This is a genomic window from Patescibacteria group bacterium (assembly GCA_041662965.1).
Lineage (GTDB): Bacteria > Patescibacteriota > Patescibacteriia > Patescibacteriales > GWC2-42-12 > JACPHD01.
Genome location: JBAZRI010000003.1, coordinates 1 through 57671, shown reverse-complemented (window position 1 = coordinate 57671; position 57671 = coordinate 1). Strand labels below are relative to the sequence as shown.

The following is a 57671-nucleotide window of genomic DNA, read 5'->3' as shown; positions in this document are numbered from 1 at the left end:
TCGCGTTTTGTAGTACAGAAGCATCAAGCCAGCCATTTGCATTATGATTTTCGGTTGGAGCACGGCGGAGTTTTAAAATCTTGGGCCGTGCCTAAAGGCGTGCCGGAAAAAGCCGGGGTTAAAAGATTGGCGGTTGAAGTTGAAGACCATCCGGTTGATTATATAAATTTTTCCGGCGTGATTCCGCGAGGCGAGTACGGCGCCGGCACGGTAGAAATTTATGATCAGGGTAAATGGCAGGCGCTTGACGGCAGTCTGGAGCGGGGCAGTATGAAATTTAATTTAGTTGGTAAAAAATTAAAAGGAGAATATGTATTAGTCAGGCTGAAAGATAAAAAGAATTGGTTGATTTATAAAAAATAATTTATTTGCCTTTTCGCCAATTTTAGGATAAAATAAACGCATTATGGAAAAGTATGATCACAAAAAAATAGAAGCCAAATGGCAAAAATTTTGGGCTAAACAGCCGAAGCTTTTTCAGGCCGACGATAAAAGCCGGGCGGACAAACAATATATTTTGGATATGTTCCCTTATCCGTCGTCTAACGGACTGCACGCCGGCCACGTAGAAAGCTACACGGCGACGGATATTATATCGCGCTATTTAAGGATGAAAGGCAAAAACGTTTTGCATCCGCAGGGCTGGGATGCTTTCGGCCTGCCGGCGGAAAATTACGCGGTTAAGACGAAAACCCATCCTAAAATCACCACTGAAAAAGCCATTGAGAATTTCACCAAGCAGATGAAGATGATGGGCTTTTCTTATGATTGGTCCAGAGAAGTGAATTCTTCCGATCCGGATTATTATAAATGGACGCAATGGTTTTTTCTTTTGCTATACAGAAACGGCTTGGCTTATAAAAATAAGGCCAAGGTGAATTGGTGTGGTAAGTGCCACACGGTTTTGGCTAATGAGCAGGCCGAGGGCGGAGTTTGCGACCGCTGTAAAAACCCGGTGAGTCAAAAAGATCTGGAGCAATGGTTTTTTAAGATTACCGATTTTATAGAGCCGTCCTTCGCTAAAGCTACGGAGGCCGAGAAACGCATTACCTCGGGCTTGCTAGACGGTCTTGATAAAGTTGACTGGCCGGAATCAACTAAAGCGGCGCAGAAAAATTGGATCGGCAAATCCGCTGGCGCGGAATTTGAATTGCGAATTACGAATTGCGAATTACGAATTAGAGTTTATACGACTCGTTTAGATACGGTCTTCGGTATGACTTATGCCGTGATAGCTCCGGAGCATAAGTTGATTCAGGATCTAAAAAATCAAATTACTAATTGGCCGGAAGTGGAAGAATATATTAACCAGGCTAAAAAGAAAACCGAACTGCAGAGAATGGCCGATACTAAAGAAAAAACCGGCGTTAAGCTAGAGGGCGTGGAATTAATCAATCCTTTTAATAATGAAACTATTCCGGTTTTCGCGGCCGATTATGTTTTAGCCCATTACGGCACCGGCGCGGTTATGGCCGTGCCGGCGCATGATGAGCGTGATTTTGAATTCGCCAAGAAATATAATTTGCCGATAAAAAATGTTATTGTTCCTTATTGGCTGGATCAAAAAAATCCGGCGAAAGCCGATAAGGAGACGGAAAAACGCGAAGTAGTTTGCGCTATCGTAAAGAATCCGAAAGATAATAAATATCTTTGCCTAAAATGGAGCATAACCGGCTGGCAATCTTTTCCGACCGGCGGGATTGACGGAGGAGGCTTGGTTGGCGCCGCGCTAAGAGAAATTAAAGAAGAGACCGGCTACAAAAATTTAAAATTCGTAAAACAAATTCCTGGCTCCACCTACGCCGAATTTTATAGGCCGCATAAAGGCTCAAATGTAATCGCGCATTTTTATTATCTTATTTTTGATTTAGAGAATGAAGAAAAAGAGATTGTTGATCAAAATGAGAAAGATAGGCATGAAGCAGTTTGGATTCCGGAGAATGAGATTGAATCTTTTATTAACGTTGAAAATCAGCAATTCGCCTGGAAAAAATATTTTCACGGCGATTTTGCTTACTGCGATGACGGAATTTTAGTTGAGTCAGGCGAATATAACGGCCTAACCTCGGAAGAAGCGAGGGAAAAAATCACCGCCTGGCTGGAGGAGAAAAAAATCGGCTTTAAAAAAGTAAATTATAAAATCCGCGATTGGCTGGTATCGCGCCAGCGTTATTGGGGCGCGCCGATTCCCATAATTTATTGCGCTAAATGCGGCGAGGTCGCGGTCAAGGAAAAAGATTTGCCGGTTAAACTGCCGACTGACGTGGATTTTATGCCAACCGGCGAGTCGCCTTTAATGAAATCAAAAAGTTTTCATAAAGTAAAATGCCCGAAGTGCGGCGGCGCGGCGCGCCGGGAAGCGGATACTATGGATACTTTTGTCTGCTCGTCCTGGTATTATTTCCGCTACTCTGACCCGAACAATAAAAAAGCCTTCGCGGATAAAGCCATGATAAAAAAATATCTGCCGGTTGATTTATACGTCGGCGGCGCCGAACACACGGTTTTGCATTTGCTTTATTCCCGTTTTTTTACCAAAGTTTTGCATAATCTGGGCTATATTGATTTTGACGAGCCGTTTAAGAAATTAAGGCATCAAGGCATAATTTTAGCCGAAGACGGCCGCAAAATGTCCAAGTCTCTAGGTAATGTGGTTAACCCTGACGACGTGGTAAAGCAGTACGGCGCCGACGCTTTGCGCTTGTTTGAAATGTTTATGGGGCCGCTTGAAGACATGAAGCCCTGGAATACTAAAGGCATTATCGGCCAGGTTAGATTTTTAGAGAAAATCTGGAAAATGCAGTATAAAGTATCAAGTATAAAGTATCAAGGAGGAGAAAAAAAGTTGGAATTAATTGTCAATAAAACCATTAAAAAGGTTACTGAAGATATTGAAAATTTAAGATTTAATACAGCAATTAGCGCTTTAATGATATTAGCTAATGTTTTGGAGAAAGAAGAGAAAATATATCCAATACACTATACTTTATATTTGATACTTCTAAGTCCGTTCGCGCCGCACTTGGCCGAAGAGCTGTGGTCCGGGTTAGGGTATAAGCAAAGTATTTTTAAAGAAAAATGGCCGGAATATGATCCGGTGATGGTTAAAGACGAAACTATTAATTTAGTTATTCAGATAAACGGCAAAGTGCGCGATATGATTGAAGTTTCGGCTGATATTAGCGAAAATGAAGCAAAAAAAATCGCTTTGGCAAGCGAAAAAATCATAAAATGGCTGGAGGGAAAAGAAGTGGTGAAAATAATATTTATTAAAGGGAAGCTGATTAATATTGTGATTTAAGCGGTAAATAAAATATGTTTGAAGAAAAAATAAAAGAAGAAAATAAAGAGCAGTTTAAGCCGGTTGAACATGCTTGGCTGTTTGATGTCGACGGCGTGTTAACCCATCCTAGCGAAAAAAAGGTGACAGAACCAGAAATATTTTTTCAATTAATTAAAAGGTTGGAAGCAGGCGAACCGGTAGCGCTAAACACGGGCCGAGCTACGGATTTTATGTTGGAAAAAATTATTGAGCCTTTGGAAAAAATGGTGGCTAATAAAAAAATTTTACATAATTTATTAGCTGTTGGCGAAAAAGGGGCGGTAACGGTAACTTTTAATGACCAAGGAGAAAAGAAGCTGTATATTGATGAGTCCATATCCGTCCCTGAATGGCTACAAAAAGAAGTGATGGCTTTAGTAAATCAAAGATTCTCGGCAACAATGTTTTATGATAAGACCAAAAAAACGATGATTTCAATAGAGATGCTTGATAATTTAGAGTTGGAAAAATTTAAAGAGGAGCAGAATTTATTAAATCAAGCGTTGGCTGAGTTATTAGTAAAATATAAATTGACCGATGACTATAAAATTGACCCTTCCCGCATCGCGACTGATATAGAAAATAAGCATGTCGGCAAGCACCTCGGGGCGGGAAGAGCGTTGGCATGGCTTGATAAAAAGAAAATTAGACCGGAACAATTTATCGCTTTTGGCGATAGCCCATCCGATGTCGCCATGGCCGAAGAGCTTAATCGGCGCGGTTTAAAAATGCAATTTGTTTTTGTTGGAGAAAGAGAGCTTTTAGCTGATAAAAAAATGGATTTTGCTGTTGATTATACTGAAAATCATTGCGAGAAAGGAGTTATAGAATATATGCGGAAAGTAAAGGATTTGTGAAAGGGAAGTTAGTAAATATAGTAATTTAATTATACTGATTACGACAACAGTAGAACTTGAGTTAAATTTAGAAAATTTTCTACTGCGGAACTCGGCCGCTTAACACGGCCTCAAACAGTCCTCGCACGAAAATTTTCTAAATTTAACTCAAGCGTGACAATAAAAATAAAATTATGCTTTGGCTGTTATTTTTAATTTTGACAATTTTAGCTTGGACTTTTTCTGATGTTTTATTCAAATTTTTAGGCAATGAAATAAATTATTTTTTGGCACTTTTTATTATCTCGTTAGCCCAATTGCTCGTAGCCATTCCTTTTTTAATTTACGCTTTTTATAACGGAGGGGTTAATTTTTCGGCCAAAGGTTATTATATTTCTAGTCTGACAGGCGTTCTCTTGGCTTCCGGGATCATTTTTTTCTTTTATACTTTTAAATTCGGCGCTCCTTTATCCGTAGCCATGCCGGCTTACGGCATCGGTAGCCTTATAGTAGGCGCGTTAGCCGGAGTTTTTATTTTTAAAGAAAGCCTAAGCCCGACGGTTTTAGCCGGGTTGATTCTCGGAACCATTAGCATAATTTTATTGACGGCGAAATAAAAAAACACGCTTAACCTAATGTAAGCGTGTCTTTTTATTTAAATTATCATTTTCAAATACAAAAAATAATTGTAGTGTTATAAATTCGTTATCAGCCATTTGCCATCCGGCTGTTTTTCTACGTAAAAATATACCTGATGTTTTTCGTTTTGAAAATACACTTCATTAAAATAGGCTTTTTTGTTTTCCGTAGTCGACTGCAGGCTGCTGCCGGAAAGTATATTTGCCAGTATGAGCAAATCTTCTTTTCTCATATGTCGCAGAGAGTATTCAATTGATTTATGCATGTTGGGTGTGAAATACAACAGGGTTTGCTCTATGTTAACTTTTCTTATGGCCGCGGCCGCTAATTGCATTACATCTCCGGTGGTTGTAATAGGCGCAGGATTATCCGTATTTTGGATATCATTAATCAACAAAAGGCTGATAGGAATTTTTTGCAAATCAGCGTTAGTAATTCCCAGACCGAAGTTTTTCATTATTTTGAAGGCATCGGCCGGCCGTCCTAAAAAATATCGTTTTTGCGCTAAGGGCTCAACATACCAAGCTTCGCCATTTTTTTCCACCTGCAAAAATATTTTTCCGGAATTTTTTTGAGTGAATTTTTTATCAACAGGTTGTTTTCCCTCGCCAAGAGGGTTATATCCGTTGTCCAATTCTTCTTTATCGTTATAACTGTCATTGTCAGTATCTTTATTTTGTTTATCCGTGCCGATAGCGTCTTCTAAATTATCATAAAGGCCATCCGAATCGCTGTCTGGGTAATTATTGTCCGAAATACCGATTGGTATTTTCGTCAAATCTTTATCGCTGATGCCAATGCTTAATTTCCGCATTAGATTAAAAGCGTCGGTCGGCGTTCCTAAGTAATATCTGGTTTGATTTTCCGGATGAACATACCAGGCCTGGCCCTTTTCTTCAATTTGCAGTAATATTCTGCCTGCTAGCAAAGCGGCGCTTTTAGCAATATTAGGCGATATTAGGCAAAATATTAAGCTGATAAGGAAAATTTTTTTCATATTTTATAAAAAATGGTATAATAAAGTTACTATGAGAAAATTACTTTTAGCTTTGACTTTTATCATTATTATTTTAGTCAGCGGATATTATTATTATTTGCCAAAAGTTCGCTGGCAGAAAGCCGTGGAAGCTTCTGGAACTTATTCATATCCGATAGGTTTAACCAATACTAAGGAAATACAATGTAGTTTATCATGTTGTACTGCGGCTGGTTGCAGGTGTTGTATTGGTACGGGCAGTACCTTATGTGCAACAATAACAAATGAGGCAACCTGCCCAACCAAATCGGAGATTAACGGCACTATGGCCGGCGGTTCCGGCACCATGGCTTTATTTTCCAAGACGCAAACTTCAATGGCCGGATATAAGCCGGGCGATTCAATTATTGCCGCAGGCATGACTATGACTGAAATGGACAACGGTGTGTTAGCAACGCCCGGCGGCTGTTCTGGCTGCGGCATGAGCAAGGCTGATTCAAATTTGCTGGATAGAATTGTAAAAGTTGCTGATTATATTATAGCAGGATTTAGAGATAAGATTAAATAAGAAAAACAAGAAATGGATTTACTCCAACAAACCAAAGAACTTTGCCGCCTCTACGATATCAAGCCGGCGCGTTCTAAGGGTCAGAATTTTCTTATAGAAGAAGAGATTTATGACCAGATTACGGCCGCGGCCGGCCTGACGTCTAACGATACGGTTTTGGAAGTCGGCCCCGGCTTGGGTTTTTTAACAGCCAAATTGGCGAAAAAAGCCGGGCGGGTAATCGCCGTTGAACTTGACGATAAACTAGCCGAAGTTTTGCGTATCGGCTTAGCGGCCAAGGGGATTAAAAATGTAGAGGTGGTGAATGGCGATATATTAAAATCCTCTCTACCGTCCTTTGCTAAAGAGGGGTATAAAATTGTGGCGAATCTGCCGTATAATATCACTTCATTTTTTTTAAGAAAATTTTTATCGGAAACTGAAATAAAGCCCGAGCTTATGGTGCTGATGCTACAGGAAGAAGTGGCCGAACGGATAACGGCTAAGCCGGGGAAAATGAGCCTCTTGGCCGTGTCAGCGCAATTTTATGCCAAGCCGGAAATAATTAAGTTAGTCTCCAGGGAGTGTTTTTGGCCGGCGCCGGAAGTTGATAGCGCAATAATAAAACTAGAAGCTAAGAGCGAAAAGCCGGAAGTAAAGGAAAAAGAATTTTTTCGGCTGGTGAAGTTCGGCTTTAGCGCCAAAAGAAAAATGCTAAAGAATAATTTGGCGGCCGGCCTGATGATTAATCAGGCTGAAGCCGAGGATAAAATAACTAAGGCCGGCTTTAATCCGAAAATCAGGGCGCAGGAGCTAGCGGTCGGGGATTGGCTTAAGCTCTTCGCGATTTTTTAAGCGTTTTTTATCGCTGTAATTTATGCCGAAAAATTTTGATGTAAATTTAGAAAGAAGGATTGTCACTAACGCGTGGATTATTAAAATTCGCTGGGTTTACATGGTTGGCATCCTTTTAATCGGCATTTTAACTAAAACCATCAGCCATTCTAACGTTGAGTTTTCTTTCGCCGCCATGGTTTTATTGTTCGTGGCTTTTTCCGCCATAAATATTGCTTTGCATTTCGCGCAAAAAAAAGTGGAAAAAGTTTTTTCCGAAAAATTGCTGGCTTTAATCAGCTATACGCAGATTATCGTTGAATTGGTTTTTTTTACCATCATTATGCATTCGGCCGGCGGAGTTGAAAGCATCTCCACGGTTTTCTTTTTTCTGCCCGTGGTTTCAGCTTCATTGATTTTCGGCTCTAAAGGCTCAATCATAACCGCCATTGCCGCCGGCGCTTCAATTAATTTATTAATTATCGCCGAGTATTACGGAATTATCAGCCATATTCCCCGTTACGGCCTGCCAACCATAGAATTTCAAAGCTTGCCCATCGCTTTAACTAAAACTATAACTATCGCGATTTTTTACGTGATAGTCGGGTCATTCTCCGGCCATGGCGCTAAAATGCTGTTTAAGCGCGAAAAATCATTTGAAGAAAAAATGCAGCAGCTAGACGAGCAAAGTAAGAATCTTACTAAGCGTGGCCGGGAATTAACCGCGGCTAACCGGGAGCTAGACGGTAAAGTCGCCGAACTGGAGAGATTTCAAAAACAGACGGTAGGCAGGGAATTAAAAATGATTGAGTTAAAAAATAAAATAAAAGATTTGGAAAATAAGTCAAAAAATAATTAATAATTTTTATGGATTTAGCCCAGCTTAGGCCGATTGCCTTATTTCTCGCGGCTTTTTTGCAATGCATTTTTGCTTTTTTGATTTGGTCAAAAGGCAAAAGCAAAGAAGCTTTTTATTTGGGCTGGGTGGCTTTTTTTTCGGCGATTTCGGCTTTCGCTTGGGCTGGAGTGTTCTTTTTCGATAACAAACTGTTCTGGACTAAGGCGACTTGGCTTACCGCTTTAGCCGCCAGCTCTTACGTGATTTTTATTTATTATTTCACGGGGAAAACCAAGTTTTTTAAATTAAAATTTATTTTTTGGTATGGCTTATCAGCGGCCATATCCATTATTTCTTTAGCCACGCCTTATATAATTTATGAAGTTTCCAACCAATATCCGTTTATCGGCCTGGCCACGGCCGGTCCGCTAAATCAGCTGGCCAGAGTTTTAATTTTACCGATGCTGATTATCCCTTTTTATTATTTAATCAGCTTTTACCGTAAAAGCATCGGCGCTAAAAGGCTGCAAATGAAATATTTTATAACCGGTATTTCGGTTTATTTTTTCGGCGCTTTTCTTTTTTACGGAATTTTACCGCTTTTTTTCCCGGAAAAATTTTTTTCCTATCTTGACGCCCCGGTTTATTTTTCAATTGTCTGGCTGGGCCTAGCCACTTACGCCATTATCAAAAGAAAGCTGTTTGAAATTAAAGTTATCCTTACCGAATTGCTCGTGGCTTTAATCGGCTTGATTTTATTGGCCCAAATATTTTTAACTCAAGACATGCGGGCAAGGCTGGTTAATATTACCGTGTTCTTGCTTTATATAATGATCGGCTATTTATTAATCAGGTCAACCAATAAAGAAGTTGAAAAAGAGGAAAGAGCCGAAGAATTGGCCGATAAGTTAGAAGAGCTGAATTTAAGCTTGGAAAAAATAGTCAATAAAAAAACCAATGAATTGCAAATTAAAGTTAAGGAGCTGGACCAATCAAAAAAAGCCTTGATTAACATATTGGAAGATAATACCGAGGCCAGGCGGGAAATGGAGGAAGAAGAAAATAAAACTTTAGCTATTATCGCCAATTTTACCGATCCAATTATTGTTTTAGATAAGGATTATAAAATCGGCATGATCAATCCGGCCGCTTCCAGAGTTTTCGGTTTAAATAGCGCCGATTTGGGCCGGCAGGTAGCTACGGATAATAAATTCAGCATGTCTAATTTCAAGCCAATTATTAAAACCGATTATGAAATCAAGCCAATCAGCGAAGGTGGTAAAGACCATAATTTTATATCCGAAGAAATTACCTTGAAAGACGCCAGCTTAAAAGAAGATGCCCAAGGAACAACTTTTAAAGTTATTACGGCCAAAGTCTTAAGCCTTAACAATGAACCGCTTGGCGTTATGAAAATATTTTATGACACTACGCGCGAGAAGGCCATTGATAAAATGAAATCAGAATTTATTTCCATCGCCGCCCATCAATTAAGAACCCCTTTGTCGGCTATTAAATGGGTAATTAAGATGATTTTGGACGGTGATGCCGGGAAGTTAAGCATAGAACAGCAAGAATTATTAAATAAAGGCTATTTAAGCAACGAAAGAATTATCAGGCTGGTTAATGATTTATTAAATGTTTCCCGCATTGAAGAAGGCCGATTTGGCTTTAACTTTGAAAGAGTTAATTTTCAAGAAGTCCTAGATACGGCCATCAGCAATGTTGAGAGTCTGGCGGTTAAAAGCCATCAAGAGTTAACGGTTGAAAAACCGCCTAAATTGCCAAAAGTATTTTTAGACAAAGAAAGAATGATTATGGTTTTACAGAATTTACTCTCTAACGCCATAAAATATACTCCCGAATACGGTAAAATTAAAGTGATTATTGAAGTTGACAAACAGTATTTTCATGTTAAAATTAAAGACCAAGGAGTCGGCATCCCGGCCGAGGATCAGCCGAAACTGTTTTCTAAGTTTTTCCGGGCGGCTAATGTGGTTAAGTTAGAAACCGAAGGGACCGGTTTGGGCTTATTTCTCGTCAAGAATATTATTGAAAAGCATGACGGCCAGGTTAGCTTAAAAAGCGAAGAAGGCAAGGGCACGGAAGTAAGCTTTTTTATCCCAATCAATAAGACAGCTAATTTATAGTTTATTATATAAAATTTATATGCCAACTAAAAAAAATAAAATTTCCAACGAGGGAAATAAAAAAGTTTTAATAATTGAAGACGAGGATGCTTTGGCCAGCGTTTTATCGTCAAAATTTAAGCTTGAAGGCTTTGAAGTGGCGGCGGAAGTTAACGGAGAAGACGGCTTGAATAAAATTGAAGAATGGCGGCCGGATATGATTTTACTTGATATAATTATGCCGATAATGAACGGTTATGAAGTTTTGGAAAATTTGCAAAAAAAAGATAATAAAATTCCGATAATCGTAATTTCCAATTCCGGCCAGGACGTTGAAATAGAAAAAATAAAAAAATTGGGCGCGGCTGATTATATAGTTAAAACCCAGATTAATCCGGCCGAGGTCGTGGAAAAAGTAAAAAAAATATTGGACAATCCGGCCGGGGCTAATAATGGAAAAGAAGAGAAAACTGATAAAGAAAAAGAAGAAGACACCAGCGACGGCGTTAAAGTATTATTGGTTGAAGACGATTCGTTTCTGCGCGATATTTGTTATAAAAAATTAAAGAAAGAAGGTTTTAATGTCGCCGTGGCGGCCAACGGGGAAGACGCCGTAAAAAAAGTCGGCGAATTTATGCCGGCGGTTGTTCTCTTGGATATTATTTTACCGGCTATGGACGGTTTTGAGGTCTTAAAAGAAATCCGTTCGCATAGCAATAAAGTGGTTAAGAATGTGCCGGTTATTATGCTTACTAATTTAGGCCAGGAAGAAGATAATAAAAAAGCTTTGGATTTAGGAGCGAATGACTATTTGGTCAAAGCGCATTTCACGACCGAAGAGATCGTCGGAAAAATTAAAAAACGATTGGATTTGCAGTAAACTTAAATTATAATCAGGCGGGTGGTTAGGTTTTAAGCTATTATTTTACATTTTGATTTTTAAATTTTAATTTATAATATTATGCCGTTAATCAACGATAGCCGCGATTTATTAAATATAATTATTGCCTTATCGGTTTTATTATTTACCATATTTTCTTGCTGGGCGATTTATTATTTAGCCAGAATTTTACAGCAGTTTTTTAAAGTGCTGAAAGAAACTCGCGAGCGGCTTAATAAGTTTGATGAACTCGTAAAAATGGTAAAAGAAAAAATTGAGCATAGCGCTTCTTATCTGCCCTTAATCATGGAAGGCGTAAAAAAATTAGTGGAACTTATGAAAAATCGGGCGGAAAAAAAGAAGCAAGCGCGTAAAAATTAATTAATGAGTTAGATATTATGAACGATTCGGCATATCAAAAAATGATGGAGTATTTAAAAACAACCGCGGAAGCGGCCGGTTTTAGTAACCCCCGATCCATCCCGGAGATTATCGGCGCCTTAATCGGCACTTTTTTATCGCTGATCGGGATAATATTTTTAGGCCTGATTATTTACGGCGGATTTTTATGGATGACTTCGGCCGGGAATGAGGCGAAAGTTTTATCGGCGAAAAAAGTTTTAACCGAATCGGTCATCGGTTTGATTATAATTCTCGCGGCTTATAGCCTGACCCGCTTTATTTTTGACGCCTTATTAACCGCGGCCGGATAAAAAAATAAATTTGTAAAATAAAAAAAGAGAGCTAAATAGCTCTTTTTTAATTGTTTATTAAATATTTATTTAAATAATTTTGTATACTTTTTTGAAAATTTTGGCATTCGTGGCGCTTCGCTAGGACTTACTTTTTATGACTAAAAAGTAAGCAAAAAGTCTCGGGGGTTTCCGATTGGCTATCTTATTAATTAATCTTCCTGCTGTAAGCCTTGGCGCCAACTCCAACCCCCGAACCCCCGGGTGATTTTGAAATGTATTTAAAATGCGAACACGGGAGAGCCAAACTGTTTTTTTATTTTTTCCCTTTATTTTATATATCCGCAATCTTTGTTGGAGCATTTAACTTCGCCCTTTTTAGCGTCTTCAATCAATAGGGCGTCGCAATCCGGGCATTTTTCTCCGGTCGGTTTACCCCAGAAAGCGGTTTTACAGGCTGGATATTGGTTGCAAGCGTAAAACAGGCCGCGGCGGCTGCGCTTTTGCACGACTTCGCCTTTACCGCAAACCGGGCAGGTTATGCCGGTGCCGTTATTCCCGCCGCCGATATTTTTTAAATTTTTGCATTTTGGGTAGGCCGAGCAGGCTAAAAACGGGCCGAATTTTCCGACTTTAACCGCCATAGCCGAACCGCATTTTTCGCAAACCTCGGCTTTGTATTTTTCTTTTAGCTCCTTAATTTCTTCGCTGTCGGCCTGGCCGTTGCCGTTTTTATCCGCGCCGGGCATTGATTTAATGTTTTTACATTCAGGAAAAGCGCTGCAAGCCAAGAATTTTCCGTAACGGCCGGTTTTAATGATCATGGGCGCGCCGCATTTATCGCACACCTCGGTTGATTTTTCTTCAGGCATGATGTCATTTTTATTTATAACTTCGTATTTATTTTCTAAATTTGCGTGAAAGGGCTCATAAAATTCTTTAATTACCGGCTGCCATTCAACGTTGCCGTCAGCGATTGAATCCAAATCGTTTTCCAGCTTGGCGGTAAATTGGAAATCCACGATTTTAGGAAAGTGCTCAACCAATAAGTCGTTAACCACGAAGGCAATATCGGTCGGCCCTAAACGTTTGTTCTCGTCGCGCTGGACATAATTTCTGTCAACGATGGTCGCTATGGTCGGAGCGTAAGTTGACGGCCGGCCGATGCCGTATTTTTCCAATTCTTTAACCAGCCCGGCGTCCGAATATCTGGCCGGCGGCTTGGTAAAATGCTGTTCCGGCTTTATTTCCTCTAACTCCAGCTTTTCTTTTATGTTTAATTCCGGCAGTTCAATTTCCTGGCTGGCTTCCGGATAAATTTTTAAGTAACCTTTGAATTTTAAAATTTGGCCGTTAGCCCTGAATTGGTAGGGGGTATTTTTAGCATCAACATCAACCACGGTAGCATCAACTATGGCTTCGCTCATTTGCGAGGCTAAGGCGCGCTGCCAGATTAATTTGTATAATTTATTTTGGTTGGGATTCAGGTCGCTTTCAACCGTTTCCGGAGCGCGCGAGGCTTCGGACGGCCGGATAGCTTCATGCGCTTCTTGCGCGCCTTTGGATTTAGTTTTAAAGCGGCGCGGGGATGAAAGCGCGTAGGTAGAGCCTAAGTTAGCGGTTAAATATTCGGCTGCTTCGCTCAAAAATTTTTCCGCTAAATTCAGCGAGTCGGTCCTCATGTAAGTTATAAAGCCCATTTCATAAAGCTGCTGCGCTATCATCATAGTCTGCTTGGCCGAGAAGCCGAGCCAGCGATTGGCGGTTTGCTGCAGGCTGGAAGTCGTAAAAGGCTTGGGCGGCTGCTTTTTAGTTTGTTTTTTTTCCAAATTAGCGACGACGTATTCGACCCCGTTAAGCGCGGTTAAAATTTTTTTAGCCTCCTCCTCGTTTTTAATTTCCAGCTTATTGATGGTTTTATTATCAATTTTATTCAATCTGGCTAAAAACGGAACCTCACCCCGGCCCTCTCCTTGGTAATGAGAGGGGGAAAGCAATGCTGTTATGCTCCAATATTCATCGGTAATGAATTTTTTTATTTCCCGCTCGCGCTCAACGATTAAGCGGACGGCTACGGATTGCACGCGGCCGGCCGATAAGCCTTTAGCCACTTTTTTCCATAAGAAAGGGGAGAGCTCGTAGCCGACTAGCCGGTCAAGAATTCGTCTGGCTTGCTGGGCGTTGACTAATTTCATATCAATAATTCTCGGGTGTTCTAAAGCTTGCTCAATCGCCGATTTAGTGATTTCATGAAAGACAATGCGGTCGGTTTTTTTTAGATCAACTTTAAGAGCTTCGGCCAAATGCCAAGCGATAGCTTCGCCTTCGCGGTCTTCGTCGGTAGCCAAGATGATTTTATCTGATTTTTTGGCTAAGGCTTGAAGTATTTTAAGGTTTTTTTTAGCTTTGGCCGGCACGACATATTTAGGCTCAAAGTCATGTTCAATATCAATGCCCATTTTGCTTACCGGCAAGTCGCGGACATGGCCGAAAGAAGACTCAATATTGAAATCAGAGCCTAAAAATTTAGCTATGGTTTTCGCTTTGGTTGGAGATTCAACGATGACTAATTTCATAAAAAAATAAATGTCATGGTGATGACAAGTTATGTTTATCTGGCTAGCACGTATTGCATATTACCTAAATTTTTTACCATGCCTTTCATTTCCATGATAGTAAGTGTACTATTTATAACCGAGGTGTCAAGTTTTGTCAATTGCTTAAGCTCGTCAATATGCGCCGGCTCATAAGACAAGCGGGCGAGAATTAATTCTTCTTCGTTCGTTTCCGGAATTATTTTTTTGTTTTCAATATAGGCGGCCGCTTCGGCTAAATTCAGAGTTTCAATAATATCTTTAGCGCCGGCTACCAATTTAGCCCCCATAGTGATTAAACGGTTAGTGCCTTCCGAAGAGCCGGAATAAATACTGCCGGGCACGGCGAAAACTTCCCGGTTTTGCTCTAAAGCGTGAAAAGCCGTAATCAGAGCGCCTGACTTTTCACCGGCTTCAATGACTAAAGTAGCGCTCGTTAAGCCGGAAATTATGCGGTTTCTTTGGGGAAAGTGATGTTTTAAAGGCATGGTGCCGATTGGATATTCTGATAAAATTAGTCCGCCGTGAGCTTGGATTTTATCGGCTAGATAGCGGTTTTGCGAAGGGTAGATATTTTGCTGGTCTAAGCCGGAGCCTAAAACCGCGATGGTTTTTCCGCCGGCTTCGATGGCGGCCGCATGGGCCAGAGTGTCTATGCCTAAGGCCAGACCGCTGACAATGGTTAATTTATTAAAAGCCAGCTCTCTGACTAGTTTTTCCGTGACTTGCGCTCCGTAGGCGCTGTATTTTCTGGCGCCCACCACGGCTAAGAGAAAACCGTTAAAAGCTTCCAGCGAGCCGCGGTAATATAAAATAAAAGGCGGATCGTAAATTTGCTTTAAAAGTTTCGGGTAAGACGGGTCTTCTATGGTTAAAGCTTTTAGTTTTTCTTTGTTTAAATTTTCCAATAATTCATCCGGCTCAACCTGATGTTTGAAAATCATGAATTCTTCGGCCACTTTCTCTTCAATGCCGGCGCGGACATAATCTTTCGCCGAGGCTTTATAGGCGCTGGCAATATCAGAAAAATAGTTTTTTAATTTTTTAAATTTGACCGGGCCGAATTTATAAAAATGGCTTAGCGCCAGCCAATATTTAAGATCGTTCATATATTATTTAAGTTAATTGCATGAAGATTGGGCTAAATTTTACCAAATTTAGCCCAATTTTTGTAATTTGTCTGCTGTAGAATTATTGGAAATAAGCCTTGACATACGGTTTAAGTTATGATAATATAATCTATTGAATTCACCCCGTTAAATACGCTTTGCGTCCCAACTTTGATTGGGATTTAACGGGGTAAATTTTATAGCGTCCAGTCTGTTACTTGCTTAAGGGCCTAATTAATAAATAGTTTTCCTCCTTAATTATTTATAAATTTTGCATCCCTTCTAAGCAAGTAGCATCTTGGGCGCTATTTTATACCTATCTAATTTTTGGCAATTATCTTTTTTCATGATAACATATTTTATACATGCTCAACAAATAGTATTTAGAATTTTGCCTAGGAGCGGTGAAAGTTAAGCCTCCCTCCTGGTTTAGCCGGAGCCTTAAATCGGGGTTATCCCTGGGCTTCTAGGCAGAATTGTGGATATTATAAAAAACAAAATCGGGAACAGCATAAGCTGACTCCCGTTTTTTTATTTCCGCTCCGCTCGGGGCCGCTTTTTTAATAAAGCGGCGCAAAAATCGCGAGCTGGAGAAAATTTAGGGAATTTTTAGGCTGCACTCGGGATAATTTATAACTCGCCTAAACGGCTCAAGCAAATAAATTATCTATCCTCGCTTCCGCCTAAAAATTCCACTAAATTTTCTAGGCTCGCAAGAGTAAGTTCAAATGCTATAGTTTTTTAGTGGCCTTAGGAATTAATTGATTTATAGTTTTTTCTTCTTCTTTATTAAATTTCTGCAGGACGAATTTGGCCGCCTCCACTTCGTTTCTGCGTGCCAAGTTCGCCGGAATTTTTTCTAATGGCGGTGTTTTAATGCCGATTCTAATACGCTGGAAATTTTTAGTTTTAAGCTGGTCAATAATAGACTGAACGCCCCGATGCCCGGCGCTTCGGGAGTCCAGGGAAATTTTATATTTACCGAGCTCTATATCCAAGTCGTCATGGATAACGGTTAAAATTTCCGATAAATCGGCATTTTTTGTTTTTAGAATGCCAAGTTTTTTCGGTAGCAGCTTGTAATATGATAAAACCGCGCTGACCGGCAGGCCGGAATTATTCATGAAATCCAGCGGTTTTACTAAAATCAGGTTTTGGCCTTCGGCCGTTTCAGCTTTAAATTTTTTATTAGTTTTCCAGACTAGGCCGAGGCGCTCGGCTAAAACGTTAAGCGCCATGAAACCGGCGTTATGCCTGGTGTACTCGTATTGTTCGCCCGGATTGCCCAGGCCGACTATTATTTGCATATAATTTTTAATTTTTGGAAATATAATTAAATCCCAATTTCCAAATCCCAATACCCAATAAAATCACAAGCCCCAAATTTTAATTTTTTATTGTTTAGTTTATTGTTTTGGGATTTGTTTGGTTATTGGTCATTGAGGTTTGGGTTTTTTTAATCTTTATGCAGCCCGTGGACATTCTTATTTTTTGCTACGCTGATGGACAGCGGAGTGCCTAAGAAGCCGTAAGTTTCGCGAAGGCGGTTTTCAATAAAGCGGATATAAGAAAAATGCAGATCCTCTTTGGCGCCGATTTTCATTTCAAATTTCGGCGGGTTAGTCTGGGTTTGCTTGAATTCGCGGATTCTCGGGTGCTTAACGCCTTTGCCTTTGGCCGGCCGATGAATTTTAACGATGCGCGACAGGAATTTATTAAGCTGGGAATCGCTAAGCTTTAGTTTTCTTTCTTCGGCGATCTGCAAAGTTAAGTCCAGGATTTTTTTTATTTTTTCGCCGGTTAGAGCCGAAGTGAATTGGATGGGCGCGAAGCGGGCGAAAGGCAGTTTGCCGTAAATATAATCGGTGTATTTTTTTGTGTTCCGCTCTTTAATTTTATCCCATTTGTTGGCGATAAAAATAAAGCTTTTTTGGGCGTTAACGATTTCTTCAATCAGCCTGGCGTCTTGATGGGTAATATCCTGGCTGATATCAAAGGTCATTAAAGCGATGTCGCTTTTAGATAAAGCGTTTAATGACTTGGCAATGCCGAATTTTTCCAAGCCTTTGGTTTTCGCGCCTTTTTTACTGATGCCGGCCGTGTCAATCAATAATATGGGCAGGCCCCGGTAAATTATTTTTGTGTGCTGGGGTTCGCGCGTGGTATGCGGCTCCGGACTGACAAGCACCCGCTCGTAGCCTAAAAGGGAATTTAACAGGCTGGATTTTCCGACGTTAGGCTTGCCGATAATGCAAACTTTGATTAAATTTTCCGCGGCTGTTTTCACTGCTAATTCCCGGGCTTCTTTTTTATCCTCATTTTCATCTTCTTCGTCTTCTAATTTTAATTTTTTAACTATAAGATCAAGCAAATCGCCGGTGCCCGAGCCGTTAGCCGCGGAAATCGGGCGAGGTTCGCCAAATGATAATTTATAGAATTCGGAAGTTTTTAAATGGTCGCGAGGGGCGTCAACTTTGTTGATGGTCAGAATAACCTTATTAGGGTCAACATTTTTTTTAATTAAAAGCGCCATGGCTTTGTCCTGGGGCAATAGGCCGGTTTTATTATCAACTAAAAAAATAACCAAATCGGCCCGCTTTAAATATTGGCTGGCTTGCCTTTGCACTTGGTCGGCAATCTCGTCGGTAGAGGCGCCTTTTTCGGTCAGATGCTTTAAGTCAATAATGCCGCCGGTATCCACAATTTCAAAACCGCGGCCGTTCCATTTAACCTGGCCGAGGTTAGAGTCGCGGGTGGTGCCGGCGATATTGGAAATCAAGGCTTGGCGTTTTTCGGTTAAGCAATTAAACAAAGTTGATTTGCCGACGTTGGCCCGGCCGAAAATAACGACGAGAGGGAGAAATTTACTATTGTCTTTTGTTTCTTCCATAAATTTTTATAATAACAAATGACTAATGTCAAATCAAATCCAAAATCTAAATGTCAAAAAATTAATTAATTTGTTATTTAGCCATTTGACATTGATTTGACATTTGTCATTGGAAATTTGTCATTTTACCTATTGTTCCGTATTAACCGCGCCTGACTGCGTTTCGTCCGCGGCTTGGCCGAGAATTAAAATAAAATCAGGCTGGATCGGGTTGGTTTCGCCCAGAATTTCTTTGGCCAGCTCATCTATCAGCCATTCGGGCATGCCCAAAGCGATATTAGCGTCGGTTCTATTTTTTAAAATCGTCAAGGCTTGAATTTTTCCGCCGTAAGTTAAATCGTAAATTACCGATTTTTCAAAATTTTTCTGGCTGGTGTTGCCGATGCGCGCGATAGTAAAGCCGTATTTTTCCAAATCCAAGGCCGCTTTATTGGCCAGTCCGTTTATCCAGGTGCCGTTTCTGATTTCAACCGTGGCTTTTTCCATTTTGACTTTTTCCTTATCGGTCGCCGGCGCGTCGGAAAAAATATTGTTAACCAAATATTTTATTTCCGAAAAATCTCCGCTTCTGGGAGAGAGCAGGTAAGCGCCGTCCAGGCCGATCGTATCAACTAACAGGCCGCTCGGGCTATTATCAAGCACGCGGGTGGCGATGTTTTCGCTTTTTATATCTTTAGCCAGCCCCCATAATTTAACAATTTCCCAAATTTTTAAATTGGTGCTGTGATTTTCATTAATATCGGAAATTATTTTGGAAATCATGCCGGGCTTGAATAAAACATTAAGCGACAGAACTTTTTCTTTAACCGCTTCCAAGACTTTTTGCTGCCGGCGCGAGCGCGCGAAATCCGAGCCTTCAACGCCGTAAGCATGCCGGGAGCGGACGTATTTTAAAGCCAGCTCGCCGTTCATGGTTTGCTCGCCTTTGTCAATATGCAGATGCTCAAATCTTTGCTCCCATGGGGCGTCTTCGTTGCCTAATATCGGGTAGGCGTAATCGTCAAAAGTATTTTCTACGTTAACTTTAATGCCGCCCAGATCGTCAATAATTTTTTCAAAGCCGGCGAAATCCACGGTGACATAATAATCAATCGGGATTTTAAAAATATCGCTGATGGTTTGGCTGACCGCTAAACCGCCCGTACCCGGAGTTTTCATTTCAGCGTAAGCGTTAACGCTGTTAATTTTCCGCCAGCCCATATTTTCTATCGGCACGGCCAGGTCGCGGGGGATAGAAAGCAAAGACACTTTTTTTTCGCTCGGCTTCAGGCTAACCAGCATTATCGTATCGGTTAAAAGGCCGCCGTCATGATTTTTCCCGCCGATGCCGAGCAGCAGAATATTTATCCGGTCATCGGCTTCGCCTTTTAATTTAGCGTCCGCGCTTTCCACCAGATGCTTAATCTGGCTGATAATCGGCAGATTATAGAACCAGGAAGATGATTTTTCTTCCGGCGTTTTATTAAAAGAAAAAATTACATAAACCACCAGGAGAAAAATTAAAATAAACCCTATGGGCTTAAATTGCCCGGCGCTAGGGTTTTTATTTGATTTTATCGGCATTTTTCCTATGATTTCAGGCTGGCCTAACTTTGGATTTAATAAATCAATTTTTTTATCCATAATTACAATCTACAACTTATTTTAAAATTAGTCTAATTTTCATGTTAAAATTATAATTTTAATACTTGACGTAAATTATATTTTATAATATAAATTATAGTCAAGATCGCACCTTAAATATAATCATATTTCATAGAAGGAGATGGAAAAATGACGCTAATGAAAATACGAACTCCGTTAAAAAAAGATGATTCTGTTTTGCGAGCCGGAAAATCGGTTAGCGGTGTTATTGCGCCGCTTAAAGCCCAAGACACCGGTCTTGTTCATAAAGGCTGGAGCGTGGAGAGCGACAATCCAGAAGGTAAAATTAATCTTGTTAATCTGGATTACTCTTTTTGCCCCGTTCAAAAAGATCAGCCGTTTATTAGCAGCAGCACAATGTTCCGTCTGGCTGACGAAGTCCAGGCTTATGGCAGCCTAGGCTTAGCCGCCATATTGCTTAAAGAGCAGGCCGAGGGAAAGGAAATTTTTCCCGTTGAGTCGCGCGACGAGCATTATTTTATTATGCCTCGCACTATTTTACTGAATGGCGACCGTCGCCGCGGAGTAGTCTACTTTTATTGGAATTGCCGGTTATGGGCGCTTAATATCCATTGGTTGGATGATGTTTTTGACGGCGACGATCGATTTATTCGTCTCCGCGAGTAAGCCTTTGGAGCCTTGAATTCCTGAAATTTATGGAATTCTTGGCTCCTTATCTTTTTATCCCTGCCTACGCGGGGATTTTTTATTGTTTTTTTTTGATTAACTTGTTATAATAATGGGTAGACAAAATATTAATTATGTTATAAGCTTATTTATTATCAGATAAGCAATTTTTATGGTGAAAAATTTTTTCAGCTATGTTTTTGAATTAATTAAAGTAGTGGCGATTTCCTTGGCCATTATTATCCCAGTCAGGTATTACTTGATCCAGCCGTTTTATGTTAAGGGCGCTTCCATGGAGCCTAATTTTTACGATAAAGAATATTTGATAATTGATGAAATCAGCTATCGCTTTCATACGCCCGAGCGAGGCGACATAATAGTTTTTAAGTATCCAAGAAACCATGAAGAGTATTTTATAAAACGCATTATCGGCCTGCCCGGAGAAAAGATTCAAATTAAAGACGGGTTTGCTTATGTCTATAATCAAGCCAATCCTTTGGGCGTAAAACTTGAAGAAACGTATTTGCAATCAGGCGATAAAACCTACGGTTTGAACGAAGAAATTATAACTTTAAGCGACAGCGAGTACTATGTTTTAGGCGATAACAGGAATTCATCAAAAGATTCCCGAAGCTTCGGCCCGGTGGATAAAAAATTAATTACCGGCCGAGTTTTGCTCCGCGGCTGGCCGTTCAGCCGGATAGACGTTTTTTCCGCGCCAGCATATAATTATTAAAAAATAATTTTAAATAGTTTGTCATTGCGAGCTTCTGTAAGAAGCGAAGCAATCTCTGGTTATCATCCGAGTACGTGAGATTGCTTCGTCGCTGACGCTTCTCGCAATGACATAATGTAATATGCCAAAATTTTTTAAGAAAAAAGAAAACAAAGAAGCCGAAGACAAAGCTTCCCGGATCAGGAGAAACAGGTTTATTTCGCGGCTTCGAGGCACGAAAGATATCTTGCCGGATGAATATAAGTATTGGAATTTAGTCATTAAAAAAGCCGTTGAACTTTCCCGGTCTTACGGCTTTAGGCGGATGGATACGCCGGTTTTAGAAAATTTGGAATTGTTTGAACGCTCCAGCGGCCGCGGTTCGGATATTGTCACTAAAGAGATGTTTTCTTTCATTGATAAAAATGGAGAAAGGATCGCGCTCCGCCCCGAAGCCACGCCCGGCATTGTTAGATCATATATTGAGCATGGCATGTTTAATCTGCCCCAGCCGGTAAAGTTATTTTGGCTCGGACAAGTCTTTAGGCATGATAAGCCGCAGGCCGGCCGCTTCCGCCAATTCAGCCAGTTTAATCTGGAAAATATCGGCGAAGCCAGCCCGGTGGCCGACGCCGAATTAATCGCCATAACTTATTATTTTTTCAGAGAATTGCAGCTGGAAGTCATTATTCAAATAAACAGCGTGGGTTGCGCTTCATGCCGCAAGGAATATTTAGTCAAGCTGGAAAATTTTTATAAAGAGCGCGGGCGGCGGGCTAAATTATGCAATGACTGCAAAAAAAGATTGGCGAAAAATCCTTTGCGCCTCTTAGACTGCAAAGAAAAGCAGTGCCAGAAAATCGCCGTTGACGCGCCGCAAATAGTTGATAGCTTATGCGATGACTGCCGCAATCATTTTATAAAAGTTTTGGAATATTTGGACGAATTAAACATACCCTATAATTTAAATTCAACTTTAGTCAGGGGCTTGGATTATTACAACCGGACTGTGTTTGAAATTTGGCCTTCCGCCGCGGAAAGCCAGGAGGGCAAGCCGGGCGAAGAGCAATCAAGGCAGAACGCCATGGGCGGCGGCGGGCGCTATGACGGCTTGGTGGAATACATGGGCGGCCGGCCGACTCCGGCTTGCGGTTTCGCCATCGGCATTGAAAGGGTGATTTTAAAGATAAAAGAAAAAAGCATCCCGTTAAAAGACGAGGAAAAAGGCGATTTGTTTTTAGCCCACTTAGGCGATCAGGCCAGAAGAAAAATAATGGTTTTATTTGAAGAATTAAGGAAGAACGGCTTTAAGGTCCGCCAGGCTTTTACCAAAGACAGCTTAAAAAGCCAGCTGGAGATGGCTAATCAGGCCGGGGTAAAATACACTTTGATTTTAGGCCAAAAAGAAATCATGGACGGCACGATTTTAATCCGGGACATGGAATCAGGCATTCAGGAAATAGTTGATTATAAAAAAGTGGTGGTGGAAATTGAAAAAAGATTAGGCAGTCCGTTGAAGAAAGCATAAATAAAAATTATTATAAGACAGTTGTGGCTCCGTGAATAACAGCAAATTTTCTACTGCGGAACTCGCCCGAGATTACTCGGGCTCAAACAGTCCTCGCCCCGTTAAATAGGCTTCGCCTCCCGTAGGGATTTAACGGGGCGAGCACGAAAATTTGCCATTATTCACGGAGCTAGCCAGAGAAAAACATATATTATAGAAAGCGAGGTGGACTTATGGCAGAATTCAAAAGAAAAAAAGGCGAAAGTTTTGAGAGTTTTCTAAGAAGATTCAATAAGAAACTTCAGCAAAGCGGCAAATTATATTTGGCCCGCCAGGTTCAGCATGTTCAGCCGAAAATTAATAAGACCCAGCAAAAGAAACGCGCTTTAGTCGGCATGAAATTAAGATCAAAAAGAGAATATTTAAAGAAAATCGGCAAGCTTGAAGAAGAGCCGAGAAGAAGATGGTAAATGGGAAAAAAAGTATAAAGTATAAAGTATAAAGTATAAAGTATAAAGTATAAAGATTATTTCTTAATTGTGTATGGTTAAACTATTAGAACAAATTAATCAGGATTTAGTGCTGGCCATGAAAAGCAAAGACGCGGAAACCACGTCGGTTTTAAGAATGCTGATCGCGGCCGCGCGCAATAAGGAAATAACTTTAAGAAAAGACGGCCAGGCCGAACTGACTGATGAGCAGGCGCTTGAAGTTTTATCCAGCGAGATAAAAAAGCGCCGCGATTCGGTTGAAGCTTACGCGGCCGGCGGCCGGCAGGATTTAGTTGATAAAGAAAACAGCGAAATAAAAATTTTGGAAAAATATCTGCCCGAGCAGATGTCTGACGATGAGCTGGAAAAAGTTGTTAAAGAAGTAATCGCGGCCGGTGCGGCTGATTTTGGCAGAATTATGGGGCAAACGATGGCGCGCGTTAAAGGCAAGGCCGACGGCGGGAAAGTCGGGGAGATAGTAAAGAAGATATTAGCGAAATAAGTTGAAATATATAAAAAACACCTCCGAGCGATCGGGGGTGTTTTTTTGTGTTGGACGAGGAAATAAATTATGCTATAATTAAAGCATAATAATTTTTATTAATTATTTTATGCCAAGGAGGATTTTTTTATTTATCATGCCGATATTTATTTTGGCATGGTTTTTTGTTTTCGCACAAAATGCTAAAGCGGCTGAAATGACTGTTGATACGGTTTGGAATAAAGGCGAGGTAAGAGTGATAGACGACGGCGGTTTAGCGGTTATGTCGGGCGTGAAGTTAACGATTGAGGCCGGGGTAATAATTAAACTGGCGCCTAATAACATGATTTTAGTCATGGGAGAATTGGATATTAGAGGCAGTTCGGCCGAGCCGGTAGTTATAACTTCACTAAAAGACGATAGCGCGGGTGGAGATACTAACGGTGATGGCGCCGCGACTATGCCGGCGCCGGGCGATTGGTATGGCATATCGGTAAATGATCCAGGCGCCATAATTAAGATTGATTATGCCAAAATCAGCTACGGCGGGTCGTATGATGGCAGTCCGGTTTATTTATTAGATATTAATCAGGGCGCGGAATTCAAGCTTAGCCATAGTTCGGTTATCAATAATAACGGTTATATCGCGGTCGGCCAGGCGCCGGACGTTAGAATAAATTATTCCAATATTTATAATCCTGATTTTTGCCTTGATCAAGATCCTTTAGACATGGGCATTAATATGATTTATTGCGGCGGCGCCGGCATAATAAATATGGGCGCTAATCTAATTGACGCGGTGAGTAATTATTGGGGGCATGAAAACGGACCGACCGTGTCGGAGCAAGTTAGCGGATCAGAGGATATAAAAGGCACGATGATCGGCGGCAATATCAGCTATCAGCCGTTTTTAACCGAGCCTTGGGTGCCGGAAGAAGAACCAGCTGAACTTAATCCGGTAATTTTAGTGCCCGGGATTATGGGGAGCTGGGAGGTTAATGGCAGATGGGAATTAGATCCAATTTTACATACATACGATAATCTCTGGCAGGCGTTAAAATATGCAGGTTACGAGGAAGGTAAAAATTTGTTCGCTTTTCCGTATGAATGGCGGCAGGATAATACTTTAAGCGCTTATCAGCTAAAGCAGAAAATTAACGAAGTAAAAAGCATTTGCGATTGCGATAAAGTTGATATTGTAGCTCATAGCATGGGCGGATTAGTCGCGCGGGCTTATGCGGAAAGCGATTATTATGGCGGCGACATAGATCAATTAGTATTTTTAGGCACACCGCATAAAGGATCGCCGGAAAGTTATTTAAAATGGGAAGGCGCCACAGGCTTTGAGGGTTTTAAAGCTAAAATATCAGAATTAGTATTTACACAAGAAGCTCATGCTAGAGGTTATAATTCACTTTTTAATTATATACAAGATTATGTAAAATCAGTTGGACAGTTATTGCCGGATTATGCATATTTACAAAATTTAGAAGAAGCTAATTTTAGAATTTACGACAAAGTCAATTATCCAAATAATTATCCGTATAATACATTTTTAGAAAATATTAATTCATTGGATAAAATAAATCAGTTTACCAATAGCGGCATAAAAATAATGAATTTTATTGGTGATACGGGCGACAACACTATTAATGCCATTAAAGTAAGTTCGGGTGAGCCATATTGGCCCATGTGGGAAAATGGTTATGCCGAAGAATCAATCAGATTAGCTGGTGATGGTTCAGTATCCGAATTAAGCTCTTCTATGTTTTCGCCCGTTAAGATTAATAATTCCGAGCATGAAAGTTTGCCTAGTAAAGCACAAAAACAGGTAATAGAATATTTAACCGGTAATTTACCCGTAGTAGAAATTAATGATAATAAAATACCCAATATATTATTAGCATTTAGAATTTTTTCTCCGGCTGATTTCGTGATAGTGGCGCCGGATGGTAAAAGGCTGGGCAAGGATTTTTTAAGCGGCCAAGCGGTTAATGAAATTCCGGGTGCGTTTTATTCCGGTTTTGAGACTGACGCTGAATTCGCGGTTATCTCTGATCCCATAGAAGGGGAATACAAAATGGAATTACAAGGCACGGGGCAGGGAGAATATAAATTAAGCGCTAGCTTAATAGATAATAATAATCAAATTGATCAGGAATTTAGCGGCAATATTCAGCCAGATATGCAAAGAGATTTTACTATAGAATATATAGCCGTGTCGGAAAATCCTCTAAGCGATTTAGAGCCGGTAGATACTATTTCGCCGGTTGTCACTATTAATAAGCCGGTAGAAGATGATAAATATTTACGTAGCGATAATTTAGTTATAGATTATAGCGCCATGGACGATTTTTCCGGTATTGCCACTACAATCATAATGATTGATGGTCAAGCGGTGGACACGACTACAGTTGATTTATTTGACTATGCCTTGGGTCAGCATAATTTAATTATTCAAGCCATAGATAAAGCCGGCAATCAAGCGCAAACGCAGATAAATTTTGAAATTGTCGCCGATATAAATAGTACTATCAGCGATATTGAAGAAATATATGGCCGAGGCTGGCTTAAAGGCAGAATTTATAAGCCATTATTAATCAGCGCGTTTAAACTTTTAAAAATAGAAGCTAAATATTTTGATAAAGAGCAGGATTTAATTGAAAAATTGATCAGGAAAACGCAGGATGACGAAAGATTAACAGATAAGCAAAAGCAGAAATTAATTGAACAGTATGATAAAAAATTGGATAACCTAAAGAAAAATAGAGCTAAGGCCATTGATCGCAGCTTAGACATAATAGAAAAATTATTAAATACGGCTAAAAAGCAAAACCAGATTAATCTGCGGGGATATGATATAATAATAAGTGATATTAATTATTTAAGAGAAAATTTATGAATCAAAAATTAAAAAATGTTTTGATTATTTTGTCAGTTTATGTCGGTTCTGTTATTTTAGCGTTAATTTTAGCTCCAATAGGCGGATATTTGCATATTAATTTATTGAATGCCCATTGTGGTGGCGGATTATTTTTATTAGAAATGGGAGATAAGGGTTGCAACTATGAGGGGTTTATTTATTTTTATATTTTTTGGCTGGCAATTTTTGCTTTTTCATTATTAAAACAAAAGACCGCCTGGGCAGTCTATATAATTGGTACGGTATTATTTTGGATTGGCATTATTTTAATTATTGCAACAGAAAATTTAAGATATTTAAAAAATGAAGATATCGGCAGTTTGATAATAATGATTTGTTTTTTCGCAGTTGGTTGGCTTTTAGCCCAAGGTGGATTGCTGGTTTATAAGAAATTCAAAAAATAATTAATTCCGCATAAAAACACCGCTTTAGCCGCGGTGTTTTTGTATTTTAACAAAGTTGAAATATTAGCGGAGAAATGATAGAGTAAAAACATGAATAAACAAGAAGCTAAAAAACAAATTGAGCGGCTGGTAAATAAATTCACCGCCTTAACCGAGGCTGAATTTAAGAAGAAAAACGAGTCAATGACTTGTAAGGATTTTATTTTGCCTTTATTTCAGGCTTTGGGCTGGGATGTTTATAATAATATATCCAATCATGAAGTTACTTCGGAAACGCAGGTTTCCGGCGGGCGCGCCGATTACGCCTTTCATGTTAATGACGTCATTAAATTTTTTGTTGAGGCTAAAAAACCAAGCGTGGATTTAAGGGAAGCTAAGCATGGCGAGCAAGCCATTTCTTATGCCTGGCATAAAAGCGTGCCTTGGGCGATTTTAACTGATTTTGAAGGTATAAAAGTTTATAACGCCGAATGGGACGAGTCGGACGCGGAGAGAAGCTTGATTTTTGAAATAAATTATAAAGATTATTTAAAAGACGAAAAGCTTTGGTGGTTGTCTAAAGAGTCAATGCTAAAAGGCGATTTAGACAAATACGCGGAAGCCAATTTTAAAAAACCAAAAAAAGAAGCGGTAGATAAATTATTAGCCGATGATTTGGTAAAATGGCGGTCGTTGCTGTTTAAAGATTTAAAAGGCTGGAACGGGGATAAAAAATTAAGCGATAAGCAAATTGCCGAGAGCGTGCAAAGGCTTTTGGACAGGCTGATTTTTATCAGGACGACCGAAGACAGAAAAATTGAAGGCGAAAAGTTAAGGGAAATCGTTAGAAATTGGGAAGATGGCAAAGGCAAATTAAATTTGGCTGATGAAATGAAGAAATTATTTAGGGATTATAATGACGGCTATAACAGCAAATTATTTTTACCGGCTATTTGCGATACGCTTATATATGAAGATGAGCTATTGGCAAGAATTATTAAAGAATTATATAAAAACACCAAAGGCATCCGTTATGATTTCGCTTCTATCAACGCCGATATTTTAGGCAGTATTTATGAGCAATATTTAGGGCAGATTCAGCAGGAAGAAAAAGATAAAAAATCAGGCAAAAGAAAATCACAGGGCATCTATTATACTCCGAGATATATCGTGGATTACATCGTAAAAAATACTTTGGGCGAATTATTAAAAGGTAAGTCAGGTTTTGAGGCAGGGAAAATTAAAATTTTAGATCCGGCTTGCGGTTCGGGCTCGTTTTTAATTAAAGCCTTTGAAGTTTTAGATAACCATATTAAAAGAGAAAATAATGAGCTTGACGCGGATATTATGAAAAATTATGCCAGAAAAGTAAGTATTTTAACTTCAAATATTTATGGCGTGGATTTAGATCAGGAAGCCGTAGAAATCGCTCAATTGAATTTATTATTAAAAGTCTTAGGGCAAAGAGAGCTTTTGCCTAATTTAGCCCATAATATAGAAAACGGCAATTCTTTGATTTCGGGCAAAGAAGAGGAATTAAAAAAATATTTCGGTGAAAATTATAAAGAAAAAAAGCCGTTTAATTGGCAGAAAAAATTTGAACCGGTTTTTAAACAAGGAGGTTTTGACGTGATAATCGGTAATCCGCCATGGGGTGCAGAAATTATTAAAGAAGAAAAGGATTATTATAAAGAATATTTTATAGCAGGTAGTGGCATCGTAGATACCTTTGCTTTATTCATAGAGAAGTCTTTTAATTTATTAAAAGAAGATGGTTTTTTAGGGCTTATATTGCCTGATATTATTTTGTTAAAAAATTATCCATTGATTAGAAAGATAATTTTAGATAATTTTATTATAACCAATATTTATTATACTGGAATGGCTTTCGCGGGGGTAAACTTAGATTCCGTAGTAATGATTTTAAGAAAAGAAAAAGTCAAAATAAAAAGAGATAGCAATTTAATGAATGTTATAGTTAATAGTGAAAATAAAAAAATTAAACAGATTATATTTTTAGAAAATAAAGATAATAAATTTAACTTATATTTTGATGATAATATATTAAAATTAAAACAAAAACTAGACGATGTTTCTGCAAATTTAGGAAAAAATTTTGAGATACACGAAGGAATCCATTCTGGTAATGTAAGAAAAAAATTATTTATTGATTCTTCAAGCTCAGAACTTTGTAAGAAGTTATTATTTAAAGGGAATGAAATTAATAGATATTCAAAAAAATGGGCGGGTAAATATGTCATATATGATAAAAAAATAATTGATAGAGATAAAAAGGAGTATGCTAATTTGGGCAGAGAGGAATATTTTGTTAATAAAAAAATATTAGTGAGAAGAACTGGAGATAGAATTATAGCTTCGATTGACGAAGAAAACTTTTATGCGAGCAATAATTTTTTCGTTTTATATAAAAATTTAGAAAATCAGATTAGCTTGAAATATGTTTTAGCAATTTTAAATTCTTTATTAGGTACATGGTATTTTTTAGCCATACAACCGCGCAAAGGAAAATTATTCGCAGAAATTAAGATAAATCATTTAAAAGAAATACCGATTTATAAGATAGATTTTAAGAAAAAAAATGAAAAAGCCAAACACGATGAATTAGTGAAATTAGTTGACAAAATGTTGGAAAAAAATAAAGAACTGCAAAAATTAGACCCGATTATGGACGATAAAGAATATAATGGGGTAAAAGAAGAAATTGAAAAGACGGATAAAGAAATTGATAAAAAAGTTTATGAGCTGTATGGGTTGACGGGAGAGGAGATTAATATTATTAAAAAATAATGAGTCAAGAATTTAACACGATAATTTCATATATAAAAAATATAGAGGGTCGTTATTTTAAGGCACTCTCCGCTTTTCATATATTTGAAACACTTATTGAATTAGTTGATCCCAGTGCAGTTGAGCAAGACACATTGGAAAAGAATAAGAAGATTATAGAAAAAGATTTTAGTAGTTTTTTTCTCCCTTTAAAAGAAGCTCTGCGTGTTTATTTCTTTTTAGAGCTTGCTAAGTTTTTTGATATTGCCGATAATTCACTCCATGTTACGAAGATAATTAACTATACGCAAAGTAATATAGCCAAATTATCTGTAAGTGACTTCGCAGAATATAGCCAAGGGCAAGATCCAAATTTTATCGCTATGCTTATTAGAGAATATAAGGGCGTAAAATATGAAGATATATTAGCAATCCAATCTGACATTGAGAAAAATAAGGAAATTATTAAACGACTAAAAACTTATCGCGATCAATATCTCGCTCACGATGATATAAAAAAAGATGAAATAAATATAACCGGCGAGGAAATTAGGAAACTTTTTAATATTATTGAAAAGATAATAGATATGTTTTTATCGAAATTAATTTCTACTAATATAATATATGATAATGCGAAGATAGATACTAAAGATAAAACAAAAATGGTTGTAGATTATTTGAAAAGATTTGAAGTTTATCGATTAAAAGAAATTAATGAGTTGTATGGACTGGGGGAGGAGGAGATAAGGGCGGTAGAGGGAAAATAAAAACAGGAAGCTTTGAGCTTCCTGTTTTTGATGATTATTAACCTTTGGATTCAGAAGGGTCTTTGCTGCGAGGGTATGTCCTTTCTTCTTGGAATATGTGGTTTTCTTTTTGAATCTTTACTGATCCACCATTGTTCCCAAGCAAATCTTTCATAACCCCACCCTCTAAGGCTTCACCCTTAGTGTCGAAGTTTTTCAGAACTCTGTTTGTCATATCGTTTCTAAGTTGCCACACATCTTTTTCGTCATTCAGACTAAGTGTAAATTTCGGTAACATAAGTATAAATTAATTATTATTCCCCAAAAATTGAGAATGTGCTATCCTTTAATTATTAAGAGCGTTTGTGCGGATAATCGGCCGCACATTTTCAAGCGGGTAAGGCCTTTATTGGTCTAACCCGTTTTGATTTTTAAGGGTTATTTATTATTTTAGCAAAAATAGAAATAGCCGTCAAGAGACTTGACGAGTAATTATAAAAAACTTGACAAAACATTGTTCTTAGTCTATAATGTGGATAAGTATAAATAATCATAAAATTTTATGCATTTGCATCCCATACAAGAAAAACTATTAAAAATCGTTTCTAAGATTAATATGGAAAAAATGAGCCTTAGAGATATTGGCTTATTGGTTGACGAAAGCCATCCGCAAAAAATCAGCCATCATTTAAGCCAATTAGAGAAAAAGGGATTTATTGAAATAGATAAAAAAACCGGTGAAGCGCGATTAATTAATTCGGAAATAAAACAGGGCGTTAGCGAGATCGTGGCCGTGCCGATTTACGGCGGAGCCGATTGCGGCGAAGCTAAAATTATTGCCGAGGAAAATTTAGAAGGCTATTTGAGAATATCGCGGCGCTTAATCGGCAAGGTAAAAAATATTTTCGCAGTACGCGCTCAAGGGCCGTCAATGAACCGCGCCAAAGTTAATGGGGTACAGACAATAGAAGATGGCGATTATGTTTTAGTTGATCCTGATAATAAAAATCCCCGTAATGGCGACTATGTGCTATCGGTTATTGAAGGATGTGCCAATATTAAAAAGTTTTTTTGGGATAAAAGGGAGGATCAAATCGCGCTGGTTTCCGAATCATCGGAAAATTTTAAACCAATTTATATTCATGCTGACGATAATTATATGATTAATGGTTTAATAAAAAATGTAATTAAAACTTCTTCGTTTGAAGACATGCAGGATGCCGCCGGCCGCGACGCGCTTAAAGCTTTAGGTTCAATTTCGGAAGCGGCAGCTAATTATTATAAAAATCTTAAGTAAATATGAAAAAGGGGGAAATCTGGTTGATTAAATTGGCCGAAGAAAAAAGCGTTGGGCACGAATATTATAACGACCGTCCGGCGCTTATTATTATGGCTAATAATTTAATTACCGCCGTTAATTTAGTTACGATTATGCCGTTATCTTCTTCCGGTAATCGTCATAGAGATGATATTTTTATCAAAAAAGACGTTAGCAATAGATTATATGAAGATTCAATTATAAAAGTACATCACATAATTAGCTATGATAAATTAAGGTTTATTCATAAAATAGGGGAGGTAAATATAAAAATTATTAAAGAAGTCGAAAGTTATCTTAAGAAACACTTTGGAATTATCTAAACAAATAAAAATAAATGTCCATAACCGCTTCAAAGCTATATAATTATCTCCAATGTCCACATCGGGTGTGGCGGGATGTTTGGGGTCCGCAAGAGGAGAAAATTAAAGAAACTAATCCGTTCGTTCAATTGCTTTGGGATCGGGGCGTCCAGCATGAAAAGAAAGTGGTCAGCAAGCTGGGTGGGTTTACGGATTTAAGTAAAATTGGATTTGATCGGGCCGCTGATTTAGCTATGGAAGCTATGAAGCGCGGTGATGAATTAATATATCAGGGAGTTTTAAAAGGCGAGAATTTAATGGGCATACCAGACTTATTAAGAAAACAATCCGATGGTAATTATTTGCCAATTGATATTAAGGCTGGATTGGGCTATGAGGGGGAGAGCGAAGATGGCGAAGGCAGGCTAAAAAAGCATTACGCCGTGCAATTATGCGTTTACGCTGGATTATTAAAAGAAAAAGGATTTGCCAAAAACAATATAGGTTTGATTATTGATATAAACGAAAAAGAAGCGGAATATAAATTAGATGATAAGATGGGTGTTCGCAGTCCCGAGACTTGGTGGGAAGCGTATGAAGAAATAAAAGAAGAGGCGGATGCGCTAATAAAGAATAAAAAGCAGAATTTACCGGCCAGTTCGGCTATTTGCAAATTGTGCCCTTGGTATTTAAGCTGTAAAAAGTGGTGTAAGGAAAGTGACGACTTAACCAATATATTTTATTTGGGACGAAGCAAGCGAGATGTTATTGTTGAACAGCTAGGGGTTAATAGCGTAAAAGATATCGCACAATTAGATATCGCGGTTATCGCGGCGCGGAAAAAGGCTAATAAAAAGTTTTTACCGGGCGTGGGCGAGAAAACAATTGAAAAAATAATTATTCGAGCCAATATCGTTGCCAATACTAAAAAACCGGTTATTTATGAGCATCTTAATTTGCCCGAAGTTTCCACGGAATTATTTTTTGATATTGAAGCCGACCCGACGCAAAATTTAGTCTATCTTCACGGCGTGTATGAAAGAAAAAACGGTAAAGAAAGGTTTTTAAGCTTCGTAGCCGAAAGCAATACGGCAGAAGGTGAAAAAATTGCCTGGCAAAAATTTTGGGATTACATCAGAACTTTACCGAAAGATGACTTCGCGGTTTATTATTATTCGCCTTATGAAAAGACGGTTTATAAAAAAATGCGCCAGACATACCCAGAAGTCGTGAGCGAAGACGAGCTGGAAGACTTTTTCGCGCGGGAGAAGACTATTGATTTATATATGGATATAATTTATAAGCACACCGATTGGCCACTAGGGAGTTATTCTATAAAAGAGATTGCCGTCTATCTGGGATTCAAATGGCGGGACGAAACGCCCTCCGGCGCTTTATCAATACAATGGTATAATGAATATTTAAAAACCAAAGATGAAAAAATATTAAAAAGAATTTTGGAATATAATGAAGATGATTGCAAGGCCACTATGGTTTTAAAAGATTTTTTGGTTAAGAATAATATTTAAATTATTGAATTTCGTATTTTGTTCGTATATAATTATAAATAGATTTTAATGAAATACTAATAATATGAGTAAAAATCAATTTGAAGATATTAAACGGCTTGATAATAATGGCAAGGGATATTGGTCGTCGCGCGACTTAGCTAAAGTTCTGGAATACACGGATTATCGCAATTTTCTCGGAGTTATAGAAAGGGCGAAAATTGCCTGCGGGAATAGCGGTGAGGTTATCCACAACCATTTCGTTGAAGCTAACGAAATGGTTAAGATTGGGTCAGGAGCGGAAAAACCCGTGGAAATCATATATCTTTCCCGTTACGCTTGTTATCTTGTCATGCAAAATTCAGATCCGACAAAAGTCGTAGTCGCCAAAGGGCAGACCTATTTTGCCATCCAAACCCGCCGGCAGGAAAAGACGGATAATTTAATTGAGGATAATAAGCGCGTATTTTTGCGAGAGCAGATGAAAAAACACAATGTAAGCTTAACCCAGGCGGCCTCAATCGCCGGTGTAGAAAATTACGCGATTTTTCAAAATTACGGCTACAGAGGGCTTTACGGCGGCCTTACCATGCAAGACATCCATAATCGCAAGAATCTTAAAAAGACACAGCATATTCTTGACCATATGGGCAGTGAAGAGTTGGCGGCCAATCTGTTTCGCGCCACGCAGGCCGACGCTAAAATCAGGCGAGAAAATATTAAAGGAGAGACAAGCGCTAATCTGGCCCATTATGAAGTCGGCCAAAAAGTCAGAAACACCATTCAGGGTTTGGGCGGCACTATGCCGGAGAATTTACCTACGCCGGACGGCATCGGCAAAGCGCATACCAGGGTAAAGAAGGCTGAAAAAGTAAGAAAAATTAAAAGTGGTAAATAAGTAAAACAATTTGACAATATTTTTAAGTGTGGTAAAATAATACCACACTTATTTAATATTAATTAAAAAACTAGAGAGGTGGTGAATCAATGAAAAAAAATCTACAAAAATTCGGCGAATTGTTAAAAAATTTAAGAATTGAAAAAAACCTTAGCCTAAGGGAAATATGTAAATTAGCCGATTATGATCCTAGTAATTGGAGTAAAATTGAAAGAGGAAAAATGGCTCCGCCTTCGGATAAAAATACTCTCATAAAGTGGACTAAAATATTTGGATTATTACCAAATAAAAAAGAACTGAATGATTTTATTGACTGCGCTGCGATCGCTCAAGGCATCATACCGGAAGATATACTTTCCGACGCAGATACAGTTAAACTTCTGCCGGCGTTTTTTCGGACTATGAGAGACGAGAAGCCGACCAAGCGAGAAATAGAGGCGTTATTTAAGCTAATAAAAAATAATAAATAAAAAAATGAATTTTCAGAGCGTTAAAGTGCCCTTTCTAACCAAGGGAGAAATTTCCGATGCCGCCGAGCTATTTAGAAAAAAATATTGGAACGACATAATTCCGGTGGATATAGAAAAAATAATCAGTGTTAATTTAAGGATGGATATTATATTCAAGCCAGGCCTATTTAAATTGTTTAATATTGATGCTTATATAACTTCGTCTTGGCAACAGATTTGCGTAGATTATGATTTATTTGAAGCAGATAAAAATAATAATAGATTAAGATTTTCATATGCCCATGAAATCGGCCATTTGGCGTTGCATAAAAATTTATATGAACAATTTGGAATTAGCGATGCCGATGATTTTAACAGGTTTTATGATGAAATACCGGGAGATCAATACCATTTTATGGAAACACAAGCGCATATTTTTGCCAATTTTTTATTAATTCCTCGGGGTCAATTATATGAAATTAGAAAAAAAGTGATTAATCAATTTATTTCTGAAGATCAAATTAAAATAACTGAAATAGACCCAAAAATTCTTAATCAATATTTAGCCAGACCGATAGCAAAATATTTTGGCGTTAGCTCCGCGCCGGTTGAAATAGCTTTGCTAGATTTAAACAGATAATAGATAATTGATAATATAAAAATTATTAAAGAAGTTGAAAATTATATAAAAAAGCATTTTGGTTTAATCTAAGATAAATAAGATATAATTTAAATAAGTTATAAAATATGTCTGATATCAATGAGTTAACAAAAAAGGTTATAAAATTTCGCGATGAAAGAGACTGGAAACAGTTTCACAATCCAAAAGACATGGCTATATCTTTAGCGTTGGAAGCGGCGGAGGTTTTAGAGCATTTTCAATGGAAAAATAAGCAAGAAATGGAAAAGTATGTAAAAACAAATAAAAATGAAATAGCCGACGAATTGGCAGATGTTTTGTATTGGGTTTTACTAATGTCGCATGATTTAAATATTAATATTAGCTTGGCTTTGCCAAAAAAACTTATTGAAACAGCCAGGAGATATCCGATTGAAAAAGCCAAAGGAAAACATACCAAGCATAATAAGTTATAGATATGCGCCTATATTCCGGCGCTAGGAAATAATTTATTAAGGATGCCAATAAAACTCCATCGTTTTAAGCTAATGGCTCAAATGGTGGAAATGAGCCAATGGGCGAGTAGGCATGAGCCATAAGAGCCGGCTGTTTTAGCCGCAGTTCTGTCTCCGGGCGCAGCGCAGATTACGCGATAGGCATCTCCGGTTTTGTTTGAAATTTATCTCTAAAATTAGGCCGGATTATAATTGACAAACAGCAAAATTTAGACTATTGTTTAGTTATTAATTTATGGATTTTGTCCTTTAAAATTTATAATAAAAAATTAGAATTGGGCTAATAAAATAATCTTTAGGAGGAGGTGCTTATGGGAGATTTAGAAGAACGTTTTTTTTCGGAAAAGGGAAAAACGTTAATAACTGCAGATGACGAAAATGCGGCAGAAATTTGCGAAGTTTTAAAAAAGGGCATAACAAGGGGGCAATTTATCCAAAGAGGAGGCATGCCCAGTAATTATTTATTCAGTTTGGATTTAGTTTACTAGTCCTGTTCATTCTTTCGCGGGAGGCCGTATAAAGCCTCCCGCGCCCATTTCTAATTTTTTATTAAGTGCTTTTTAATTTTAAAAACAAAACCCCCGCTTATCGCGAGGGTTTTTTTATTATTTTTCTATTTTATCTTCGGTATGAATTTTTTAATATTATCCATCATGGTGGATTTTAAATTTTGCTTGATTTTATTTCTGGCCGTGGCGGTTTTAACGAATTTAAGCCAGTCGCGGCTCGGGCCTTGGCGTTTTTTCTCCGTGGTTATTTCCACCAAGTCGCCATTTTTTAATTCCTGGTCTAAGGTGGCGATTCTATCGTTGACCCTGGCGCCGACCGCCTGGTTGCCGATATCCGAATGGACGTAATAAGCGAAATCAATCGGCGTGGCTCCTTCCGGCAAGTCAAAAACATCGCCTTTAGGCGTAAAAATAAAAATCCGGTCGCGGAAAACATCAAATTTTATCTGCTTGATAAAATCAGCCGTGTCCGCGGTTTCTTTTTGGATATGCAAAACTTCCTTTACCCAGTCCGGCTGTTTTTTTGAATCGTTTTTATGGCCGCCGTCCATTTTATAAGACCAATGGGCGGCGATGCCGTATTTGGCCACGTCATCCATTTCTTCGGTTCTGATTTGAAATTCCGTTGATTTGCCTTCCGGGCCGTAGACAGTGGTATGCAGAGCCCGATAGCCGTTAGGCTTTGGCACGGCGATATAATCTTTAAACCGGCCGGGGTTAGGCCGCCACAAAGAATGAATTATGCCTAAAGTTTTATAGCAATTAGCAACGTCAGGCACGATAACGCGCAAAGCGAAAACATCGTAAATTTCGTCAAATTTCCGGTCTTTTTTCTGCAGTTTAAGATAAATGCTGTAAAGGTGCTTAAAACGGCTGATAATATGGAAAGGAATTTTTGCTTCTTTAAGTTTCGCGCCCAGCATATTTTTTACTCTTTGAATATATTGGTTATGCTCAAGCCTTTTTTCTACCTCAAATTTATAAGCCAGTTTTTTATACTCTTCCGGGTTTAGGTGCTTAAAGCAGATATCTTCCATCTGCCATTTTAACCGCCAGATGCCTAAAAGTCCGGCGATTGGAGCGTAAATTTCCAAAGTCTCGCGGGCGATGCGCTGGCGTTTTTCCAAAGGCAGAGATTCCAATGTCCTTAGGTTATGCAGGCGGTCGGCGAATTTTATTAAAATAACCCTTAGGTCTTGCGCCATGGCTAAAAACATTTTGCGCAAGCTTTCGCGGTAGCGTTCAATGCCGCGGTATTTTATCTTGCTTAATTTAGTTATGCCTTCCACCAGATCAGCGATCTCTTTGCCGAAGTTTTTTTCAATATCGGCCAGCGTAAATTCGGTATCTTCGGGAATATCATGGAGCAGGCCGGCGATTATGGTTTCCATATCGGCTTTAATCTGCACTAAAACGAAAGCCGTATGCAAAGAGTGCTGAATATAGGGTTCGCCGCTTTTTCTTTTTTGCCCGGAATGGGCTTTAACGGCGAATTCATAAGCCAGCTGGATCATAGTGGGGTCAGCCTTGGGGTTATTCTCCTTAAAGTTGTTGATGATTTGATTTATGGTCATGATTGTTTGCTTTTGCTATTTTGTTTATGTTATAATATTATTACAAGACTGTGCAAAAGTCAAAGTTTTTAAATTCATTTTTTCCATGCTAAAAACCAAAAAAATTAATAGGCTTTATAAAATAGCCGGCATATGTTTATTTATGCTCTTGGCTATTTTTTTATTGGCGAATTTCGCCTTGGCCGCGGCCGGGCCTGAAGTCGGCTTAAACTATGCCGAAGGCACGGGCTTAAGCAACTCCCAGGATATTAGAGTAATTATCGCCAGAATTATCAGGATTTTTATCGGCTTTTTAGGCATTATCGCCGTTAGCTTAATAATGTATGCCGGCTGGATTTGGATGACTTCTGAAGGCAATGAAGAAAAAATAACGCAAGCGAAAAAAATATTGCAAAACGCGGTTATCGGCTTAATAATTATTTTGTCGGCTTTCGCCATTGTAAGTTTTATTTTAAATAGGCTGACGGGCGCGGCCGGCGGCAATGTTCCCGTGCCTCCGGGCGGAGGCGGAGGCGGCGGAATTTCGGCTTTGGGTTCAGGCATAATCAATTCCCATTATCCCGGGCGCAACCAAAAAGATATTCCCAGGAACACAAAAATCGCGGTTACTTTTAAAGAGGCGATTGATCCGGCGACGATTATAGTTGACAATAAAATCAATCAGCAAAATATTAAAATTTATAAAACCGTGGACGGCGTGGCCGGCGCGGTTACTTTTGACGTTAGCGCGGTAAAAACCGATGACAATAAAACTTTTGTTTTTAAGCCATCGCAATATTTAGGTTCGCCCACGGAAAAGATTTGGTACTCGGTCGGCTTAGGTAAAAACATAAAAAAGGTCAACGGCGATCCGGCTTTTGGCTCCGTCATCGGCGATATTGCTTATGACTGGATGTTTGAAGTCGGCACGTTTATTGATATCACGCCGCCGAAAGTTGAGAGCATTATTCCCCAGCCCAGCGCTACCGAGCCGAGAAACGTGGTCGTGCAGATAAATTTTTCCGAAGCGGTTGATCCGATTTCGGCCAGCGGAGCTTTTAGAGACGGCAGCGGTTTTGAAAATATTAAGATTTTTAATAACACGGACAATGTTATAATTGAAGGCATTTTTTACATTTCCAACCAGTATGAAACCGTGGAATATTTGACTTTTGACGCTTGCGGCGTTAATTCCTGCGGCCAGACGATTTATTGCCTGCCCGGCGATAAGCAAATTAAGGCCTTTATCAATGCCGCGGCTTTTGACCCTGATATCGCTTCGGCCATTTTCCCCTATAACGGCGTAGTTGATATGGCGGATAATTCGTTTGACGGCAATGGCGACGGCACGGCGGTTGGGCCAGAGTCGCAAAGTGCTTTACCGCCTTATAACGCCAATAGCCAAACCCATGACGGCCAAGGCGATGATTACTATTGGCTGTTTAATACTAATAATACGATTGATATCATACCGCCAAAAATAGATCATATCAGCCCGCCGGTCGGCGGCAGCGGAGTGGATTTATCCGCCGTGCCGGAAGCTACTTTTAGTAAATTGCTGATGAGCTCGTCCTTAAACAGTTCAAGCATAAATTTAAGAAGCGCGGGCGCTGGCTATAACTATTGGATAACCAAAAGCGATAATTTTGCCGACAATAAAACTACCGCTAAAGTTAATCATGATCAGTTTAATGAAAATACTGATTATTCGGTAGAGTTGAATTCCGGCGTTAAGGATATTTACCAGAATTGCTATACGCCCTGTTCCGGACTAGGGGTAAACGGCAATCCGTCTTGTTGCGACGGCGCGGCGAGCAGTAATAGCAGCTGCCAGTAAGGATTAGCTGTCATTGCGAGAAAGCCAATTTCTTTGTCATTCCCGCGCAGGCGGGAATCCAGGCGCGAATGAAATGAATGCTATGTATAATACAACTAAGAAAGCCCATATTTATTATGTTTATATACTGGCGAGCAAAAGAAACGGCACATTATATATCGGAGTAACCAAAGATTTATTCAATAGAAGTTTTCAACATAAATTAAAACAAAATCCTCAAAGTTTCACGGCTAAATATTTATCCCCGGAGGGGGATAAAATTGATAAATTAATATATTTTGAAGAATATCAATATATTCAAGACGCTATATTAAGAGAAAAACAATTGAAAAAATGGAATCGGCAATGGAAAATAAATTTAATAGAAAAAGACAACCCAACCTGGTACGATTTATTTCTTGATATGCTATAAATATTAATTATGCGTTTAACCCCTGGATTCCCGACAGCCTGCGGCTTCGGGAATGACAAAAATGGCGCTCGCAATGACAATGAAAATTAGAATAAAAAAATTATTATTTTTTATCTGTTTACTTGCAGCTATCTTTACTGTGGCTGATTTCGTTTTGGCCGCTACCGGGCCGGAAGTCGGCTTAAACTACGCCGAAGGCACGGGCTTAAGCGCGGCTAACGACCCGCGCGTTATCGCGGCCAATATAATTAGAATATTTTTGGGTTTTTTAGGCATTATCGCCGTGGGCTTGATAATTTACGCTGGCTGGCTATGGATGACGGCCGCGGGCGAAGCGGATAAAATTGAAAAAGCCAAGAAAATATTAATCGGCGCGGTTATCGGCTTGGTGATTTGCTTAGCTTCGTTCGCTATCGCCAGCTTTGTTTTAAATCGTTTATTAAATGCTACCGGCGGAGACGGCACGACTAACACTGGCGGCGGAGGCGTAGTGCCTCCGGGCGGCGGCGGTTTGCCGGGAGAAGGGGATCCTTGCTTAACTGATTTGCAAGATATGAGTTGCGCGTTCGGCCGATGCGCCACGGGTTTTAATTGTTCAAGCATTGATTGTATCTGCAGAAGGATTACCCAGCCTTTAGAAGGCGAGAGCTGCGACGTTGATGCTAATCTGCCCGACTGCCAAGCCGGCGACTGCGCCAATAATTTAGTTTGTTCGTCCAGTGATAATTGCACTTGCATTAAAACGCCCTTAATCGCCTGGGTGAGCCCGATTGACGCTTCTTCAACGCCTAACGGCGCGGTTGGTAATTTTATTACCATCGGCGGCGGATATTTCGGCACCACGACCGGACAAGTAATTTTTATGGGCGATCCTAATAATCCTGCTGACGATAAAATTGCCGGTTTTCCCAATCAAGTTAATCCATTATGTTCTAGTTTCTGGCAAGATAACCAAATTATCGCCGTGGTGCCCGCTGGAGCGGTTAGCGGGCCGATTAAAGTAATTGACAGCAGAAATTATTATGACACCACGGATAATAACCGCGGCGCGCATATTAATGATTTTTCAGTCAATAATATTCACCGTCCGGGCATCTGCTTAGTTGATCCGGCGAGCGGCGGTCTGGCTGACGCTTTTAACGTGCAAGGCACGGCTTTTAACCTTTCCCCTCATTCGGTTTTTTTCGGCAGTAGCGCCAGTCCGATAGCGGCCAATGATATTGCCAACTGGACCAATACTTCGGTTGACGCCACCGTGCCTAATATCAGAGACGGCAGGAATTCGGTCTTTGTCCAAACAAACAACATTAATTCCAATGATCTTATTTTTACCATAATAAATAACGCGGATACCAATCCGGCCATTGATTATATTGAGCCGGATAATGGCCCGGCCGGCCAGTACATAACCATTTATGGCCGTAATTTTAAAATATATAACGCGCAAAAAAGTTCGGTGAAATTTTATTTACCGGCCGATCAAAGCAATAAAATTAACGCGGACATTGATTTTCCCGAGCCTTGCCGTAATAATTGGTGGCATAATACTTATATCGTGGTTAAAGTGCCGGAAGTAAATAATTTAGGCGATTATAAAGTTGAAGTTACTAATTCTGACGATAAAGTAAGTTTGCCGGCCGATTTTACCATTAATGACGAGGCGCTTAATCCCGGCCTTTGTCTGTTAAACCCGAATAACGGTCCGGTCGGCTGGCCGGTAACCGCTAACGGCGAAAGATTCGGCGCTAATCAGGGAAGCGGCCGCGCCCAGTATTTTAATAATAAGGACGCGTCCATAACAAGTTGGACCGATCAGAAAGTTGATAATAACGTGCCGATTGATTCGGTTAATGGTCCGTTTAGAATAATTAATAATCAAGGCTATCTTAGCAATCCTTTGCCATTTCGCGTGGGCAAGTGTTCGGCTAATTCCGAATGCGAATTAGGCGAAGAATGCTGCGGCGGTGGAACTTACTGGTCAGGCATCTGCCGCGCGGCCGGCACTTGCGCCCAGGGAGCGCCCGGAGGCTGCGGTTTTGGCTGGACGTTTTCCACCGTGGCCGGAGATTGTTTAATCGGCCAAGAAAAATGTGATATACCTAATGCTCCGCCGGGCAGTCCGGTTACCTTTAACTGCTGCGCCCCCAACCAATGCAATCACCTTACCGGCCAATGCGATAGCTGTCCGCCCAATCAGCCGGATCAATGTAGCGGTGATTTAGAGTGCTGTTCAACCGGCGGCTGCCGAGATTTGGATAATGACGGCTATGATGAATGCACTGACGGCGAAGCTTGCTCAAGCTACGGCTTAAGCCAATGCTCTTCAAGCTATTTCTGCCCGAATTCGCCGGGAAAATGTTCAACTTACGCCGGCGGTGAAATCAGTCAAACCGGTACTTGCGACCATAGCTGTAATAATTTTAATGTTTGCCAAACTAATTTATGTATCTATCGGTCGGCGATTGATAAGTGCGTTAAAAAGGCTCAATCTAATCGCCCCTTCTTCGTTAGGCTCCAAACCTGCGCTCTGCCTAAAGTTGTTAATTATACGCTTAGCGGAGTTCCGGCCACTGCCACGGCTGATTGTCTGGCTTATAATAATCAAAATAGATGGATTATAGAAATTAGCACTTCTTGCCCGGCCGGCTGGACCAGTATTTCCGGCGGCCGCTGCGTGGAAAATAATACGACTTGTTCGGCTTGCGCTACGGGTTTTAAATGCCTTAAAGAAACGGCCGCCGCGGTTAATGGCGTTTGCGCGGTTGAGCAGAGCCTGTGCCCGGTCGGTTCGGTTTGCGGCAATGATGATAAATGTGTGAAGAATGATGACGCCAGCTGCGAATGCTGCTGCCGCATCGGCCATGACAGCGAGGATTGCTGCTCGCCTTTAAAGTGCGAAGGCGAATGCGGCAGCGACATAACCGCCAATACCAACACTTATGGCCATTGCTCCGGCTGCGCCAGCGCGGGTACGACTCAAGCCGAGCATAACGAGGCCTGCAATTGTTCGGGAACCAGCGGCAAATTCTGTTTAATTGATACGGCTAATCCGTCCGGCATTTGCCAAGACTGCGCCCAGATCAGCGACGCGGCGGTTTGCAGCGGCCTGGGCGCGGGCGCCTGCTGTGTTGACGCGGAAAAGAATAATGCTTGCCGCGGCGGCGAAGCGCCGTATGCCGCCGGCCTGCCGGCCTATAATTACTGCGCTTATTATGAATGCAATACCGGCAGCTGTTCTAATACGGCCGTGGCTTCTTCCAGCTCGCCGAATTATAAGACTTTAACTGAATGTAATAATAAATGCCGGCCAGTAGCTCAATTCGGCAATACTTGTTTTAGTAGCGCCACCACAACGCAGAGCTGCGATATTAATAAATGCGTCGGCTTTGCTTGTATCAATGAAAACGGCGACGGGCCGGCGGCTCCGAATTGCGGCACTTGCTGCTGCGATCCTTTGGCCGCGCCGGATAGCTGTAGAACTTTAAACCCTCTTTTAACTTGTAAACCTAACCAAGAGCCTTGTTCGGGCGATAAGCGCGGGTTATGCTGCGGCTGTTCCAGAGACAATGAATGCGGCGATGCTAACGCGGTTGGCTGCGGCTATGATACTTGCTGTCATGCCAGGCCGAGCGTGATTGAGACTATGCCGGCTGGCGGCGCCATTGATGTTTGCCGCAACAGCCTGATAAAAGCCACTTTTGATCAGCCCATGCAAATAAGCACTTTTAACGGCAATATTATCGTGGCCGGAGAATATGGCTCTGACCAATGCCCGGCCAATACTAAATATCTAACCGCGGCTTATAAACCGAGCTTGCTGGCCAGATTAACCAGCTGGCTGGCTGGCCTGCCGATATTAAATAAGATTTTCATTAATCAAGCCCAGGCTTTAACCGGAAATTTTTGCGCTGTCTCCGGGCTGGCTGGCGGCTATGTTACGGCTGATGAAAAAACCGTGCTGGAATTTAAACTGCAAAAAGTTTTAGAGGCCAATAGAAAATATTATGTTATAATCAAAGGCGACTCTGATATTGCCGACGCTATGAATAATGGAGTTTTAAGCCAGGCGGGCATAGGCTTGAAATCAACTAATGAAGAAACTTTCAACGGCGTTAATTTTAAAGGAAAAATTTGGTCGTTTACCGCTAAGCCTAATACCGCGGCCAATAACGGAATTTGCTTAGTTAATTATGTTAATATTAATCCGTCAGGCTATTTATTTACCACGGCAATTAACGATTCGGCCGATGATAATTCGGCTAATGCCGCTTATGATACCATAAGAGACGGCGATAAAGTTTTCCGCGCTACGGCATATTACGCGGCCAATCAGCCGATCATGCCGATTGAAAATGTTTATAATTGGCGCTGGGATTGGACTATAGACGATAAATCGGTGGTGAAGTTTAAAAATGGGGAAAACGCGCTTGACGATAATCCGGCTCAAACGCTGGTGGCGCAAAACGTTAAAGAAGCCAATACTTTGCTTCATGCCAAAACCACTATTACGCAGGATGAAATCAGTAAATTATCAACCGTCGGGCAGTTTAAAGAAAAAGAGGCTGAAATTTATGTCTTTTTATGTTCTAATCCTTGGCCGCCTTTTAAAGCTGATGGTAGCTGGGAGCCGTGGCGCGATGCGTCTGTTAACTGCACTGTCACGGCCGGCGGTTGTTCTGACGCTAATTTTGAATTATATTATTGCCGCGATACGGAAGGAGCCGGCACCATAGATGATTTACCGCCTATTTTAAGCGATACGACCGTAATCCGCGGTTCATCAGCCGAGCAAAATATTTTAAAAGAGTTTTATTTCTTTAGAGAAGACACGCCGGACATTGCTTCAGGCCTAGCCACGACGACTAATGACGCGATTAAGCAGGGCGGCAAGGCCGGCTTGACTTGGCAGGCTATCGCCGTACCGCCCGATCAAATTTTTGATAAATATTTAATTTATTATGGCGTTAAATCCGGCAGTTACAGCCAATCAATTTCCGCCGCTTTGCCGGGCACGGCCGCCAATCCGGCGATAGTCGGCAATTTAACCAATGGGGTAAAATATTATTTCGCGGTTACGGCTAAATATAAGAGCGGAGCCGAGAGCAGTTATTCCAACGAGACTACGGCGGTTCCGGCCGATGTTTGGGCGCCGCAAACTCCGCAAGGCTTAGCCGGTACGGCTACTACCACTAAAGCCACTTTAAGCTGGACGGCCAATACGGACGATACGGCGATTTATAAAATTTATTACGGCGCCGAGAGCGGTTCTTTGGGCGCGGCGGTTAATTTGGAAAAAAATAAATGTTCGGCCGCTACCGGGCAATGTGAGATTACCATCAGTAATTTAACCGCCGGAGTTACTTATTATTTCGCGGTTAGCGCTTTAGACCTTAAAGCCAACGAAAGCAACAAATCCGCGGAAATTAATTTAACAATATTATAATTTATTAATTGGGGGCAGTCCCCGAAATAACTTTATGTTTGACGAATTGGATAAAAACGCGGCATCCGGCAGCGGCGTTCGGCCGGCCGGTCAGACGCCGCCTAAAACCGAAGACATTTTTTCCGAAGTGGACAAAATCGTTAAGCCCGAAGCGCTTAGGCCGAGAGATATTAATTTACCGCCGGCTATCGGGACCGTCATCCCGGCGGAAGATGGCTGGCTAAAAAATAAGAAAATAATTTTCGGCTTGATACTAGGCGTTTTAATTATTGTCTTCGGCGGCGGCTATCTTGGCTTAAGGTTAATGGCTAAAAAAACCGCTCCGGCTAATCTGGAGGTAAACAAAGAAGTTAATAATGATCAGCTTACGCCCGAAGTTACGGCGCCGGCTACGGGAGAAATTAATAATGCCGCTAATCAGCTAAATCAGCCGATAGTTGCCCAGCCGGTCGATAGCGATTCTGACGGTTTGACCGACGAAGAAGAAGTTGGCCTTGGAATTAATTCTAATAATCCTGATAGCGATTCTGACGGTTTGACCGACCGCGAAGAAGTAAAAGTTTATAAAACCGATCCTTTGAAGGCTGATACGGACGGAGACGGCTTTAAGGACGGAGCCGAAGTTAAAAATAACTATAATCCCAACGGCCAAGGCAGGTTGTATGAAATAGATAAATCAATAAAATAAATCAGCCATTACAATATGTTTAATTTTTTTAGAAAAAACAAATCAGGGCAAACTGAAGCAATCAAGGAAGAAATTCAAGGTCCGGCGCTAAAAGAGCCGGTTAAAGCCGATAATATAGCTATTCATGTCATGCCCGAGCGTTTTCGCAATCAGCCGGTTAAAAAGGACAGTGCTAAAACTACCGGCTTAGTAATAATTATCGGCGGAGCCGTAGTTTTACTGATAGCTTCGGCCGGCTTGTATTATTTTTTATTTAGAAAGCCAAGCGTAGTTATTACCCAAGAGCCGTCTTTAACCGCGGAAAATAATCAGCCGACAGAGGCGAGCCAGGCCGGGGAAAAAACCGAGAAAAAACCTGAAGCCTCGAGCGCTCTAACCGCCACCGGCACGGAAATAACAACTTTGCCTCTTGGCGGAGAGACCGCGACTACGACCATAGCCACGACGACTCCGGAAATTGCGTCCGGGGAAGAGGGTCTTAGTTTGCGCGTTGGCGCGGACGGCGATAATGACGGCTTAACCGATATGGAAGAAATTCTTTTAAATGCCAGCGCGATTGTGCCTGATACCGACGGCGACGGCTATACGGACGGCTCTGAACTTATAAATTTATATAATCCGGCCGGCGCGGGGAAATTAACCGCTAACTCCAATATTTCGCTTTATGAGAATAAGACTTTCTCTTATGATTTGCTTTATCCTACGACTTGGCAAACCAGCGTTAACGGCGGAGACGATTCGCTGATGTTTAAAACCGGCGACAATCAATTCGTGCAGGTTATCGTCCAGCCTAACGTTGATAAGCAGGCGCTTGACGCTTGGTACATGGAGCAGCTCGGCGTTTTAACCATTAATGAAACCGACCGGGTAAGCGGCTCTAACCTGCCTACCGGACAGGCAGGTTGGCAGGGGATTAAAAGCCCTGACGGCTTAAACATATATTTAATTGATAAAAAACAAAATTACATATTCAGCTTAACCTATAATCCGGGCGGCGGAAATATTTTGGAGTATTTTAATATTTTTCAAATGATGGTTAAGTCGTTTAATTTAAAAGATTAAGCGGCTGATATGAAAATAGAAATTAATAATCAGACTAATTATAAAATTAATTTAAAACTAGTAAAGAAAGTCATAAGCGTTTTTGGCCGAGTTTACCCCGTTAAATCCCCGCTAAAGCGGGGTGTGAAGCAATTTAACGGGGTGAATAAAATTAAAAATAAAGAAATTTCTCTGGCTTTTATCGGCGACGCGGAAATGAAAAAATTAAATTTGACTTATCGCGGCTTAAATAAGGCGACTGATGTTTTATCGTTTATTGGCGGCGGCGATTATTTCGGAGAAATTATTATTGATTATAATCAGGTTAAAAAACAGGCTAAGCAATTTAAAAACAGCGCGGAAAAAGAATTGATTTTTATTTTAACGCATGGCTTGTTGCATCTATTGGGTTATAATGACAAAACGGAAAAACAGCGGGAGAAGATGATAAAAATAGGAGAGGAGTTTATTAAGAAGCATTTATGATAAAAATAAGCAGATTATTTAAAAGCTTCGGTTACGCTTATAAAGGATTATTTAAAACTTTCCGCGAAGAGCAGAATTTAAAAATCCAGACTTTTGTCAGTTTGGCGGTTGTAATTTTAGGATTTTATTTTTGCATCAGCCGGATTGAATGGGCGATTTTAACGCTGGTGATCTCTTTAGTTTTAGTCGCGGAAATCGCCAACAGCGCGGTTGAGCGCATTACCGATGTTTTAAAGCCGAGAATTAATACTTATGTCAAAGAGATTAAAGATATTATGGCGGCCGGAGTGTTATTAGCCTCTTTGGCCGCGATTATTACCGGCGCGATTATATTTTTTCCGTATTTTTGGGAAATTTTTAAAAAATAATTTATTTTTTAAATAAAAATTTATGTTTAGAAAAAATTCTAAAATTTCCTTTCTCTTTATTGGCGCCGTTATTTTTACCCTCGGCCTATCTATCTCTTTTCAATCTCTTTTAGCCGACTGGACCGCGCCTTTAGCCAATCCGCCAACCTGTACGTCCGGAACCGCAGGCTGTTCCGCGCCTATAAACAGCGGTTCAAATTTAGTGCAGACAATGCAAGGCGCTTTATATATTGCTAATACCGCGCCGGCAGTGTCCGGCCTAATTGTTGGGCAAGGCAACGTCGGCATCGGCACGATGGATCCGACTGAAAAATTACAAATAGGCAATTTTGCTTCAGTAGGCAGCGCGGCTCCTGATGCGATTAATTTAGGGGCAACCTATAGTTCAACGGCCGGGGCAAACCCGAAGATGATAATGTATGATGATACTATTAATGTCCTTGGATTCGGAATTTCAGGTTCACAGCTTGATTATATAGTGCCGGCAGGCGTGAGCCATGTGTTTTATGTCGGCGGGGTTGAGCAGGCAAGGCTTAATCCTGCTGGAAATTTAATTATAGGCAATAAAGTTGGGATTGGCTTATCGCCAGCCTATAAACTTGATATTCAATCAGCCGCGGCTAATGATAGGGGGATAAATGTTTTGGTCAACGCGACAACCGGTTCTAATTTCGGCATTGTTGCCCAAGCGGCCGGCGCCGGAGCGGCGCAGAATATCGGCGGATATTTTCAAGGCAACGCCGCAGCCTCTAATTATGGAGTTTATATTGACGGAACAGCCTACAACGCCAACACGTGGTCGCTTTATTCTAATAATCCCGCCAAGTCTTATTTCGCTGGCAGCGTCGGCATCGGCACGCTGGCGCCCGAGGATAAATTAGAAGTGGCCGGGAATATCAGAACAACCTGGGGTGATTATAAAATAGCCAGCAGATATCAAGACGGTTCGCAATATGAAATGGGCCTTTCCTTCACTGCCGCGACAAGGCTAATGACTATTTTCAACAGATCAAATGACAGCGGCGGTAATATTATATTTGATTGGCCGGGAAGCGTAAAAGGCAAGGTTGGTATCGGCACGGCTTCTCCCAATAAGTTACTCCATGTTTACGGCGCCAGCGGCGATAACGCGGAAATTGATATTCAGAGCGTAGCCGGAGCAAATAAGCATTGGGGCGTTTATCAAGATAGAACTACCGAGGATTTAAGATTTTGGAATAATACTCCGGCAGGCGAGAAAAATATTTTAACTTTAACTAATGAGGGGAATGTCGGCATCGGCACGGTGGCGCCAACTAGAAAACTCACAATTTACGATGGATCTGGAGCTGGAATTTTTAGTTCAGCCGGAACTAATGGCGGTTCGTATTATGTAGGCACAACTCCCGTGCTTTCCGTGTCTACTGATGGCTCTAATTCAACTGCCAGCGGAGCTTATTTAAATAACGCTCTTTTTGTGGTCGGCCGAGGCAATGGGATAAGCGGTCCGTTAGAACAATTATTCAGAGTAAATTTAAGCGGCAATGTCGGCATCGGCACGGCGAATCCGGGACAAAAACTTACCGTGAATGGCACAATTGAATCAACAAGCGGAGGCATAAAATTTCCCGATGGAACAACGCAGGCAACGGCGGGAGGCTCTATTTCTTGCCCTGCTTGCGGAGGAACTTGCTGGGCGACAAACTTGCTTACTCAGTCTACTGGTTCAGTTGCTTGCGATACCTGCGCTCAAACGGGGTATTATAGAATGTGTACTCCTAGCGGATGGCGGCAGACAGAGACAACATATTGCGTTACACCGAATGTGGCATGTCCTCCACCTATGAGCACCCCCTACCTCTTCACTCTAACCAAAAATGATAAGTATCTGATTGAAAATGACATAATGGGCACTTATTTCCAAAAAGATGGCATGACGATTAAAGAAGTTGAGAAGGCGTATAAAAACAATGAATTAGGCCGTTCATTTTTGCCCCAGGATATATATAGGCTTAAGTTACAGCCCAAGATTGAAGACAATCTAATTAGTCTGCAAATTAAGGAACTAGAGCCGGAAGAGAGTAATTTTGACAGAGTTCAGCTTTTCAGAGTAGTCCATGATAAAGATTCTTTGGCCTATTCGGATAATTATGATATTTACGTTTCTAAGCTAGGCGAGATTAAGCCATTTAGCTGTCTGGATGAAAAAGGCCAATCATGTCTGGAAGCTATCAGCCAAGCGGATGATAAAAGAATAAGAAAAAATCCGGGCGACTATATTGTCTTAAAGTTTAAAGTGGATGATTTGGCTTTAAAGCCTTTCCTATCCATAACCTCCTGGGAGAGTAATTTTGTGCCTAAATTAATTACCAGCCCGCTTGAGGAAGGTTATCCGGCTTCAATAATGTTAACAAGTTATCTGGACAAAACAGGACAATGGGCTAAAGCCGGCCAGGATTTTCATCCCAGAGCCATAAAAAGCAATGAGTTTAGTAAGGTGGATCTTAGCAGTTTTATAGACAAAAACGGCATTATTACTTTAAAGCTTGGCTGGACAGCCATCCATAGCCTGGACAAAATAAACCTAACAACTTCTGAAGACGAGCCATTTAAGACCGAGGAACTGCAACTGACCAAAGCGCTTAACTCAAGAGACGGGGACGTAACCTCTAAACTTCTGAAACAAGACTATAATTATGCCCATATTATCAGAGGAGGTTCAATCAATCTGACTTTTAAGTCCGATGAGCTGAAACTGGACAAAGATCAAGTTGTTGATTATTTCTTCCTGTCCCAAGGCTTTTACCACGGCCTCCGAACTTATCTCTATCCGGAAGTTGACAGCACCGACAGCTATGTAAAGGAAGTCAATAATTATATCAAGGAGTTGAACGAATATAATGGAAAGAAAGAATAAAAAATTAAATCTGGCTTTTTTCGCCCTGCTGATTGTTTTAGCCTTGGTGTTTGTTATCGCGAAAAATAAGCAAAGTGATTTTAATTCAGCTATCAGTTCTAAATTCACGGAGCAAAAATTAAGCTTCTCCTACTTTGCCAAAAACGGTAAAAGTGATTTTAAGTTGATTTTAGGCGATTTAAACGGTTTGAATTTTAACACTTATAAGGTTCTAAACGGAGTTGTCGGCAAGACGTTTAATGGCAATAATTCCGTAATAATCGTGCCATCCATATTTAAAGAGAAAAGTTCGGTTAAAGCAGGCGAAGTTAATCAAGAAGTATTCATGAATGCCATCTCTAACAATAACGGCGTGGTGATTGTTGATAATTTTTGCACGAGCAATTGGCAAAACCCAAGTCCGGGGCCTTATGATTATACCCCGCTCTCTAAAGGAAAATTTTGCCAAAGCGAGGAAGAAACGCGGGATATTCAAAAGATTATCTCCGGTTATGCCATCAAAGAAGTTGTTATAGTTTATGATACGGATTCGTATGTATCATTTATTGATAATTTTTTGTTATTTCTGAAAGAGAATGGCATTAATTATAAATTGGTTAAGATTGAAAATGAACAGCAAATTATTAAAGAATTTTAACTGGCTTAAGCTGGAGATTGGCTTGGGGATTATTTTAGAAATAGTCTTTATCGTTTATTTTTCCTTGCCGATAATTTTTGGCGCCCCGGCTCCGATTTTACTGATTAAATCAGAATCAATGCTGCCGGTAATAGCCAAAGGAGATATCGTTGTTATTAAATCAATAGCTCAAGGCGAAGATTTAAATAATCAGATTATAGCTTTTTACGATCCTTCCCGGGGCCGGATAATCGTTCATCGGGTTATTGGCGAACAAGACGGCTGTTTTATCACCAAAGGGGATAATTCGCAAGGCATAGACTTCTTTAATCCTTGCAAAGATTATATTTTAGGCAAAGCGATTTTATATTATAATCTGTATTTATTGTGAGAATTGTCGGCAATAGAGAAACTTATATTGTAAATTCAATTAGGCGATTGTTAAAAATAGAATTTTTGTGTTATAATGAGACTGTATAAATAATGTATTCATTGTCATTAAAAAGCATTTAATAAAAGTTGACATAATTATGAAAGAAAATATTATTGCCGGCTTGGATATCGGCTCAACGTCAGTCAGGCTGGTAGTCGGCCAAAGAAAGGCCAATGAGTCAGGCGAACAATTGCAAATTTTAGGCGCGGTTACCGTGTCGGCCCAAGGCATAAACCGGGGCGCGGTTAACAGCATTGAAGACGCGACTTCGGCGATTTCGTCCTGCCTGGAAAAAGCCGAAAGATTAATCGGCGTGCCGGTTACCAATGTCTGGGTAGGCATAAACGGCCCGAATTTAAAATGCGAAAAAAGCCAGGGCGTGGTCGCGGTCGGCCGGAGCGATAATGAAATAACCGAGGATGACGTTAACCGGGCGGTGGAAGCCGCCCAGGCTTTATCCGTGCCGCCGAATTATGAAATCCTTCATGTCATACCGGTTAAATTTTCCGTGGATAACCAGGCAGACATAAAAGATCCGATCGGCATGACCGGCGTCAGGCTGGAAGTTGAAACTTTAATTATTCAGGGGCTAAGCAGCCAGATAAAAAATTTAACCAAAGCGATTTACCGCACCAGTTTAGAAATTGAAGATCTGGTTTTATCGCCTTTGGCCGCGGCCGAAGTCGTTATCGGCGCCAAGCAAAAAGAGCTGGGCGCGGCTTTAATCAATATCGGCTCGTCTACCACGAGTTTAGCGGTTTTTGAAGAAGGCGAACTGCTCCACGCCGCGGTTATTCCCATCGGCTCCGAGCATATAACCGCCGACGTGGCTATCGGCTTAAGGTGCCCGATTAATTTAGCCGAAAGAATTAAGCTTGAATACGGCTCGGCTAAGAGCGATAAATTTACGAAAAAAGACGAAGTGGACGCGAGCGACCTAGCTAAAGAAGAAAATATTTCCGAAGACAGCATGGTGATTTCTAAAAAATACGTGGCGGAAATCATTGAAGCCCGGGTTGAAGAAATTTTTGAAAAAATTGACAATGAATTAAAAAAGATAGACCGTAGCGGGATGTTGCCGGCCGGAGTTTTCTTAATTGGCGGCGGCGCTAAATTAAATGATTTGGTGGAGGTGGCGAAAAATAAATTGCGTTTGCCCGCCTGCTTAGGCTCTAACCAAAATATTTCTTTAGCCATTGATAAAGTTAATGATGTTAATTATCTGACCGCCTTAGGACTCGTCGCCTGGGGCAACCAGTTAACCAAGCGCAAAAAGACTTCAAGAATAAGCTGGCCGACCGGCGGCGCGGCCGGTAAAGGGCTGGAGCAAGTTAAAGAATGGTTTAAGTCGCTGATACCGTAAATTTTTAGCTGGCGGTTGGGTTAAATTCATAAAATTTTCTACTGCGGAACTCGCTCGAGATTACTCGAGCTCAAACAGTCCTCGCCCCGTTAAATCCCTGCGGGAGGCGAAGCCTATTTAACGGGGCGAGCACGAAAATTTTATAAATTTCACCCAACCTGAATACTGCTGGTCAAGTGTATAAATCTTTTATACAGTTTGCAAAAAGTCCATAAAACCGTTTGGCAAACAAGGGCTTGATATATTTTTTATTATAGGTTAATATTGTAATAGAGAATTATGAATAATGGAGGATAAAATATGTAAGCGGTGGATATAAAATTCATAATTCGTAATTTATAATTCGTAATTTTATTAATATGGCTGAAGTAAAACCAGTCGTGGAAACATTTGCTAAAATAAAAGTCATCGGCGTCGGCGGTTCGGGCGGCAGCGCGGTTAACCGCATGATTGATTCCGGCATCAGAGGAGTTGAGTTTATCGCGGTTAATACCGATGTTCAGGCTCTTCATTATAATAAAGCTTCAAAAAAAATACATATCGGGAAAACCATAACTCGCGGCTTAGGCGCGGGCATGAATCCGGAATTGGGCAAGCGTTCGGCCGAAGAAGCGCAAAATGAAATTCGCGACATGCTAAAAGACGCGGATATGGTTTTTGTCACTTGCGGGCTGGGCGGCGGAACCGGTACGGGAGCTTCGCCTTCTATTGCCGAGATCGCCCGAGACTTAGGCGCTTTAACCGTAGCGGTCGTAACTAAGCCGTTTGCTTTTGAAGGCGCGCAAAGAAAAAATATCGCCGAGCGCGGCTTATCCGAGCTGGCCGATAAAGTGGATACCATAATTACCATTCCTAATGATAAGCTTTTACAGGTGATTGATAAAAAAACTTCGCTCTTGGACGCTTTTATGGTGGTTGACGAAGTACTGCGCCAGGGCGTTCAGGGCATTTCCGAATTAATCACCGTTCCCGGTTTAATCAACGTTGATTTCGCGGACGTTAAAGCGGTTATGGCTAACGCCGGCTCGGCCTTAATGGGCATCGGGCAGGCTTCGGGCGAGAATAAAGCCATTGAAGCGGCTAAGGCGGCTATTAGTTCGCCGCTTCTAGAGATGTCCATAGAAGGCGCGCGCGGCATATTATTCACGATCGTCGGCGGACCGAATTTATCCATGCATGAAGTTAACGAGGCGGCTAAAGTAATTACTTCTTCGGTTGACGAAGACGCAAAAATTATTTTCGGCGCCGTAATTGATGAAAAATATAAAGATGAAATTAAAATAACCGTGGTGGCGACCGGTTTTGACGGCCGCCGCGTCGGCGTTAGCGAAGTTATTTCTTCGGATAGAATTTATACGCCTAATCCTTATATTACCGCGGAAGAGGATAAAGAAAATAAAGAGCAGATGACTAAAAAGAAAAGCAAGATTTCTCCTTTAAAGCAGGCGCAATCGGAGCCGGCGCAGAAAAAGAGCGCCGAGGCCGAAGAAGAAGACGAACTCGGCATTCCGGCGTTTATTCGGAAGAAGATGATGTAAAATCTTTGAAAACTTTTTACAAAAAAGTTTTCAATACTTTCAAAAATTAAAGGTATTTTAAAAAATTTTATAGCGAGCAAAGCTCTACGGCCATAAAATTTTTTAAAATAAATATTATTTGTCATTGCGGACTTGATCTCGTCATCGCTACGCGAGATCTGGCGAAGCCACGACAATCCATTTCCTTATATATTAAGCACCCCGAAAGGGGTGTTTTTTGTATTTTAGAGTAAAGTTGAAATATTAGCCGATAAATGGTAAGGTAAAATTACAAAAAATAAATTTTATTATTAATTATAAATTTATGTTTTCAAACAAAATTGTTATTATTTTACTTAGTGTTTTTTTATTGGCCGGAGCGGTATTTTTAGGCTTTTTAAGCTGGCAAAACATAGCCGAGAAACAGAAACCGCAGGTGAGCATTGAGGCAAATCCCGGGTATTTAACCGAGCCTAAAAATACCAATATAATCGGCGTGCCTCCCGCAAGACCGATTGAAGAAGTAAAGCCAGACGGAGAGATTGAATGGCTGGCCGAACCGGTAAAACTGGAAGATTTAAAATTAGTTGACTACGCGGCCGATGCGACCGGCATGCCGCCGATAGAATATTATAAAGTCGCGAATATCAATGGCGGAGGAGAAATCATTAATGAATTCATCCAACCGCAAAATCCGTCAGGCAAACAAGTTATCCGCTTTAAAAAAACTTCAGACGGAAAATATTCGCTGATTAATAAAAATTCCGAGTTTGAGGGCAACGATTTTAAAAGCAACGTACCGATTGACAGGGAAACTGATATAAGCTCTTTAAACGCGCCGGCGAAAATTTTAATCAACGGCATAAATTTCAGCGAGAAAGATTGGTATGGTAAAGTTCCGCTCCAGTGGGATAAATTAATTAAAATCGGAACAACCGCGAGCGGAGATTTTTTCAAAAAATTAACCGCGGAAAATTATAATCTGGCAGCTATAGAATATGTATTAAAATTGCCGGATTCTACCGCCGTATATTATGATATGCCTTATGATTTTTTAGCCGCCGATAATTCTTTAATCGCGAATTTTAATGAGGAAAATAAAGAATTTAAAGAAAAAAAATTCAGTTCCACGATTATCCCGGGCTGTTCCGGTTTTTCCGCCTTTATATCAGAAATTAATTTAGCCAATAGTTTATATCCAATCGGCGCGACAATGTCAGGCAGTATATTATATGCCCCGAAAGATACTGCCGGCGAATTATTCAAAGCGGTTTATGATGGATATAAAATCGGGCGAGAGGCGAGCGAGCCTGATTTATTGTCTTATGAAGCCATCGTCGCTAAAAAGCCGGTGGTGGTTTGGCGGGATTTGCTCGGCGATTACCATATTTTTTACGACAGCGTTTATTCGCCCGCGGCTGAATGCGGCAAACCGGTGATTTATTTATATCCGGAAACTAAAACAGAAATAAAAGTGCAAGTCGGCGCCGAGGTAAGAATCAGCGAACCGAATTATGGCGTCGGTTGGAAGGTGGCCGCTTATCCTGACGGAAAAATTATTAATTCTGACGGCGCGGTTTATGAAAATTTATATTGGGAAGGCAAAGGCAGAGGATATTATCCGCGGATTACGGAAGGGCGAATAGTTAAGCAAGCTGATATTGAAGCCGAGCTGCGAAGCGATTTGGCCGCGCTTGGCTTAAATGAAAAAGAGTCGGCTGATTTTATGGATTTTTGGCTGCCCCTTATGCCTAATACTTCTTATATACGCTTAACCTGGTTGGATACGGCCGAGATGAATAATTTAGCGCCGCTAGCCATATCGCCGTGGCCGGATACGGTTAAGCGCGTCTTCTTGGATTTTGCCGGGCAAAATACGGCGGCCACTGATTTAGCGCCGCAGCAGCTTCAAGGCTTTGAAAGAATTGGTTTTACGGTGGTTGAGTGGGGCGGGTTGCTGCTGGGAGACAAATAATATTTGAATTATGTTAGTTATATAACAGTTGTAGCTCCGCGAGTAACAGCAAATTTTCTACTGCGGAACTCGTCCGCCCGCTGGCGGGCTCAAACAGTCCTCGCACGAAAATTTGCCATTACCCGCGGAGCTGTTTGATTTAAGAAGCATAATATGAAAATAGACAGGCTAATTTTAGTAATTGCCTCTATAATTGCTTTAGCTTCGGTCGCGATATATTTTTCGGCCGCGGGCATAAAAAGTAAAAATATTTTTTTGGTTTTTCGCGCGCGGCCCGAAAGCGTTCCGCTGGCGGCCGTGATGCCGCATCATGACTTGGTAAAAGATGTTAGGCG

Annotated in this window: 50 protein-coding genes (1 of these 50 running past the window's edge); 42 read left to right on the top strand and 8 right to left on the bottom strand. The window is 40.5% G+C overall.

Annotated elements, in window-relative coordinates:
* The 4 genes from WC639_02510 to WC639_02495 form a co-directional block, all read left to right on the top strand.
* On the top strand, positions 1-363 hold the 3' portion of the coding sequence (locus WC639_02510) for a DNA polymerase ligase N-terminal domain-containing protein (protein ID MFA6306649.1). 81 nt of this gene lie to the left of the window's left edge; the window shows 363 of its 444 coding nt (coding positions 82-444); its start codon lies off the left edge, out of view; it ends in the stop codon at positions 361-363.
* 43 nt (positions 364-406) lie between these two features.
* On the top strand, positions 407-3301 hold the full coding sequence (locus WC639_02505) for a class I tRNA ligase family protein (protein ID MFA6306648.1): 2895 nt from the start codon (positions 407-409) through the stop codon (positions 3299-3301).
* A 14-nt stretch (positions 3302-3315) separates the two neighbouring features.
* On the top strand, positions 3316-4179 hold the full coding sequence (locus tag WC639_02500; protein MFA6306647.1) for an HAD hydrolase family protein: 864 nt from the start codon (positions 3316-3318) through the stop codon (positions 4177-4179).
* A gap of 173 nt (positions 4180-4352) precedes the next feature.
* A complete protein-coding gene (locus WC639_02495) occupies positions 4353-4775 on the top strand; it encodes a hypothetical protein (GenBank protein ID MFA6306646.1) in 423 nt (140 codons plus the stop codon).
* Between the two features lie 77 nt (positions 4776-4852).
* Here the strand turns inward: WC639_02495 and WC639_02490 are convergent, their stop codons facing one another.
* Positions 4853-5794 (bottom strand): hypothetical protein, encoded by a 942-nt coding sequence (locus WC639_02490; protein MFA6306645.1) that lies wholly within the window; start codon positions 5792-5794, stop codon positions 4853-4855.
* Between the two features lie 31 nt (positions 5795-5825).
* On the opposite strand from WC639_02490, the gene WC639_02485 reads away from it, so the two are divergent.
* From WC639_02485 to WC639_02455, 7 genes are all read left to right on the top strand, one after another.
* Positions 5826-6341, top strand: coding sequence for a hypothetical protein (locus tag WC639_02485; protein ID MFA6306644.1), 516 nt, complete (start codon positions 5826-5828; stop codon positions 6339-6341).
* A gap of 12 nt (positions 6342-6353) precedes the next feature.
* Positions 6354-7175 carry a 16S rRNA (adenine(1518)-N(6)/adenine(1519)-N(6))-dimethyltransferase RsmA gene (rsmA, locus tag WC639_02480; GenBank protein ID MFA6306643.1) on the top strand — a complete coding sequence of 274 codons (822 nt, stop codon included), beginning with the start codon at positions 6354-6356 and terminating at the stop codon, positions 7173-7175.
* Between the two features lie 22 nt (positions 7176-7197).
* Positions 7198-8013: a hypothetical protein gene (locus tag WC639_02475; protein ID MFA6306642.1), complete on the top strand. Its 816-nt coding sequence runs from the start codon at positions 7198-7200 to the stop codon at positions 8011-8013.
* 8 nt (positions 8014-8021) lie between these two features.
* Positions 8022-10142, top strand: coding sequence for an ATP-binding protein (locus WC639_02470; protein ID MFA6306641.1), 2121 nt, complete (start codon positions 8022-8024; stop codon positions 10140-10142).
* Positions 10143-10161: 19 nt separating this feature from the next.
* On the top strand, positions 10162-11001 hold the full coding sequence (locus WC639_02465; GenBank protein MFA6306640.1) for a response regulator: 840 nt from the start codon (positions 10162-10164) through the stop codon (positions 10999-11001).
* Positions 11002-11082: 81 nt separating this feature from the next.
* On the top strand, positions 11083-11382 hold the full coding sequence (locus WC639_02460; GenBank protein MFA6306639.1) for a hypothetical protein: 300 nt from the start codon (positions 11083-11085) through the stop codon (positions 11380-11382).
* A 17-nt stretch (positions 11383-11399) separates the two neighbouring features.
* The gene (locus WC639_02455) at positions 11400-11714 is read left to right on the top strand and encodes a hypothetical protein (protein ID MFA6306638.1); all 315 of its coding nucleotides are present in this window, start codon (positions 11400-11402) and stop codon (positions 11712-11714) included.
* Positions 11715-12022: 308 nt separating this feature from the next.
* Here the strand turns inward: WC639_02455 and topA are convergent, their stop codons facing one another.
* From topA to WC639_02430, 5 genes are all read right to left on the bottom strand, one after another.
* A complete protein-coding gene (gene topA, locus WC639_02450; protein MFA6306637.1) occupies positions 12023-14269 on the bottom strand; it encodes a type I DNA topoisomerase in 2247 nt (748 codons plus the stop codon).
* A 35-nt stretch (positions 14270-14304) separates the two neighbouring features.
* Positions 14305-15396: a DNA-processing protein DprA gene (gene dprA / locus WC639_02445; protein MFA6306636.1), complete on the bottom strand. Its 1092-nt coding sequence runs from the start codon at positions 15394-15396 to the stop codon at positions 14305-14307.
* Between the two features lie 731 nt (positions 15397-16127).
* A complete protein-coding gene (gene pth / locus WC639_02440) occupies positions 16128-16703 on the bottom strand; it encodes an aminoacyl-tRNA hydrolase (GenBank protein MFA6306635.1) in 576 nt (191 codons plus the stop codon).
* A 149-nt stretch (positions 16704-16852) separates the two neighbouring features.
* On the bottom strand, positions 16853-18286 hold the full coding sequence (gene der / locus WC639_02435; protein MFA6306634.1) for a ribosome biogenesis GTPase Der: 1434 nt from the start codon (positions 18284-18286) through the stop codon (positions 16853-16855).
* 129 nt (positions 18287-18415) lie between these two features.
* On the bottom strand, positions 18416-19909 hold the full coding sequence (locus tag WC639_02430) for an LCP family protein (protein ID MFA6306633.1): 1494 nt from the start codon (positions 19907-19909) through the stop codon (positions 18416-18418).
* A gap of 159 nt (positions 19910-20068) precedes the next feature.
* Here WC639_02430 and WC639_02425 point away from each other — a divergent pair, with 159 nt between their 5' ends.
* The 9 genes from WC639_02425 to WC639_02385 all read left to right on the top strand — a co-directional run bounded on the left by WC639_02425 (position 20069) and on the right by WC639_02385 (position 30611).
* Entirely contained in the window at positions 20069-20557 is a 489-nt protein-coding gene (locus tag WC639_02425) for a hypothetical protein (GenBank protein MFA6306632.1), read from the top strand.
* A gap of 172 nt (positions 20558-20729) precedes the next feature.
* Positions 20730-21293, top strand: coding sequence for a signal peptidase I (gene lepB / locus WC639_02420; protein ID MFA6306631.1), 564 nt, complete (start codon positions 20730-20732; stop codon positions 21291-21293).
* Between the two features lie 121 nt (positions 21294-21414).
* A complete protein-coding gene (hisS, locus tag WC639_02415) occupies positions 21415-22800 on the top strand; it encodes a histidine--tRNA ligase (protein MFA6306630.1) in 1386 nt (461 codons plus the stop codon).
* Between the two features lie 212 nt (positions 22801-23012).
* Positions 23013-23249, top strand: a complete 237-nt coding sequence (locus tag WC639_02410) for a 30S ribosomal protein S21 (protein ID MFA6306629.1) — start codon at positions 23013-23015, stop codon at positions 23247-23249.
* 73 nt (positions 23250-23322) lie between these two features.
* On the top strand, positions 23323-23772 hold the full coding sequence (locus WC639_02405) for a GatB/YqeY domain-containing protein (GenBank protein ID MFA6306628.1): 450 nt from the start codon (positions 23323-23325) through the stop codon (positions 23770-23772).
* A gap of 109 nt (positions 23773-23881) precedes the next feature.
* Positions 23882-26653: a hypothetical protein gene (locus tag WC639_02400; GenBank protein MFA6306627.1), complete on the top strand. Its 2772-nt coding sequence runs from the start codon at positions 23882-23884 to the stop codon at positions 26651-26653.
* Positions 26650-27078 (top strand): hypothetical protein, encoded by a 429-nt coding sequence (locus tag WC639_02395; GenBank protein MFA6306626.1) that lies wholly within the window; start codon positions 26650-26652, stop codon positions 27076-27078. The genes WC639_02400 and WC639_02395 overlap by 4 nt, the downstream gene beginning before the upstream one ends.
* A gap of 90 nt (positions 27079-27168) precedes the next feature.
* Positions 27169-29865 carry a TaqI-like C-terminal specificity domain-containing protein gene (locus WC639_02390; GenBank protein ID MFA6306625.1) on the top strand — a complete coding sequence of 899 codons (2697 nt, stop codon included), beginning with the start codon at positions 27169-27171 and terminating at the stop codon, positions 29863-29865.
* Positions 29865-30611, top strand: a complete 747-nt coding sequence (locus WC639_02385; GenBank protein MFA6306624.1) for a hypothetical protein — start codon at positions 29865-29867, stop codon at positions 30609-30611. The genes WC639_02390 and WC639_02385 overlap by 1 nt, the downstream gene beginning before the upstream one ends.
* Before the next feature lie 37 nt (positions 30612-30648).
* Here WC639_02385 and WC639_02380 read toward each other — a convergent pair whose 3' ends face one another.
* Positions 30649-30888: a DUF2188 domain-containing protein gene (locus WC639_02380; GenBank protein ID MFA6306623.1), complete on the bottom strand. Its 240-nt coding sequence runs from the start codon at positions 30886-30888 to the stop codon at positions 30649-30651.
* A 264-nt stretch (positions 30889-31152) separates the two neighbouring features.
* On the opposite strand from WC639_02380, the gene WC639_02375 reads away from it, so the two are divergent.
* From WC639_02375 to WC639_02340, 8 genes are all read left to right on the top strand, one after another.
* Complete coding sequence (locus WC639_02375) at positions 31153-31887, top strand: S24 family peptidase (GenBank protein ID MFA6306622.1); 735 nt, start codon at positions 31153-31155, stop codon at positions 31885-31887.
* Positions 31888-31889: 2 nt separating this feature from the next.
* On the top strand, positions 31890-32231 hold the full coding sequence (locus WC639_02370) for a type II toxin-antitoxin system PemK/MazF family toxin (GenBank protein ID MFA6306621.1): 342 nt from the start codon (positions 31890-31892) through the stop codon (positions 32229-32231).
* Positions 32232-32245: 14 nt separating this feature from the next.
* Entirely contained in the window at positions 32246-33739 is a 1494-nt protein-coding gene (locus WC639_02365) for a TM0106 family RecB-like putative nuclease (GenBank protein MFA6306620.1), read from the top strand.
* Positions 33740-33803: 64 nt separating this feature from the next.
* Positions 33804-34616, top strand: coding sequence for a DNA damage-inducible protein D (gene dinD, locus WC639_02360; GenBank protein MFA6306619.1), 813 nt, complete (start codon positions 33804-33806; stop codon positions 34614-34616).
* 89 nt (positions 34617-34705) lie between these two features.
* Complete coding sequence (locus WC639_02355) at positions 34706-35086, top strand: helix-turn-helix transcriptional regulator (GenBank protein MFA6306618.1); 381 nt, start codon at positions 34706-34708, stop codon at positions 35084-35086.
* A 4-nt stretch (positions 35087-35090) separates the two neighbouring features.
* Positions 35091-35705 carry an ImmA/IrrE family metallo-endopeptidase gene (locus tag WC639_02350; protein MFA6306617.1) on the top strand — a complete coding sequence of 205 codons (615 nt, stop codon included), beginning with the start codon at positions 35091-35093 and terminating at the stop codon, positions 35703-35705.
* Between the two features lie 107 nt (positions 35706-35812).
* Positions 35813-36160 carry a nucleotide pyrophosphohydrolase gene (locus WC639_02345; protein ID MFA6306616.1) on the top strand — a complete coding sequence of 116 codons (348 nt, stop codon included), beginning with the start codon at positions 35813-35815 and terminating at the stop codon, positions 36158-36160.
* Positions 36161-36510: 350 nt separating this feature from the next.
* The gene (locus WC639_02340; protein MFA6306615.1) at positions 36511-36687 is read left to right on the top strand and encodes a hypothetical protein; all 177 of its coding nucleotides are present in this window, start codon (positions 36511-36513) and stop codon (positions 36685-36687) included.
* A gap of 125 nt (positions 36688-36812) precedes the next feature.
* Here WC639_02340 and WC639_02335 read toward each other — a convergent pair whose 3' ends face one another.
* Positions 36813-38282, bottom strand: coding sequence for a RelA/SpoT family protein (locus WC639_02335; protein ID MFA6306614.1), 1470 nt, complete (start codon positions 38280-38282; stop codon positions 36813-36815).
* Between the two features lie 85 nt (positions 38283-38367).
* Here WC639_02335 and WC639_02330 point away from each other — a divergent pair, with 85 nt between their 5' ends.
* From WC639_02330 to WC639_02265, 14 genes are all read left to right on the top strand, one after another.
* Entirely contained in the window at positions 38368-40098 is a 1731-nt protein-coding gene (locus tag WC639_02330) for an Ig-like domain-containing protein (GenBank protein MFA6306613.1), read from the top strand.
* An 82-nt stretch (positions 40099-40180) separates the two neighbouring features.
* Positions 40181-40510, top strand: coding sequence for a GIY-YIG nuclease family protein (locus WC639_02325; GenBank protein MFA6306612.1), 330 nt, complete (start codon positions 40181-40183; stop codon positions 40508-40510).
* A 79-nt stretch (positions 40511-40589) separates the two neighbouring features.
* Positions 40590-45953, top strand: coding sequence for an IPT/TIG domain-containing protein (locus WC639_02320; GenBank protein ID MFA6306611.1), 5364 nt, complete (start codon positions 40590-40592; stop codon positions 45951-45953).
* Between the two features lie 34 nt (positions 45954-45987).
* Positions 45988-46641, top strand: a complete 654-nt coding sequence (locus WC639_02315) for a hypothetical protein (protein MFA6306610.1) — start codon at positions 45988-45990, stop codon at positions 46639-46641.
* A 15-nt stretch (positions 46642-46656) separates the two neighbouring features.
* Positions 46657-47703, top strand: a complete 1047-nt coding sequence (locus WC639_02310) for a hypothetical protein (GenBank protein ID MFA6306609.1) — start codon at positions 46657-46659, stop codon at positions 47701-47703.
* A 9-nt stretch (positions 47704-47712) separates the two neighbouring features.
* Complete coding sequence (gene ybeY / locus WC639_02305) at positions 47713-48168, top strand: rRNA maturation RNase YbeY (GenBank protein ID MFA6306608.1); 456 nt, start codon at positions 47713-47715, stop codon at positions 48166-48168.
* The gene (locus tag WC639_02300) at positions 48165-48536 is read left to right on the top strand and encodes a diacylglycerol kinase family protein (GenBank protein ID MFA6306607.1); all 372 of its coding nucleotides are present in this window, start codon (positions 48165-48167) and stop codon (positions 48534-48536) included. Before ybeY ends, WC639_02300 begins: the two co-directional genes overlap by 4 nt.
* Positions 48537-48558: 22 nt before the next feature.
* Positions 48559-51432: a hypothetical protein gene (locus tag WC639_02295; protein ID MFA6306606.1), complete on the top strand. Its 2874-nt coding sequence runs from the start codon at positions 48559-48561 to the stop codon at positions 51430-51432.
* Entirely contained in the window at positions 51416-52069 is a 654-nt protein-coding gene (locus tag WC639_02290) for a hypothetical protein (GenBank protein MFA6306605.1), read from the top strand. Before WC639_02295 ends, WC639_02290 begins: the two co-directional genes overlap by 17 nt.
* Positions 52041-52439 (top strand): signal peptidase I, encoded by a 399-nt coding sequence (locus tag WC639_02285; protein MFA6306604.1) that lies wholly within the window; start codon positions 52041-52043, stop codon positions 52437-52439. Before WC639_02290 ends, WC639_02285 begins: the two co-directional genes overlap by 29 nt.
* 139 nt (positions 52440-52578) lie before the next feature.
* Positions 52579-53844, top strand: coding sequence for a cell division protein FtsA (gene ftsA, locus WC639_02280; GenBank protein MFA6306603.1), 1266 nt, complete (start codon positions 52579-52581; stop codon positions 53842-53844).
* 359 nt (positions 53845-54203) lie between these two features.
* A complete protein-coding gene (gene ftsZ / locus WC639_02275; protein ID MFA6306602.1) occupies positions 54204-55382 on the top strand; it encodes a cell division protein FtsZ in 1179 nt (392 codons plus the stop codon).
* A gap of 304 nt (positions 55383-55686) precedes the next feature.
* Complete coding sequence (locus WC639_02270) at positions 55687-57336, top strand: hypothetical protein (protein MFA6306601.1); 1650 nt, start codon at positions 55687-55689, stop codon at positions 57334-57336.
* A gap of 153 nt (positions 57337-57489) precedes the next feature.
* The coding region (locus WC639_02265; GenBank protein MFA6306600.1) for a hypothetical protein at positions 57490-57671 on the top strand (182 nt) is incomplete at its 3' end.

Bases quoted from the DNA above. Each gene is read 5' to 3' on its own strand.
- WC639_02505 (MFA6306648.1), top strand. From the start codon at position 407: ATGGAAAAGTATGATCACAAAAAAATAGAAGCCAAATGGCAAAAATTT.
- WC639_02500 (MFA6306647.1), top strand. From the start codon at position 3,316: ATGTTTGAAGAAAAAATAAAAGAAGAAAATAAAGAGCAGTTTAAGCCG.
- WC639_02495 (MFA6306646.1), top strand. From the start codon at position 4,353: ATGCTTTGGCTGTTATTTTTAATTTTGACAATTTTAGCTTGGACTTTT.
- WC639_02490 (MFA6306645.1), bottom strand. From the start codon at position 5,794: ATGAAAAAAATTTTCCTTATCAGCTTAATATTTTGCCTAATATCGCCT.
- WC639_02485 (MFA6306644.1), top strand. From the start codon at position 5,826: ATGAGAAAATTACTTTTAGCTTTGACTTTTATCATTATTATTTTAGTC.
- rsmA (MFA6306643.1), top strand. From the start codon at position 6,354: ATGGATTTACTCCAACAAACCAAAGAACTTTGCCGCCTCTACGATATC.
- WC639_02475 (MFA6306642.1), top strand. From the start codon at position 7,198: ATGCCGAAAAATTTTGATGTAAATTTAGAAAGAAGGATTGTCACTAAC.
- WC639_02470 (MFA6306641.1), top strand. From the start codon at position 8,022: ATGGATTTAGCCCAGCTTAGGCCGATTGCCTTATTTCTCGCGGCTTTT.
- WC639_02465 (MFA6306640.1), top strand. From the start codon at position 10,162: ATGCCAACTAAAAAAAATAAAATTTCCAACGAGGGAAATAAAAAAGTT.
- WC639_02460 (MFA6306639.1), top strand. From the start codon at position 11,083: ATGCCGTTAATCAACGATAGCCGCGATTTATTAAATATAATTATTGCC.
- WC639_02455 (MFA6306638.1), top strand. From the start codon at position 11,400: ATGAACGATTCGGCATATCAAAAAATGATGGAGTATTTAAAAACAACC.
- topA (MFA6306637.1), bottom strand. From the start codon at position 14,269: ATGAAATTAGTCATCGTTGAATCTCCAACCAAAGCGAAAACCATAGCT.
- dprA (MFA6306636.1), bottom strand. From the start codon at position 15,396: ATGAACGATCTTAAATATTGGCTGGCGCTAAGCCATTTTTATAAATTC.
- pth (MFA6306635.1), bottom strand. From the start codon at position 16,703: ATGCAAATAATAGTCGGCCTGGGCAATCCGGGCGAACAATACGAGTAC.
- der (MFA6306634.1), bottom strand. From the start codon at position 18,286: ATGGAAGAAACAAAAGACAATAGTAAATTTCTCCCTCTCGTCGTTATT.
- WC639_02430 (MFA6306633.1), bottom strand. From the start codon at position 19,909: ATGGATAAAAAAATTGATTTATTAAATCCAAAGTTAGGCCAGCCTGAA.
- WC639_02425 (MFA6306632.1), top strand. From the start codon at position 20,069: ATGAAAATACGAACTCCGTTAAAAAAAGATGATTCTGTTTTGCGAGCC.
- lepB (MFA6306631.1), top strand. From the start codon at position 20,730: ATGGTGAAAAATTTTTTCAGCTATGTTTTTGAATTAATTAAAGTAGTG.
- hisS (MFA6306630.1), top strand. From the start codon at position 21,415: ATGCCAAAATTTTTTAAGAAAAAAGAAAACAAAGAAGCCGAAGACAAA.
- WC639_02410 (MFA6306629.1), top strand. From the start codon at position 23,013: ATGGCAGAATTCAAAAGAAAAAAAGGCGAAAGTTTTGAGAGTTTTCTA.
- WC639_02405 (MFA6306628.1), top strand. From the start codon at position 23,323: ATGGTTAAACTATTAGAACAAATTAATCAGGATTTAGTGCTGGCCATG.
- WC639_02400 (MFA6306627.1), top strand. From the start codon at position 23,882: ATGCCAAGGAGGATTTTTTTATTTATCATGCCGATATTTATTTTGGCA.
- WC639_02395 (MFA6306626.1), top strand. From the start codon at position 26,650: ATGAATCAAAAATTAAAAAATGTTTTGATTATTTTGTCAGTTTATGTC.
- WC639_02390 (MFA6306625.1), top strand. From the start codon at position 27,169: ATGAATAAACAAGAAGCTAAAAAACAAATTGAGCGGCTGGTAAATAAA.
- WC639_02385 (MFA6306624.1), top strand. From the start codon at position 29,865: ATGAGTCAAGAATTTAACACGATAATTTCATATATAAAAAATATAGAG.
- WC639_02380 (MFA6306623.1), bottom strand. From the start codon at position 30,888: ATGTTACCGAAATTTACACTTAGTCTGAATGACGAAAAAGATGTGTGG.
- WC639_02375 (MFA6306622.1), top strand. From the start codon at position 31,153: ATGCATTTGCATCCCATACAAGAAAAACTATTAAAAATCGTTTCTAAG.
- WC639_02370 (MFA6306621.1), top strand. From the start codon at position 31,890: ATGAAAAAGGGGGAAATCTGGTTGATTAAATTGGCCGAAGAAAAAAGC.
- WC639_02365 (MFA6306620.1), top strand. From the start codon at position 32,246: ATGTCCATAACCGCTTCAAAGCTATATAATTATCTCCAATGTCCACAT.
- dinD (MFA6306619.1), top strand. From the start codon at position 33,804: ATGAGTAAAAATCAATTTGAAGATATTAAACGGCTTGATAATAATGGC.
- WC639_02355 (MFA6306618.1), top strand. From the start codon at position 34,706: ATGAAAAAAAATCTACAAAAATTCGGCGAATTGTTAAAAAATTTAAGA.
- WC639_02350 (MFA6306617.1), top strand. From the start codon at position 35,091: ATGAATTTTCAGAGCGTTAAAGTGCCCTTTCTAACCAAGGGAGAAATT.
- WC639_02345 (MFA6306616.1), top strand. From the start codon at position 35,813: ATGTCTGATATCAATGAGTTAACAAAAAAGGTTATAAAATTTCGCGAT.
- WC639_02340 (MFA6306615.1), top strand. From the start codon at position 36,511: ATGGGAGATTTAGAAGAACGTTTTTTTTCGGAAAAGGGAAAAACGTTA.
- WC639_02335 (MFA6306614.1), bottom strand. From the start codon at position 38,282: ATGACCATAAATCAAATCATCAACAACTTTAAGGAGAATAACCCCAAG.
- WC639_02330 (MFA6306613.1), top strand. From the start codon at position 38,368: ATGCTAAAAACCAAAAAAATTAATAGGCTTTATAAAATAGCCGGCATA.
- WC639_02325 (MFA6306612.1), top strand. From the start codon at position 40,181: ATGTATAATACAACTAAGAAAGCCCATATTTATTATGTTTATATACTG.
- WC639_02320 (MFA6306611.1), top strand. From the start codon at position 40,590: ATGAAAATTAGAATAAAAAAATTATTATTTTTTATCTGTTTACTTGCA.
- WC639_02315 (MFA6306610.1), top strand. From the start codon at position 45,988: ATGTTTGACGAATTGGATAAAAACGCGGCATCCGGCAGCGGCGTTCGG.
- WC639_02310 (MFA6306609.1), top strand. From the start codon at position 46,657: ATGTTTAATTTTTTTAGAAAAAACAAATCAGGGCAAACTGAAGCAATC.
- ybeY (MFA6306608.1), top strand. From the start codon at position 47,713: ATGAAAATAGAAATTAATAATCAGACTAATTATAAAATTAATTTAAAA.
- WC639_02300 (MFA6306607.1), top strand. From the start codon at position 48,165: ATGATAAAAATAAGCAGATTATTTAAAAGCTTCGGTTACGCTTATAAA.
- WC639_02295 (MFA6306606.1), top strand. From the start codon at position 48,559: ATGTTTAGAAAAAATTCTAAAATTTCCTTTCTCTTTATTGGCGCCGTT.
- WC639_02290 (MFA6306605.1), top strand. From the start codon at position 51,416: ATGGAAAGAAAGAATAAAAAATTAAATCTGGCTTTTTTCGCCCTGCTG.
- WC639_02285 (MFA6306604.1), top strand. From the start codon at position 52,041: ATGAACAGCAAATTATTAAAGAATTTTAACTGGCTTAAGCTGGAGATT.
- ftsA (MFA6306603.1), top strand. From the start codon at position 52,579: ATGAAAGAAAATATTATTGCCGGCTTGGATATCGGCTCAACGTCAGTC.
- ftsZ (MFA6306602.1), top strand. From the start codon at position 54,204: ATGGCTGAAGTAAAACCAGTCGTGGAAACATTTGCTAAAATAAAAGTC.
- WC639_02270 (MFA6306601.1), top strand. From the start codon at position 55,687: ATGTTTTCAAACAAAATTGTTATTATTTTACTTAGTGTTTTTTTATTG.